The organism is Streptomyces sp. NPDC025833, from assembly GCF_055558055.1.
In genome coordinates this window covers 1-42,304 of the sequence record NZ_JBVHNF010000031.1, presented here as the reverse complement: position 1 = coordinate 42,304, position 42,304 = coordinate 1, and the positions used below count along the sequence as shown (strand labels likewise).

The 42,304-nt window shown below is 72.5% G+C and carries 21 protein-coding genes; 2 read left to right on the top strand and 19 right to left on the bottom strand.

The features are described 5' to 3' along the window. Positions 1 to 408: 408 nt before the first annotated feature. The 3 genes from ACZ4K2_RS35295 to ACZ4K2_RS35285 form a co-directional block, all read right to left on the bottom strand. Positions 409 to 594 (bottom strand): hypothetical protein, encoded by a 186-nt coding sequence (locus tag ACZ4K2_RS35295; RefSeq protein WP_467480389.1) that lies wholly within the window; start codon positions 592 to 594, stop codon positions 409 to 411. Positions 595 to 950: 356 nt separating this feature from the next. Beyond that, a complete protein-coding gene (locus tag ACZ4K2_RS35290) occupies positions 951 to 2,492 on the bottom strand; it encodes a type 1 periplasmic-binding domain-containing protein (protein ID WP_467480391.1) in 1,542 nt (513 codons plus the stop codon). Continuing rightward, positions 2,489 to 4,567, bottom strand: a complete 2,079-nt coding sequence (locus tag ACZ4K2_RS35285) for a hypothetical protein (RefSeq protein ID WP_467480393.1) — start codon at positions 4,565 to 4,567, stop codon at positions 2,489 to 2,491. The genes ACZ4K2_RS35290 and ACZ4K2_RS35285 overlap by 4 nt, the downstream gene beginning before the upstream one ends. 228 nt (positions 4,568 to 4,795) lie before the next feature. On the opposite strand from ACZ4K2_RS35285, the gene ACZ4K2_RS35280 reads away from it, so the two are divergent. Continuing rightward, positions 4,796 to 5,458 (top strand): lysophospholipid acyltransferase family protein, encoded by a 663-nt coding sequence (locus ACZ4K2_RS35280; RefSeq protein WP_467480395.1) that lies wholly within the window; start codon positions 4,796 to 4,798, stop codon positions 5,456 to 5,458. A 336-nt stretch (positions 5,459 to 5,794) separates the two neighbouring features. Here the strand turns inward: ACZ4K2_RS35280 and ACZ4K2_RS35275 are convergent, their stop codons facing one another. From ACZ4K2_RS35275 to ACZ4K2_RS35260, 4 genes are all read right to left on the bottom strand, one after another. After that, positions 5,795 to 7,075, bottom strand: a complete 1,281-nt coding sequence (locus ACZ4K2_RS35275; protein ID WP_467480397.1) for an MFS transporter — start codon at positions 7,073 to 7,075, stop codon at positions 5,795 to 5,797. 160 nt (positions 7,076 to 7,235) lie between these two features. Next, entirely contained in the window at positions 7,236 to 8,600 is a 1,365-nt protein-coding gene (locus ACZ4K2_RS35270) for a hypothetical protein (protein ID WP_467480398.1), read from the bottom strand. 214 nt (positions 8,601 to 8,814) lie between these two features. Continuing rightward, the gene (locus tag ACZ4K2_RS35265; protein ID WP_467480400.1) at positions 8,815 to 9,531 is read right to left on the bottom strand and encodes a hypothetical protein; all 717 of its coding nucleotides are present in this window, start codon (positions 9,529 to 9,531) and stop codon (positions 8,815 to 8,817) included. Between the two features lie 304 nt (positions 9,532 to 9,835). Beyond that, positions 9,836 to 10,165: a hypothetical protein gene (locus tag ACZ4K2_RS35260; RefSeq protein ID WP_467480402.1), complete on the bottom strand. Its 330-nt coding sequence runs from the start codon at positions 10,163 to 10,165 to the stop codon at positions 9,836 to 9,838. Between the two features lie 211 nt (positions 10,166 to 10,376). On the opposite strand from ACZ4K2_RS35260, the gene ACZ4K2_RS35255 reads away from it, so the two are divergent. Beyond that, a complete protein-coding gene (locus ACZ4K2_RS35255) occupies positions 10,377 to 11,369 on the top strand; it encodes an AraC-like ligand-binding domain-containing protein (RefSeq protein ID WP_467480404.1) in 993 nt (330 codons plus the stop codon). An 81-nt stretch (positions 11,370 to 11,450) separates the two neighbouring features. On the opposite strand, the gene ACZ4K2_RS35250 is transcribed toward ACZ4K2_RS35255, so the two are convergent. The 12 genes from ACZ4K2_RS35250 to ACZ4K2_RS35195 all read right to left on the bottom strand — a co-directional run bounded on the left by ACZ4K2_RS35250 (position 11,451) and on the right by ACZ4K2_RS35195 (position 41,902). Then, positions 11,451 to 15,275, bottom strand: a complete 3,825-nt coding sequence (locus tag ACZ4K2_RS35250) for an nSTAND1 domain-containing NTPase (protein WP_467480406.1) — start codon at positions 15,273 to 15,275, stop codon at positions 11,451 to 11,453. Continuing rightward, positions 15,272 to 15,691 carry a hypothetical protein gene (locus ACZ4K2_RS35245; RefSeq protein WP_467480408.1) on the bottom strand — a complete coding sequence of 140 codons (420 nt, stop codon included), beginning with the start codon at positions 15,689 to 15,691 and terminating at the stop codon, positions 15,272 to 15,274. Before ACZ4K2_RS35245 ends, ACZ4K2_RS35250 begins: the two co-directional genes overlap by 4 nt. Positions 15,692 to 15,957: 266 nt before the next feature. Next, entirely contained in the window at positions 15,958 to 19,890 is a 3,933-nt protein-coding gene (locus ACZ4K2_RS35240; protein ID WP_467480410.1) for a non-ribosomal peptide synthetase, read from the bottom strand. After that, positions 19,887 to 26,846 (bottom strand): amino acid adenylation domain-containing protein, encoded by a 6,960-nt coding sequence (locus tag ACZ4K2_RS35235; protein ID WP_467480413.1) that lies wholly within the window; start codon positions 26,844 to 26,846, stop codon positions 19,887 to 19,889. Before ACZ4K2_RS35235 ends, ACZ4K2_RS35240 begins: the two co-directional genes overlap by 4 nt. Continuing rightward, positions 26,843 to 30,349, bottom strand: coding sequence for a non-ribosomal peptide synthetase (locus ACZ4K2_RS35230; RefSeq protein ID WP_467480415.1), 3,507 nt, complete (start codon positions 30,347 to 30,349; stop codon positions 26,843 to 26,845). The genes ACZ4K2_RS35235 and ACZ4K2_RS35230 overlap by 4 nt, the downstream gene beginning before the upstream one ends. A gap of 51 nt (positions 30,350 to 30,400) precedes the next feature. Then, positions 30,401 to 30,682 carry an MbtH family protein gene (locus tag ACZ4K2_RS35225; RefSeq protein ID WP_467480417.1) on the bottom strand — a complete coding sequence of 94 codons (282 nt, stop codon included), beginning with the start codon at positions 30,680 to 30,682 and terminating at the stop codon, positions 30,401 to 30,403. Continuing rightward, positions 30,660 to 31,979 carry an MFS transporter gene (locus ACZ4K2_RS35220; RefSeq protein ID WP_467480419.1) on the bottom strand — a complete coding sequence of 440 codons (1,320 nt, stop codon included), beginning with the start codon at positions 31,977 to 31,979 and terminating at the stop codon, positions 30,660 to 30,662. The genes ACZ4K2_RS35225 and ACZ4K2_RS35220 overlap by 23 nt, the downstream gene beginning before the upstream one ends. Before the next feature lie 22 nt (positions 31,980 to 32,001). Further along, entirely contained in the window at positions 32,002 to 32,946 is a 945-nt protein-coding gene (locus ACZ4K2_RS35215) for a TauD/TfdA family dioxygenase (RefSeq protein ID WP_467480421.1), read from the bottom strand. Then, on the bottom strand, positions 32,943 to 34,901 hold the full coding sequence (locus ACZ4K2_RS35210) for a RiPP maturation radical SAM C-methyltransferase (protein ID WP_467480423.1): 1,959 nt from the start codon (positions 34,899 to 34,901) through the stop codon (positions 32,943 to 32,945). Before ACZ4K2_RS35210 ends, ACZ4K2_RS35215 begins: the two co-directional genes overlap by 4 nt. Positions 34,902 to 35,253: 352 nt before the next feature. Next, positions 35,254 to 36,417 (bottom strand): macrolide family glycosyltransferase, encoded by a 1,164-nt coding sequence (locus tag ACZ4K2_RS35205; RefSeq protein WP_467480425.1) that lies wholly within the window; start codon positions 36,415 to 36,417, stop codon positions 35,254 to 35,256. Continuing rightward, the gene (locus tag ACZ4K2_RS35200; RefSeq protein ID WP_467480428.1) at positions 36,417 to 38,669 is read right to left on the bottom strand and encodes a cytochrome P450; all 2,253 of its coding nucleotides are present in this window, start codon (positions 38,667 to 38,669) and stop codon (positions 36,417 to 36,419) included. The genes ACZ4K2_RS35205 and ACZ4K2_RS35200 overlap by 1 nt, the downstream gene beginning before the upstream one ends. Further along, positions 38,666 to 41,902 (bottom strand): type I polyketide synthase, encoded by a 3,237-nt coding sequence (locus tag ACZ4K2_RS35195; RefSeq protein ID WP_467480430.1) that lies wholly within the window; start codon positions 41,900 to 41,902, stop codon positions 38,666 to 38,668. Before ACZ4K2_RS35195 ends, ACZ4K2_RS35200 begins: the two co-directional genes overlap by 4 nt. Positions 41,903 to 42,304 lie beyond the last annotated feature (402 nt).

The following is a 42,304-nucleotide window of genomic DNA, read 5'->3' as shown; positions in this document are numbered from 1 at the left end:
GTCGCCGTCAACAAGGACGCCGAAGCCCCGATCTTCGAACTCGTCGACTACGGCGTCGTCGGCGACCTCTTCGACGTCGTCCCCCAGCTCACCGACGAGATCAAGAGCCGCACCGCACCCGCGCACTAGTACCCGTTCCGGCCCGGCTCGGGCATGATGCGGCCGCGACGCCCGCCGCACGAGGGCGCCCGCCAGTCGGGACAACCGCGGGCTGGACGTGACGATCCGCGCGTGCGGCAGCGCGGGCTGTTCGACGCGGTGCGGGGCGATCCGAAGCCGGGGGTCGAACAGCAGCCGGGCCGGCTCCCCGGCGGGCCACTGAGGGCCCCGAGGGGCGCCGGTTGGGTCGGCGCCCCTCGGTCGTTGCTGCGCGAGTGCCGGGACAGCGCCCGCGGTGCCGCCTCCTCGTCACTCCTCCCCGGAGCAGGTGCCCAGGACGGTCACCCAGATATTGCCGTCGCCGGTGCTGCCACTGGCCACCACCGTGGAGTAACAGCCGGGCGGCAGCTTGTAGTCCGCGTTCGCCCGGGCGCCGTCCAGCGAGCTGCCGACCCCGGTGGCGTAGACGTGGTAGGTGGACGAGTCCGCCCTCACCGCTGCCCGAGTGGGAGCTGCCCCGGCCGCCGACGCCGGGGTGGCCAGCGCCACCCCTCCTAACAGGGCCGCAGCGACCGCGGCGAGTGTGGCTGTCGCGAGCTTTCCGTTCACGGAGTCCTCCCGATCAATAACCCTGCGACGCACGGTAGTTACGCCGCATGCAGGAAATCTAAGGAGCGCCTTCACACACCGCAACAGAAGTTGCACCCTGCGCAACCGTCCGGAGTCGGGGTCGGCTCGGTGTGGGTGTCCTTGAGCATGCGGGCGGGGGTGCGGTGCTCGCGGTGCACCCGTCGGCCGGGCAGGTCGAGACCGTTCAGGCGGGGTCGAGCGGTCCCGGTGGTCTCTCCGCTTCACCCTCTGCGGGGGATGGAGCAGTTGACGTCCGGAGCCCGCTTCGCGGGCCAGGAGATGCGGTCGAAGACGGCCGTCTTCTTGCGTGGGTCGAGGTGGACGATGGGGACCGCCTTGTTGTGGGGGTTGCCGTGTTGGTCGAGGCAGATCCAGCCACTGGCACCCTCGACCCGTTTACTGCCGTGCATGCGCAGCCAACTGCCCGCGACTTCGACGAGGGTGGGCATATCGACTGTGCCCACGGTGGCACGACGGATGCCCTCCACCGCTGTGCTGACCGCGTCGTAGGTGATGATGATCCGGCCGTCGACGAGATCGGCCCGGGTGGCGCCGATCCGCGGGAGCATGCCGGTCAGTTCCTTGAGCGCGGTCTTGCTGCCTCCGGTCCTCTCGGTGCTCTTCTCGCCCCAGGCGTCGGGATGGGCCAGGGCGGCGTAGCGGAGGGTGATGCCCGCGCCCTTGGTGAGCGCGTCCCAGTGGTCGGCGAATTTCCTGTCGACCGTGAGTGTGGAGGCGTGGGACCCGGTGATGACGGTGTAGTGCTTGTCGCAGTTCCGCTCACCCAGTTCGACCAGGAACTGCCGCAGTTGCACCGGGCGGCCGGCGAAGTAGATGTTCTTCGCGGACGAGGTGCAGATGTCCGGGACCATCTGGTGGAACTGGTTGGCGAGGTTCCCCTCGTCGTTGAAGTCGGGCGGGGATTGGAACGTCTCCGGTTCGTTGGGCGCGTCCTTGGTGAGTTCCTCGAATCTCCTGCGCAGGCTCTCCAGATAGTTGTCGCCGTTTCGGCGGTCTTCGATCATCATCGTCTCGGCGGGTTTGACGCTCTTGCTGTAGGAGGCGAGGGCATCGGCCTGGGCGGCGTTGCCGGGGGCGACCCGGGCCAGGCCCGGGTACCGGTCCGGGTGCCCGGCGTCGTTCGCGATGTCGTCCGCCGTCATGGGCCCGGCGACCACCGGGATGCGCAGCTTCTGGGTCAGATGGCCGATGGCCGCCTTGGTCTGGGGGAGGCTGATGTTGATGCCGGCAACGGCCCGCAGGTTCTGCTTCTTGTCGGACGCGGCCTGTGCCAGTTGGTCGGCGACCACCGACCACTGCCTGTAGCCGCGGCCGGGGTTGGCGAGCAGGAGACGGATGGGCGGTTGCCTGCCGGTGCCGTGGTTGGCGCGGTACTGGGCCAGGTAGGCGCCTTCGACCTGCTCGGCGTACTCCTTCTGCTCGGCCGGGTTGTCGGAGACCATGGGCATCATCAACGCGATGGTGGCGGCTGCTGACTTCGTGTCCTTGGCCGCTTTTTCAGCCCGTTCGTTCTCTTTCTCGATGAGCTCACTGACCTTCGCCAGTGAGGGGTGGTAGACGTAGGCACCGTTCGTGACTCCCACGCACTCCTGCTGGGGGCCGTGCCTGGACACCCCGGGAGCGCAGGCCGGGTCGTCGGCGATCCAGGAGTGGTAGACGAAGTAGCCGCCGACCGCGGCGGCGGCGGCAGCGGCTATCACCAGCAGCGCCTGGTACAGGGGGCCGGCGGGCCAGAGCTTCATGTGCGGGCCTCTCCGTAGGTCGGCAGGTCGGGCGCCTGACGCCAGCGGTTCAGGAGCAGCGGCGGCCACTGCTCGTGCGCTTGGAAGAAGACCCGCTGGGCTGAGGGGGCGCTCCACTGGGCGAGCGTGAGCAGTTGCAGCCGGACACTGCTGATCTTTTCCGTGTCAGGTGGTGCGAGGGGGTGTGACTGTGCCCAGAGGTTGATCAGCAGGAGCCGCACGGCCCGGTGCACGGGGTCGTCGTCGGTCGTGCAGGCCGGGCAGGACGGGATGGCCGAGGCGGGTGGGACGGTCAGGTTCGCCGGCGGGTGCGGCGCCGCGCAGACCAGGTTGAGGGCCGCGAGCCAGGACGGGGCGTCCTGCTGGGTCAGGCGGCGGTGCATGGCCCGGACGACGGTTTCCGCGTCGCCTATCGCGAGCGAATGGTGCAGGTAGCGGATGTCCGGCAGCGCCGCCGTAGCGCCCTGGGCGTCCGACGCGTACAGGGAGCGCAGCAGGAGGTGGATGTTCCTCCACCGCTCCGCGCCCGGCGTCTCCTGGGTCCGTAGGCGCAGCTCGTGCAGGAGCAGGGTACGCAATGTGGGATCGCCGACGAACGGTCCGTCGACGTCCGGCCACGGACGGCGCCCCCAGCGGCCGTCCCTGATCTCGACCGAGGTCTCCTGCACGGGGACGCCCCCGGGATCGCCGGGCGGGTAATGGGCGCTGAGTTGATGCGCGGCCGTCTCGTCGAGAGCCGGGGCGTAGTGGACCAGGCGCGCTCTGGCGACCTCCGAGGGGATCAGGATCCGCAGTAGCCGTTCGAGCACGGGGACTTCCGGCTCGGCACCGTACGGCAGGTCGAGCAACGACCCGACATCGAGGGGCTCCCCGCGACGGATCTGCCCCCGGACGGCCTGCACCAGCATGTGGGCGATCCCGGCCCGTCCGGCGCTGAGCCGGTGGATCACCTGGGCCGTGCCGGGCTCCGGCCGGTCCGCGCCGAACATCTCCTTCACCTCGTCGAGGCTGAGCTGCGCCAGCGGCAGCCGCAGCACCCAGTCGGCCGGGGCGTCGGGCGGCTCCTCATTCCTCGCCCGGCCCGCCGCACTCCGCGTCGACGGGACGCTCTCCGGATCGGGGACGGCCGGCTCGGTGGTGAGGGAGGCGGCGACGACGCCCGGCCGGGTCCGAGGGGTCTCCTCGTGCCACACGCGGGCCAGTGTGCCCCAGACCTCCTCGCCCAGCGCCGTATGGACGTTGTCGAGCAGCAGCAGCGGCCGCGGCACTCGGTTCATCCTGCGCAGCAAGGTGTAGTGGTCGGCCATGTCCTCCAGGAAGGCGGCATACAGGTGTCGTTCCGCGAATCGCCGGTCGTCGCGATCGCCGCGGAAGCGCATGGCGAGTTCGGTGAGTTGGGCGTGTGCGTCGCCTTGCGAGCCCACCCGCCGCTCGGACCACCATTTCAGTCCGTCCTTGTTGGCGCGGGGTCCGAGCAGTTCGGTGGTGATGATCTCCGCGAGCGGCGGCACGAGTTCCCTCAGCCCGGGCCCCACGCCGGGCACGGCGCCCAGACCTTCCGTGACCTGGGTGATCCAGCCCGCTACCCGGTTCCTGCGCTCCTGGAGGTCCGGCTGGCTCTCTCGGAGCAGTCCCGCCAGCCGGCTCCGCGCCGCGGCCAGTTCGGCAGGCTGGACCGCCTGCCACGTGGTGACCGCCAGGAGCCCCTGGGTGAGCCGTGGAAAGGTCAGCTTCCCGCGGAACTCACGCGGCTGCTGGCTCAGCCTGTCCATCAGGTAGAACAGCAGATCCGTCGTACGCGATGCGTTGGCGGTGCCGTCATCGTCCGGAAGCGCCAGACCTGGCTGGCCGAAATCGTCCGCTTCGAGATCCGCGTAGGCATGCGGTATGCGCTGCGCGTAGCTCTCCGCGAGGCTCTGCAGCAGCGCGGTCTTGCCGGTGCGCCGCCCGCCGGTGCACTGGAGAAGCAGCGGGCTCCCGGCAGGAATGCCTGATCGGCTATGCCCCTCCGGCTTGAGCCCGACCAACTCGGGCACCAGTTCGTTGAGGACCGCCGAGCGTCCGTACAGTGTCACTGTGATCCCCCGTCGTCCGACTCAGTGACGCCCGTCAGGTTTGAAGGGGGTAAGTGTTGCACCTCGGAGTACCTGCGGAATGCTCTTCGGCGGATTTTCCGCAGCCTGACGGAATGCGATCGAGCCGATTACCGGCGGGCGGGGAAGATGAGTACGGCGACTCAGGCCGGACAGGCCTTTCGTCTCCGACGATGAAGGCCGAGATTGTCGAGACCTGGAGACCGCTTCGTGCTCAGCCGCATAGCCGACCTGCTGGTGCCCGCCTTCGGCCGCCTGTCGGTGACCACCGACCCCGGCGCCGAGCTGGCACCGGGCAGCATCATCGCCGCCAACCACACCTCCCTCGCCGATCCCGCCGTCGTCATCGCCGCCTTGCGCCGCCTGGGCGTCGAACCGGTCATCATGGCCACCGCCGGTCTGTGGCGCGTGCCCGTACTCGGCCGCTCGCTCACCCGCGAAGGGCACATCCCCGTGCACCGCGGCGACCGACGGGCCGCGGCCGCCCTCGACCTGGCCGCGCACGCCCTGGAGCAGGGCAGGTACCTGCTCATCTACGCGGAGGGCGGCCTGCCCCACCGCAAGGACGCCGCGGAAGCCGCGCCGGGCGGCTTCCGCACCGGTCTGGCCCGCATCGCCGAGCGCACCGGTGCCCCGGTCGTGCCTGTCGGCCAGGCCGGTGCCCGCCGCATCACCTCGGGCAGCGCGCTCAAGCAGATCGCGGGCCTCGCCACAGCGCCGCTGCGCCGCCCCGGGCTGCACGTGCATGTCGGCACCCCGATCGTTCTGACCGGCGACAGCACAGCGCGCACGGCACGGGCCCGCACCGCGGTGACCACGGCGTGGCGGACGGCGGCGGCGCACCTCGCCGAGCCCGCCGCCCGCACGGCATGACCCCGCCGCCGTGTCCTTCTGTCAACACCTCCGGCCAGGACGTCTCCACCGTCGAGCAACGGCCGTACCTGCACGTTCGCGCCCCTCCGCGGGAGAGGAGAACGGCAACGTGGAGGGTGGGGCGACCAGGGTGTCAGGGCGCCATCAGCGATATCCGGAACGGCTCGGCCTGCGGAGACGACCGCACGGTATCCGTCGGCGTTCTGCTCGTGCACGAGCCTGCCCGCCCGGCAGCGCCCACCCGGGCGGCAGTCCGGGCCGGGGCCCGTCGAGCGTCGACGCGATCGGCGGGGTCGGAACCACGACCCGGGTCTACGCGCCGGCCGGCAGAAGCCGCTACGCGGCTGGACCATCTGTGACCGGGGACGGAACAGCGTCAGTCGGGGGCGCCGGCACATCCCCGCTGGAGAGGCGTGCCCTTCGCCAGGGCAGGAGCACCGCGCTCGCCATGCACAGCAGGCCGGCAATGAACAGCGCGCCGCGCACCCCCGCTGCGGCGGCGATGAAACCACCGGCGGTCATGAAGGCGGCCTGGCACGTCTTCGAGCCGACGGACCAGGAGGTGCCGACGCGGGACATGAAGGCGTCCGGTGTGGCGGCCATGCGATACGTCGTGAACGACGGGTTGAAGACGCCGGCGGAGAAGAGCAGGCCGAAGTCGGCGGCCACGATGACGAACACGCCGAGGGCACCCGAGGGAGTCAGTGGCAACAGGATCGTCCAGAGTGTGCGTGCTACTCCGGACAGCAGCAGAACGCGACGCTCCCCGAAACGCCGGGTGAGCAGCGGAGTCAGGCGTGAGCCCAGTACGCCGCCCACACACGGCAGCCCCAGGGCGAGTCCGTACTGCCACGGCGCCAGGCCCAGATCATCCAACATGAGTACGGCCATCAGCGGTGAGGTCATCATGACCGACCCGCCGAAGAGCAAGGCGTTGAAGAACAGCGGCCGCAGTCCCGGGTGCCCGAGGAGGTACTGCCATCCGGCAGCGATGTCGCGGCCGACATGAGCGGTTGCGGCGCGTGCCGGTGGCGCGGGTTCAGGCCGCCGGATACGACGGATGCCCAGGGCCGATCCGAGGAAGGACACCGCGTTGACCATCACGGTGGCGGCCGCGCCCAGAGCCCCGATCAGGAGCCCGCCGACGGGCGGGCCGGCGCTGACGCTGATCCAGTTGGTCGTCTCGAACAGGCTGTTGGCACGGAGGCGTTGCTCGGGCGGCACCAGTACCTTCAGATGCGCCCCGCTCGCCGCGTCGAACGCGACGGACGCCGCCGTCTGGAGAACGCCGACGACACACAGCTGGGTGAAGGTGAGCCTGCCGACGGCCATGGCGAGTGGAATGCTCGCCAGCATCACACAGCGGGCCAGATCCGCGGTGATCATGACCGGCCGCTTGTACTGGTGCTCGATACGCACACCGAGCGGCAGAGCGATCACCGCACTGGCCACCGCGGACAACGCGGCGAGCACGGAGACCTGGAACGCGGAGCAATCCAGCACCAGGAGGGCGATCAGCGGCAACGCCCCCATGCCGACGGCACTGCCCACTGCGCTGACCGCGTAGGCGCCCCACAACCTCCGGAAGTCCTGTCCGAGCGTGCTCTGCCGTGCCAACCGAACCTCCCGAGGTGCGAAGGCGCTCAGCGTAGTGACTGCGACCGTCCCGGACCTGATGCGGCCCTACGACATGCAGGCCCGCGCGAGCGTCCGCGTCGACAAGCACGCCGGCCCGCAACGGCGGTCGACGCTGCCGTCAGTTTCAACCGCTACGGCATCAGCCGGAGTTGTAGCCCCACCGAGCCTGACCGTCCCTGCCCATGAAGCATTTCGCCGGCCGTCCGTCGCCGGTCGTCGCGGTGGCGCCGACGGGAGAGCAGTACTGTCCGAACTGGACACCGGCCCAGCCGCCGGTGCTGCCCGAACCGCCGGTGCTGCTGCCCGACCCGCCGGAGGAACCGCCGCTGCCGGAACCCGTGCGGCTGGACGAGCCCCCGCTGGTCCCGTCTCCCCCGCTGCCGCCGCCCGAGGTGCCGTAGGACGGCTGAGGACGCGGCTTGGGCTCAGGTTCGGGCTTGGGCTTGGGTTTCGGCGTCGGGCTCGGGCTGGGTTCGGTGCAGGAGACGCCGGGACCGATCAGCCACAGGTCGGGCCGCGTCATGGTCGAGACCTCGCTGCCCGGTTCCGGGCGCTGCCGGCACACCCGCCAGTCGGCCAGGTCCTGCGACCCGGCTTCGTCCAGGTGATCGCCGGTGTGCGCGTGGAAGGCGTCGACATGATCGAGCCCCAGGTCATCGAGGACGCGCGAGGCATCGTCGAACCGCTTACCGACCAGGCCGGGCATCAGGATCCGGCGGGAGTCGTGCAGCCATACCGGGCACACCTCCCCTTCCGGCACCGCGTAAAGCGTCAGCGTGATGAGGGACGGCCAGGACGGCACGTCGGCGGACGGGCTCTGGAAGCACACCCGCCAGCCCGGCGCGGTCGGCTTCACCGGCCGGCGGGCGGAGGAGGCGTCGGCGGTCGACACCTTCCGCCACCCGCCGAGGCGCGCCTTCGCCACCGCCGAGGTGAGGGACGTTCCGTTGAAGTCGGGCACCTCCACGGTGCGGTACGTCCGGTCCTGCGCCACGGCCTTCTCCCCGCCCGGGCCCGGATTCAGTCCGGCGAACGCGACCACGGCCGCGGCGGCGGCCACGGAGACGGGATGCCTGCGCACCCATGTGAACAGCCGCCTGCCGGGGCCGGGGCGCAACGACGAGTCGGTGGGCAGGAGCTGCCCGACCGTGCCGAGAAGCTCTCCCTTCGGGTCCAGTTTCGAGCCGTGCAGCTTGTGCGGCTTGCCGTCGACCAAGACGTCCACGGAGCCGAACACGCCGTACGCGCGGCGCAGGATCAGCAGGGGCGCGGGGACGCGAGCCGCCTTCGACGCCGGCAGGTTCCGGACGAGGATGAGGCCGCGGGTGGTGAGTGCGGCGTAGCCCCAGCCGTCGTGGTACAGGGCCCTGACCACCTCGCCGGACGCCAGCTCGTCGAGGAGCGCCTTCGCACAGTCGTCGGTAAGGGAGATGCTCTCGCCGGCGGCGGCCCTGGCGGTGCGGTGGTCGTTCTTCAGGAGGCGCTGCACGGCAGTTTCGGACATGCAGGGATCGTAGCGGCCGTTGATCCACTACCGAACACCAGTGCACGATCCGGTCTGGTTCCGCACTCACAGCCCGTCCCACCAGGTATTTCGCCGACGGTGGGAGTACCGTCCCCCAACGCTCACACTCCCCCCGCGTGCCACAGGGCAACTGTTTCCGGACAACGGATCGTCGGCGCCCAGGCGTTTTTCTGCCCTGCCGCGCTGGGGCGCACTAGAGACGGGGTGAGCCGAAGCGGATCCCGTAGCGGTCCTCCAGACGCTCGATGGCCGTGGGGAGTGTGCGGCGTAGGACGTTCACCTGCACCGCACGTCGCTCGATGAAGCTCTGGCGTCGCTGCGTGCGCATGCGTTCCCGGACATCCTCGACCGGGCGCATGCAGCGCGCGTACAAAGCGCCGAGGCGCCGGTCTTCCCGTTCGCGCGCCGTCGACCGCTCGTCACCGTCCAAGGCGTGCAGTCGCGAGTCCGTCAGGGAAAAGAACGCGTCCTCGTTCGTGACCTCCGTACCGTCGGCGCTCAGGCATCCGTTGGCCGCCCGGTACGCCCTGCGCACTTCGGGATCGCTGTCCAGTCGGGCGAGCGTCCGCCACCACTCGGCTCGCAGCGCCGCGAACCGTTGCCGGACCGAGTCCACGTCCCGGCGTACGGCCTGCGCGCACTGTGCGGACGAGCGCGTGTCCGCGGAGACACGCGGCCTGGGTCTCGTCCCCGGATCGGGAACCAGGGAGCTGGTGAAACCGTACTCCGCCACGTAGGCGAGGTCCGGTACGGAGAATCGGCGGACGAACATGGGCGGCGGCCCGTCGTCCCCCTCCCGGAAGCCTGGGGCGCACGAGCGGGATCCGGTGTACTGCGCCAGGTCCAGGAAACCGTCGAGTCCCTGCGTCTGTCGGGTCTCCGCCCCCGTGGCCGGAAACAGCATCGGCACGACATCGCCGGGTACGCCGTACTGGACGCCGACCGACCGTGGCGACTGCGGCGGTGACGGGGCTGACCGGTCGGTGCCGTCTGCTCGGGACGGACTGCAGGACACGGACACGATCGCCAGGACGCCGGACAGGGTGACCAACGCCGAGCACCTCAGTGCCCGGGAGGTACCGCGTTGGGCAGACACGCAAAGCCTCCTGTACGGATGCGGTGATGCGAGGGACGAACGGTCGAGGGCGGACTGCGCGGACGGACGCGCCGGGCGCCCCGGATCCCCTCGGGCCAGGGCGGCCGGCGCGTGCGGCTCAGTGGGCCACGGTCACGCTGTCCCCACCGTCGATCTCGCTGCCGACACCCATCGGTGTGCCGTCCGCGACGTCGGACAGCAGAACGATCCAGGGGCTGTGGCTGCCGTCGTCCGCCCAGACGTACCCACGGCCGCCGCCCTTCCAGCCACTCGACGTCTTGTAGAAGCCCCGGTAGCTGTCCCCAATGGTGGACGTCGAGTCGTTCGAGTACGTCAGGTTCAGGTCACTGCAACTGCTGGACGACGACTTGTTCACCGTCGTGCCGACCTTCTGGTAGCCGGTCGTCAGCGACTTGGTGCTGCAGGTCGTCGGCCCGCGGGGAAGCACGCCCCGCACACCCGCGTAGGGCGGCGGGCCATGTCCGGATGGTTGCCGCTCCACCTGCCTCGGCGCATCGGCAGGACGCGTACAGTCCTTGGCTTCCGGCGCACAACACGCTCACCGAGGTTCCCCAGATCGACCAATTGTCGACTCTTGGCGTGCTCGACTGCTCACTACGGTGCTGCGGACGCTTCTACCCAAGGCGTGTCTAGGGGGAATGGTGATGCTCACCGTTTTCGACACCTCCGACATACCGGCGGAGGACCGCACAGCGGCATGGTGGGAGATCACGTCATCGGCATTGGTGTCGACTCAGATCAGTTTCACCAGCCGTTCCCATCCGCAGGAGATCAACGCGAGCATCCTGAGCCTGCCGCTCGGCAGCGCCGCGCTGTCCGCGCTGCACTACAGCCCGCTCTCCTCCCGTCGTAACGCTCACATGATCCGCCAGTCAGACCCCGAGCTCTACCAGTTGGCCGTCATCAAGACCGGTCGACAGGGGATCGACCACGTGGGCCACCGGACTCTGCTGAAGCCAGGGCACATGGTCCTCTACGACAGCTCTCGGCCCTTCGACGCGTGGGCCGGCCCCGACGGCGGTTCCTCGCGGTCCTTGGTGCTGCAGTTTCCCAAGCGGCTCCTGCCTCTCGCGAGCGACCGCGTCGACCAGTTGCTGGGCAGGCCGTTGACGGCGCGCAGCGGCGTGGGGCGCGTGCTCGCCGGTTTCCTCGACGGCCTGGCCGACGAGCGCCGCACGATGCCACCCTCCGCCCTCGCTCACCTGGGCGACATCGCCATCGACCTGACGGCCACCGCTCTGACCCACTGTCTGGGTGACGCACCTTCTCTCACGCCCGAATCGCGGGTGCAGCAGCTCTTTGTGCGCATCAGCGCCTACCTCGACCAGAACCTGCACACGAGTCTCAGCCCGGAGGGCGTCGCGGCAGTACACGGGATCTCGTTGCGCTATCTTCAGCGGATCTTCCAGGAGCACGGGGTCACCGTGACCGACGCCGTTCGTCAGCGCCGCATCAGCCGCTGCTGTCGCGACCTCGCCGATCCGGCGCTGAGCCATCTGCCCGCACACGTCATCGGGGCGCGCTGGAAACTCGGGCCCCCTTCGCAGTTCAGCCGGGCTTTCACCAAGGCGACCGGCCTTTCGCCGGCCCGTTACCGCATGAGAGCCGCTCACCACCCGTCATGGAGGTGACAGCTGGTACGTCGCGGTGGGTCGGCTTTGATGCCGGCTCCGGCCGGCCGACCGGGTGTCTGGAAGCGGCACCCACCAGGATTACGGGCAAGGCGGGGCGTAGGAGAGCTGGGGGATGTACTTGTGCCACTGCCGGGGTGTGAGGACGTTCCGGGTGGTGGAGCAGATCCACTGGGCGGCGTGCTCGGCGTTCAGGTCCCACAGTCTGATCACACCGTCGTTCCCGGCGCTGGCCAGACGGCCGTCACGGTTGAACGCCACTGAGTCGACGGTGCCGTAGGCCCCGGTCAGGGGCTGGCCCAGAGCCTGCGCACCGGTGGGGTCGGCGACGTCCCACAGTCGGACCGTGCTGTCGCTGCTGCCGCTGGCCAACCGGCGGCCGTCGGGGCTGAACGCGACTGAGACGACGGAGCTGGTGTGACCGGTCAGGGGTTGACCCATGCGGTCCGCGTGGGCCGGATCGGTCACCTTCCAAAGTCGGACCGTGCTGTCGTAGCCGGCGCTGGCCAGCGTACGGCCATCGGGGCTGAACGCCACCGACAGGACGACGCCGGTGTGGCCGGTCAGGGGACGGCCGAGGGGCTCGGCGCGGGCCGGATCGGTCACGTCCCACAAGCGGATGGTCCTGTCCGCGCTGCCGCTGGCGAGGGTGTGCCCGTCCGGGCTGAACCGCACCGAGGCCACGGCACCGGTGTGACCGGTCAGGGGACGGCCGAGCAGCACCGGGCGTGCCGGGTCGGTCAGGTTCCACAGCTGGATCCGTCCGTCCCAGCCGGCGACGGCCAGGGTACGGCCGTCCGGGGTGAACACCAGGGACGTCACCCGGACCATGCCCGTGGCCAGTTGGCGGCCCAGGAGGCTGGGGCGGGCCGGGTCCGTCGTGTCCCAGAGCTTCACTGTGCCGTCGTCGAACCTGCCGCCGGCGAGGAGGTGCCCGTCGGAGCTGAGCGCCAGCGACGATATCAACGCCGGGGCGTCGACGGTCAGCGGTCGGCCGAGTGTGGTGGGGCGGGCCGGGTCGGTGACGTTCCACAGCCTGAGTGTCCGATCGGTTCCGGCGCTGACCAGCGTGTGGCCGTCCGAGCTGAACGTGACGGCGTTGAGGGAGCGGCTGTAGGAGGTGATCAGCCGGTACGGGAAGGACCACACGCGCACCGTGTTGTCGGCGCTGCCGCTGACCAGGGTGCCGGTTCTGCCGCTGAAGCCCAGCGCGAGAACCGCTCCCGTGTGGCCGACCAGATTCGCGCCGCGCACTACGGGGCTGCCCGGGTAGGCCACATTCCACAGCTTGATCGAGCCGTCGTAGCTGCCGCTGGCCAGTGTCTGGCCGCTCCGACTGAACGCCACCGAAGTGACGGTTCCGGTGTGTCCGAGGAGTTGGCCCAGCATGTCGGTGTGCGCGGGATCGGTCACATCCCACAGCCGGACCCGGCTGTCGGCGCCGCCGCTGGCCAGGGTGTCCCCGTCGGGGCTGAACGCCACCGCCGCCACCATGCTGTCGCCGTGGCCGTATCCAGGCCTGCCCAGGGGCGCCGCGCGCGCCGGGTCGGCCACGTTCCAGAGCCGGACCGAGTGATCGAAGCTGCCACTGGCCAGAACCCGCCCGTCGGAACGGAAGGCCACCGACGCGACCGCGTCGGCGTGGCCGGTGAGAGGGTGGCCCATGAGGACCGGGCGGGCGGGGTCGGCCACGTTCCACAGTCTGATCGTCTTGTCGGCGCCGCCGCTGGCCAGGGTGTGTCCGTCAGGGCTGAACGCCACGGACCCGACAGTGTTCGTGTGTCCGCTCAGGGGCTGCCCCAGGGCGACCGGCCGGGTGGGGTCGGTGACGTCCCACAGCCGGATCGTCGCGTCGTTGCCGCCCGCCGCCAAGGTGTGGCCGTCGGGGCTGAACGCCACGGATTCGGTGATGTCGGCGTGCACGGGCAGTGGTTGCCCCAGTGCCACCGGGTGGGTCGGGTCGGTGACGTTCCAGAGCCTGACCGCATTGCTGTTGCCGCCGGTGGCCATGGTGCGCCCGTCGGGCGTGACAGCCACCGAGACGACGACGCCGATGCCCGAGGACACGGGCGTGGACAGCGGGGTGACGGCGCTGGTGACGAGATGGGTGTACAGGTCCGGCGTGGGGTGCATCCGGTAGGCGACCAGGTCGAGTTGCGCCGCGAGCGAGGAGTCGGTGCTCCGCAGCCGGTCCGCCTCCGCGGTGATCTGGCTGAAGATCGCGGTGTCCCGTTCGTCCAGCGCCTTGCCTCGCTGCTGGAAGGCGAGCACGGCGGCCCCGGAAGCCAGGAGAACGAGGGTGACCAGGACGGCGGTGATCGCGCGGCGGACCCGTACGGCGCGCTTGGCACGGCCGGTCGACGCGGCGAGGAACGCCCGCGTCACCTGGTCCACGTCCCCCGCGTCCGTGGCACTGTCCGCCGCCGACTGCAACCGGCTTCCCCGGTACAGGAGGTCGTTGTCGCGTCCGGCCCGGTCCCAGGAGAAGGCGGCGTCGCGCAACTCCTGACGTACCACGTTGCCGATCCGGTCGTCGTTGATCCATGCCTTGAGCCGCGGCCACGCGCGCAGCAGCACCTCGTGCGTGATGGCGACGGTGTCCCGGTCCTGCGTCAGCAGCCGGGCCCCGGTGAACGCGTCGAGGACCGTCCGCGCGGCCGCGGGATCGGCCTGCGAACGCAGCAGGTCCGCCCGCGGGACCCGTCGTCTGGAGTGCTCGGAGCCCTCCGTGACGGTCACCAGACGCAGGAAGACGCTCTTCGCGGCCTCCTCGGCCGGCCCCAGCTGTGCGAAGGCCCGCTCGGCGGTGTCCGCCACCGCGTGTTCGATCCCCCGGGTCGCCTGGTACCCGCGGACGGTCAGGTGACCGCCGTCGCGCTGCATCCATGTGGCGCGCAGCGCGTGGGCCAGCAGCGGCAGCCGGCCGGCCTCGTAGTCCTCGGGGTTCTCGGCGGTCCCGTCCCTGCCACCGGGCTCGCCGCCGGCGGCGCCGAGGTCCCGCAACAGCACCTCGACCAGGCCCGGTTCGACCTCGAGACCGACCCTGTGCGCGGGGAGCACGATCGCGTCCCGCAGCTCGGACGGTGACATCGGCCCCAGGAAGACCTGGTTGCGCTGCACGGCGCTCCGCAGCCACGGATAGCCGGCACAGGGCGCATAGAAGTCGGCCCGCAGACCCAGGACGATGAGGCCTACAGGGTCGTGCCCGTCCTCCGGATCCGCCAGCCATGCCAGCTCCTCGACGAAAGCCCGCCGTTCCTCCTCGTCCTCACACTGCGTGAAGATCTCCTCGAGTTGGTCCACGATCACGACGACCCGGGAGTCGGTGCCGGCCGCGTTCCCGCGCAGGGTCCGGCGGAGCGTCGACCGGCGGACCTCACGGTCCACCGAACGCCAGTCCGGGGGCTCGGCGGCGCCTTGGCGGGGGTCGGTCAGCAGGTCGAGGTGCGCGGTCAGGGCCCTCATCGGGCTGTGGGCGGGGGTGAACACCACACGCCGCCAGCGCCGCGAACCCGCTGCGGGCAGATCGCCGCGCTCGATCGCGGGCAGCAGACCGGCCCGCAGGAGTGAGGACTTGCCCGCGCCCGAGGGCGCGACGACCACCAGCGGGGCGCGGTCGGCGACGCTGCCGTCCAGCCGTATGGTCAGGTCGGTGATCAGCCTTTCCCTGCCGAAGAACCAGTCGGCCTGGTCGAGGCCGAACGGGCCCAGGCCCGGATAAGGGCAGTCTTCGTCCGCCGCGGGCCTGCCGACCCGGTGGACGCGGCCCTGATCCATGACGAAGGTGGCACGAAGGTCGCGGACTTCGACGATGTACTGGTCTCCGGCGGCCTGGAAGACACGGGCCTCGTCCGACGCCTCGGCATGCAGGAAGGCCGGTTCCCGGGGCCCGTCCTCGGTGCTCAACGCTCGTTGATGTGCTGGTCGCGGCCGGCTTGGTAGACGCGGCTGCTGTCCGACGCGTGGGCTTCGAGACGGACGTTCTCCCGCACGGTCCCGGCGCCGGACGCCGCCTCCCAGTCGGCCAGGACCACCCGGAGCGCCGGTTCGGCGTCCCGGTGCGACGCCAGCAACTCGCCGATCCGCCGCCCCCATTCCGTGCCCAGCGCCTCTTCGTCGACCGGAGTCCCGGACTCCCTGGCGGCCACGACGGCGACGCGCGCCGCGTCGAGCTCGTCCGCCACGGCGACGGCGCTCTCGGGGCGGAATCGCCGCCACAGCCGGACGGCTTTGTCCCGGGCCTGCTGCCAGCCGTCCGTGACCATGAGCGTCACCAGGGTGCTTCCGGCGGTACTCGACAGAGCGACGAGCTGCGGATCCATGTCTGCCCCCTCCGGTCCTTCGTGGAGCGCAGTCCTGTCCAGGTAGCGGAAACGCAGCATGTCAGGACCTGCCGACTGTGGCCAAGCGTCCCACGGCGGGGCGTGGTCGACGCCCAGGAGCACCACATCTCCTTCTTGTGAAGCGGCGGAGCCGCCGGCCCGCCCCGGTCGCCGCGTGAGGTACAGACCGAGCCGGTCTCCTGCGGCGGACGCGCCGCGCCGGAGGGCGGGGTTTCCGGCGGCTGCGGCGACCTGCGTCCCGTGCACTACCGCACCGTCCGGTGGATCAGGCGGGCGAGTTCGGTGACGTACGGTGGCTCGAACAGGGTCAGGTGGTCTCCTTCCAGGACGTGGTGGGTCAGCCCGGCAGGGGCGCAGACGCCGGCCCAGGAGCCGATCGCGGCGCGCCGGAGGTCCGCGTCCTGTTCGCCGGCCTGGACGAGCGTGACCGGGCCGGTGTACCGCGACGGGCGGTAGGCGCGGGCGGCCCGCAGATGAGCGCGGTTGGTACGGCGTCGAAGGTCCAGCCGGAGCAGCTCGGCGGCGCTCATGTCCTCCTCCGCCGCTACCGGACCGGGCTTCTCCCGGTCGTCGGCCTCGTCGGACTCCGGGAGCTGTGCGGAGAGGTAGCTCTCGACGAGGAAGACCATCTCCGCGCGTTCGCCCCGCAGTTCGAGCAGCCGGGCCATTTCGAAGGCCACCAGCCCGCCCATGGACCAGCCCAGCAGCAGGTACGGGCCGGTCGGCGCCACCGCGCGTACGGCCGCCAGATAGCGGGCGGCCAGCTCCTCGACGCTCCGGTCCCCGTGATCGGCACCGTCCGCCGACGTCTGGAGGGCGTACAGCGGGCCGCGCAGCTCCGGGCAGGCGGCGAGATGACGGAAGCCGGTGGCCTCGCCGCCCGCCGGGTGGACGCAGAACAGCGGGGTCCCCTCGGCCCGGGGCCGCAGGGCCGCGATGTCGTCCGGAAGGGCGTGCGGAACGGCGTCGCGCGCCCTGAGCAACCGGGCCAGGTGTTTCGGAGTGGCCGCCCTTTCCGGCGGTCCGGCCCCGTGGTCCGGCCCCTCCGCCGCTTCCGGTTGTGAGAAGAGCACATGGACCGGGAGCTCGGCGTGGAACTCCCCGTTGAGCCGTGCGATCAGCCGTACGGCCAGCAGGGAGTGGCCGCCGAGCGTGAAGAAGTCGTCGTCCGCGCCGACGGGGGCGACGCCGAGCAACTCCTCGAAGATGCGGGCCACGGCGGCCTCCACCGGGTCGGCCGGCGGCGTACCGGCCCCGCCCGCCGACGAGCCCGGGGACCCGGTGGCACCGGCCCGGACGAGGTCTCGCACCGCGGCCTGGTCCACCTTGCCGTTCGGGGTGAGGGGTATCGCCCCGGTCCTGGCATACGCGGTCGGCACCAGCTGGTCCGGCAGCCGCTCGGCCAGGTGGGCGCGCAGGACCCCCGTCGTCGTGGTGTGGACGTCGTCGGTGACGACACAGGCGGCCAGGTGGTCACCGCTTTCCTCGTCCGCGACCAGGACGACGGCGGCGTCCCGCACACCGGGGTGCCGCAGCAGCGCGGCCCGGATCTCCTCGGGCTCGGCCCGTACCCCGTTGACCTTGATCTGGTCGTCCACTCGCCCCAGGTACCGGATCAGTCCGTCCGGGCCGACGCAGGCGAGGTCGCCCGAACGGTAGAGACGGCGGCCGGGTTCCGGTGAGAAGGGGTGCGGTACGAACCGTTCGGCGGTGGCGGCCGGGGCGCCCAGATATCCGCGGGCGAGGCTCGTGCCGCCGATGTAGATCTCACCCGGTACGCCCACGGGCACGGGGGTGAGGTCCTCGTCCAGGACGAGGACCTCGGCGTGGTCCATGGGCCGGCCGATGGGAACGGGGCCGGGGCCGTCGTGGGCGCCCACCTCGTGCACGCACACGCCGACGGTCGTCTCGGTCGGCCCGTACTCGTTGAAGATCCTCGTGCCCGGGGCGTGTGCCGTCCAGACGTCGACCGCGCTCCTGTCGAGGGCCTCACCGCCGAGGACGAGGGAGCCGGTGGTTCCGGTGAGGTCGCGTGGTTCCAGGGACCGGTTGATCACCTCGAGGTGCGACGGGGTCAGCTTGAGCAGGTCCAGGCCGGTTCGGCCGGCCAGGTCCGCGGAGAGGGCGAGGACGTCCCGCCAGGCGGGGTCCAGGAGGACGGGGCGACCGGTGACCAACGGCAGGAACAGACTCGTCACGGTGAGGTCGAAACCGATCGAGGAGTGCGCCATCGCTCCGCCCGCGGCGGAGCGGCCTTCCGCGCCGGCGCCCTGGTCGCCGACGTCGTGGGGGGCGCCTGAAGTGAGGTACGTTCGAGCGCTCCACAGCAGGTAGTCGCAGACGGCCCGGTGGGGCAGCATCACCCCCTTCGGTGTCCCGGAGGAGCCGGAGGTGAACATGATGTACGCGAGGTGGTCCGGGCCTGCCCCGCACGACGGTCCGGGTTCGGCTTGCGCGTCCGTACCGGCGGGCTTCAGGTCACGCAGGTCGAGGCACGCGACCCCCTCGGCCGCCACCGCCTCGTCCGGACGGTCGGTGAGCAGCGTGCGGCATCCGGACCGCTCCAGCAGTTCCCGGATCCGCAGGGGCGGCAGGAGCGGATCGAGCGGCACATAGGTCCCTCCGGCCTTGAGCACGGCCAGCAGGGCCACGACCAGCGCGGCGGACGGGGCCGCCCGCACCGCCACCGGGGTTTCGACGCGGACGCCCCGGGCGCGCAGCACCCCGCTCCACCGGTCGGCCCGCGCGTCGAGTTCCCGGAAGGTCAGCCGGTCGGTTCCGGCCACGACGGCGAGGGCGTCCGGGGACCGTCGGGCCTGCTCCTCGACGAGGCTGTGCAGGCATCGGCCGTCCGTCGGCTCCGGGAGGCGGGCCCGTGGCCGGGCGGCGCCGGCCGCGGGAGGCAGGCCGGCCTCGCGCACGGGGGTGGCGGGCGCGGCCAGCAGCCCGGCGAGCAGTACGGCGTACTGATCGGCGAGCACCCGGATGTAGCCGTCCTCGAACTGGAGGCCGTCGTAGTGCCAGGTCGTGCGGCCTTCCGTCGCGCCCAGGGCGCAGGTCAACCGCAGGGCGTGGGACTCGGTCTCGACGTCGTCCCAGGCCACGGTGAAGGTGACGCCGCCGGTGCGCCGCGGTGCCGGGATGTCCACGCAGACGAAGCCGATGTCGCCTACCGCCTGCTCCACGCCACCGCGGGACGGGGCGTCCGGCTGGGCCTCCTCGGCGTCGGACAGGGCGCGTTCGGCACGGGCGGCGAGGGCGTCGAGGACCAGACCGGGGTCGATCCGCGCGGTGATCCGCGCCCACTCGGCGAAGTGGCCGAGGGCGGTGGCCGTCTCCTCGAACTCCCGGCCGCCGAGCAGCACGTCGACGGTGAGGTCGCGCTGTCCGCCGATCCTGGCCAGCAGCGTCTGCCAGCAGGCGAGCAGCACGCTCCCCGGCCGCACGCGCCGCCGCCGCGCGTAGTCGTGGACGGCCGTCGTGACGGCCTCCGGCAGGGGCGCGGTGACGGTACGGCGCTCCGGACGGCCGGGGCCGGGAGGCCGGCGCAGCGGCAGGGACAGCCGTGGGGCGGGGCCGCCCGACGATGCCGGGTGCGGTGGTGCCTCGCCGAACTCCTGGTACTGCCACTCGGTGAACTGGCCGTACTGCAGGACCTCGTCGGTGGGCGGTGTGCCCGCGTACCGCTCGGCCAGCTCGTCGACGAGCAGCCGCAGCGCGTGGCCGTCCGCGGCCAGGACGGTGGTGGTGAGCAGCAGCGCGTGCCGCCGTGGGCCGAGGGCGAAGAGGGTGGCCCGCAGCACGGGGTCGTCCGGCCCGCCGTGCGGCTGCTTCCGTCGGGCGCGGACCTCGGCGTCGATCCTGCGGCGGCGCGCCGTCCCGTCCAGGTGGCCCAGCTCCTCATGGGTCCAGCGGGGGCCCGGATGGTCCGCGGCGTGGACGACGAGGAGGGCGGTGCGGGCGCCCGGCACCTGCTGGTAGGCCGAGCGGAGGATCTCGTGCCGGGCGACCGTTTCGTGCAGGGCGACCGTGAGCCGGTCCGTGTCCAGCTCACCGTCGACGGTGACGAGGACCTGTGCCCAGGACGGGCCGCGTGCGGCGAGTGCCCAGAGCCGTCGCTGCCGGAACGACAGCCGGAACCCTTCCACCCTGCGCGTCCGCTCCGCCTCCGCCGTCATCGGTACCTGACCATGTCGCCCATGGCGACGAGCAGTTCGCGCTCGCCGCGGAAGGGGTTGCGGGCATGGGCGGTGAGGATGTTGTCCAGCAGCATCACGTCACCGCGCTCCCAGGGGAAGGAGACCTCCAGCTCCTGGTAGACCCGCAGGATCTCGTGCATCGCCTCGTCGGGTATCTCGGTGCCGTCACCGAACCGGCAGCTGCGCGGAAGTTCCTCCGGAGCCATGGTGGACAGCAGCGACTCCCGTACCTCGGCGGAGAGGCAGGCGGTGTGCCAGTGCTGTGCCTGGTTGAACCAGGACCACTCGCCGGTGCGCGGATGGCGCAGCACGGCGGGCCGTACGGCGGTGGTGCGCAGCCGGTCGTCGTGCCACTCGTGGCGCAGTCCCTGCCGGGCGCAGCGGGCCTCGGCCTCGGCCCGGTCGCGGGTCCGGAAGACGTCCCGCCAGTCGAGGCCGAGTCCGGTGCCGTAGTTGCGGACGTACATGACCCCCTTGGCGGTGAACTCCTCGCGGATCGCCGGGTCCAGCCTCCGGTGGACGGCGCGGCTGTCGACCAGGGGGGTCTCGCCGCCGGAGTCGGCGGCGCGGGCGCAGCAGAACCAGATGCGGGCCGGGCCCTGGTCGTTGAAGGAGTTCTCGTTGTGCCAGAGCAGCTTCTCCTCGGGCGGGAAGAACACCGGCGTGTAGACGTTGCCGCCGAGTGCGGCACGCGGGTGCTCGCCGTTCTCGCCGAAGAGGTCGTCGACGAAGACGGAGGCGAAGCGTTCCAGGGCGGCCGGGTCGGTGACGGCGAAGCCCCGGAACAGCAGGGCGCCGTGCCGTTCCAGCTCGGTGTCGAGCCGGGTCCGGTGCGAGCGGGCCCAGGCCACCAGGTCGACGTCGGGGCGGGCCGGGCGCAGCACGAGCGGCAGGTCGGCTCCGTCCCCCAGCGGCCCCCGTACGATCACCTCGTCCGGGGCCACGGTGACCTTGGTGGGCTTGATCCCGCGCAGGGCGCCGGGGCCGCGCCGCCCGGCCCGGCCCGGCGCGGAACGGGCCGTGGGCGCGGTCCTGGGCAGGGGTGCTCCGGCGATCGAGGCGTCCGGCCGGACGGCCATGTCCGCGGCCAGCGCGACGTACTGCTCGCGCAGTTCCTCCATGGTCGACGCGTCGAAGAGGTCGGGGTCGTAGTTGAGGTACCCGGCGATCCCGTCGTCGTCCTCCTCCAGGACGAGGGTGACGTCGAAGCGGCTGGTGTCGACGAGGTCCACCGGGAACGGGCTCAGCCGCAGGCCGGCCATGGCGTCGGCGGCCCGCCGGTTGCTGTTGAGCACCAGCTTGATCTGGAACAGCGGGCTCTGGTTACGGGTGCGGGGCGGGCTGAGGGCCTTGACGATCTCCTCGAACGGCAGGTCCTGGTGCGCGTAGGCGTCCAGTGCCACGTCCTTGGCGCGTCGCAGCAGCTCGCGCCAGGTCGGGGCGCCGGTGAGGTCGGCGCGCAGCACGATCTGGTTGACGAAGAAGCCGATCAGTGGTTCGGTCCCGAGGTCGGAGCGGCCGGCGACGTCCGAGCCCACGACGAGATCGGTTTCCCCGGTCCGCCGGTTCACCACCGCGTACAGGGCGGCGAGCAGCGCCATGAACAGGGTGCTGTCCTCCGCCCGGCACAGTGCGCGCATCCCGTCCGTGGTCGGGGCCGGGATCCGGAAGCGCAGGCTCTCGCCCCGGTTCTCGGGGTGCGCCGGGCGCGGCCGGTCCAGGGGCAGCCCCGGCAGATCGAGGATGCCCCGCAGGCGCGCCGTCCAGTGGTCCACCAGGCGGTCGAAGTGGCCGGCCTCGGCGAGCCGGCGCTGCCAGAGCGCGTAGTCCGCGTACTGCACGGGCAGTTCGGGCAGGCGGGGCGCTCGGTGCTCGCGGCCCGCCGTGTACAGCTCGGCCAGTTCGTCCATCAGGACGGCGGCCGACCAGCCGTCCACCGTCACGTGATGGGCCGTCAGCAGCAGGACGTGGTCCGCCGCGTCCAGCCGGAGCAGGCCGGTCCGCAGTACCGGCCCGGTGGCCAGGTCGAAGGGCTCGGCGTAGTGTTCCCCGGCCAGCCGTCGCGCCTCCGGTTCCCGTCTCTCCGGCGGGTGGCCGCTCAGGTCGGTGAGCGGGAGCGCGGGCGGCTCGGCGGGCAGTACGGTCTGGAACGGCTGTCCGTCGCGGGCGGTGATCACCGTCCGCAGCACCTCGTGTCGCCGTACGATCTCCGCCAGCGCCCGGCGCAGCAGGCCGACGTCGAGTTCGCCCGTCAGCCGGACGAGGACCGGGAAGTTGTACTGGGCGGTGTCCGGGTTCATCTGGTGGAGGAACCACAGGCGTTCCTGCGCGAAGGAGGCCGGTACGGTCGCGTCCCGTTCGGCGGGGGCCAGTGCGGGCAGCACGGGCCGGTTCTTCTCGACGACCAGGTCGTCGACGAGGGCGGCCAGTGCGCCGAGTGTCGAGGCGTCGAAGGGCCCGCGGATCGGCACCTCCACCTCGAACTCCTCCCGCAGCCGGAAAACGAGCCGGAAGGTGAGCAGGGAGTGCCCGCCGAGGTCGAAGAAGTCGTCCTCGGCGCGGATGCCGTCGCGGCCGAGCAGTTCGCTCCAGATGCCGGCCATCCGCCGCTGTGTGGGCGTGAGTTCGGTCTCCGGCCGTACTCCGTGGTCCCCGGTGCCGTCCTCGTCCCCGGTCATCGGCAGCAGGTCCGTGAGCGCGGCGCGGTCGACCTTGCCGTTGGCGTTGAGCGGGATGCGGCGCAGCACGACGTAGCGGGCGGGGAGGAGGGGGCCGGGCAGGCGTTCCGCGAGCCGGGACTCGATCCCCGGCAGTGCGGCGAGAGCCGCGGGGCGCCACAGCGGTGCGGTGGCGAGCCGGTGCGGCTCCGCGGCGGGGACGACCGGCGGCGGCACCGCCGGCGGTGTTCCCCGGCGGTGCAGCAGCAGGTCGTAGGAGCCGTCGGGTCGTCCCTCGGCCCAGCTCGGTTCGGCTTCGTACCCGTGGCGCCCGGCCAGGCGGCACAGCTCCTCCGGGTCGGCGCCCGGCCGTACGGTGTCCGGCGCCGCGCCGGAGAGCCGGGCCAGCAGCCGCAGGTCCCCCGTCAGCCGGGCGTTGGGGATGCCGCGCAGTACGAGCCGGTCGGGGCGTTCGGTGCCGAGCAGCGCGTCCAGGGCGTCGGCGTCCAGGTCCTCCGTCCGCCAGTCCCGCTCCAGGGGCGCCCCGGCCGGCCCGGCGCCTGGGCCGTCGTCCGGCGTGTGTCCGCCTGCGACGGTGATGACGACGTCGTAGCGGTACCGGGTCAGTTCGTTGTCGGCCGTTCCCCGCTTCGGCAGGACCCTCACCGGGCCGACCCGCGGCCACCGTGCGGTCAGTCCGGCGAAGAACCGGGGGTCGAGGCAGAGTTCGTTCTCGGTCTCCGTTCGCCAGGCGGTCTCGGCGCGCAGGACGGCGTCGGGTGTGCCCGGCTTCGCCCGGTGGGCGGCGACGGAGGCGTGGAAGGCGTCCAGGAGTGTGAGGTTGCGCAGGTCGCCGAGGAAGATCCGGCCGCCGGCGGGCAGCGCGTCGATCGCCCGCTCCAGGACTGCCGACAGGTAGTCCACGGACGGGAAGTACTGGACGACGGAGTTGAGGATCACGGTGTCGTACGTCTCGCCCGGGCGGATCGCGAGATGGGCGGGGTCGGCCCGCAGCCCGATCCGTTCGGGGGCGACGGAGGTGCCGATCGCGGCCCGCAGCCGTTCGACGACCTGCTCGGACAGGTCGACGCCCTGGTAGAAGTCGCAGTCGGGGGCGATGCGGGAGAGGATCAGGCCGGTGCCGCAGCCGATCTCCAGGGCCCGGCTCGGCCGCAGCGCGCGGATGCGGTCGACGGTGGCGTCGAGCCACTCGCGCATCGCGTCGGCCCCGATCGGGTCGCCGGTGTAGCTGCTGTTCCAGCCGGCCAGGTCGAACGACGGGTCGGCGGGGCGCTCCGCGCGGCCGTAGACGTCCTCGTACATCGTCTGCCGGCGGCGCACCCAGTCCGCCTCGGCCGCCGCGTCCAGCGGTGCGCCGGGATCGGTGTCGGGACTCACGAAGGCCACCAGCCGCCGGGACCCGGGGGTGGGGCCGTGCGCGATCACGGCGGCCTCGCGAACGGCCGGGTCCCGGGCCAGCGCGGCGGCGACCTCCTGCGGCTCGACCCGGTGACCGCGTATCTTCACCTGGTCGTCGAGGCGGCCCAGGTACTCCAGGTCTCCGCCGGCCGTCCGGCGCACCCGGTCACCGGTCCGGTACAGACGCCCGCCCGGCTCGCCGCCGAAGGGGTCGGGGACGAAGCGCTCCGCCGTCAGGCCGGGGCGGTTCCAGTAGCCGTGGCAGACGCCCGCCCCGCCGACGTAGAGCTCTCCGGGCGCACCTGGTGGCACCGGGGTCATCGCCTCGTCGAGCACGTACAGCCGCACGTGGTGCACGGGCCTGCCGATCGGCACCCGGCCGAAGCCGCCGGCCGGGTGCGCGCTGTCGTACGCGGCGCAGGCCACGGCGGTCTCCGTGGGGCCGTACTCGTTGACGATCCGGGGCGCTCCGGCACCCGTGCGCCAGGCGGCGAGCTGCTCCTCGTGCAGTTCCTCGCCGCCGACGACCAGGGTGCGGGTCCACTGCGCGGCACGCGCGGGGGCCGTGGAGCTTTCGAGCAACCTCAGGTGCGAGGGGGTGAGCTTGACGAAGGCGAGGCCGGTGTCCGTCTCGGCCGAGGCGCGCAGGGCCTCGCCGGGTGTGCCGGAGTCGTCGGCGAGCAGCAGGCGCCGGCCGGCCAGCAGCGGGGCGAAGAGGCTCGTCACGGTCAGGTCGAAGGAGAGCGAGGAGTGCACGGGGACGGCGCCGTCCGCCCCGGGCGGCAGGTACGTCTCCATCGCCCACAGCAGGTAGTTGGCGACCTGCCGGTGGGAGAGCATGGCGCCCTTGGGCCCGCCGGTCGAGCCGGAGGTGTACATCAGGTACATCAGGTCGTCGGGCCCGCCGTCGCCCTCCGGCGGAGTCCCGGTCGCCTCCCCGGCCACCCGGTCCGGGTCCACCACGACGGTCGGGATGCCCGGGGTGTCCGGGTCCGCCGGTCGTGTGTCGGTGACGAGCAGCGCGGCCCCGCTGTCGTGCAGCATGTGAGCGCGCCGGGCCTGCGGATAGGCCGGGTCGAGGGCCACGTACGCGGCGCCGCTCTTCAGCACGGCGAGCAGCGCGACCACCGCCTCGGGTGTGCGGGGCAGCAGCACCGCGACCACGCGGCCCGGACCGGCGCCGAGACCGCGCAGCCGGTGGGCGAGGCCGTTGGCGCGGCGGTCGAGGTCCCGGAAGGTCAGGTCGGCGCGGCCCGGCGCCGACACGGCCACCGCGTCCGGGACGGTGCGCGCCCGTTCGGCGAAGAGCCTCTCCACGCGCGCGTCCTCGGGGCGGCCGGCGGATGCGCCGTGGCCCTCGCGCAGGAACCGCTCGCTCTCCGCGGCGGTCAGCAGCGGCAGTTCACCGATCCGCGTGTCCGGAGCGGCGGCGACGGCGGCGAGCAGGACACCCAGCGACCGGGTGAGACGCTCACCGGTCGCCGTGTCGAACAGGTCCGTGGCGTGGATGAGCCGGCCCTCCAGCCCGGCGTCGGTCTCCCGGACGTTCAGGTCGAGGTCGAAGCGGGCGGCGTCGTGGTCCAGGTGGTCCAGCGGAAGGAGACCGATCCCGCCCGGCAGGGTGCGCACCGGACGCGACGGTGTGTTGTGCAGGGTGAAGTTGACCTGGTAGATGGGGTTCCGGCCGGGGCCGCGCTCCGGGTGCAGTCGCCGCGCGACCAGGTCGAGGGGCACGTCCTGGTTCTCGTACGCTTCCAGGCACGTCGTGCGGACCTCGGCGAGGATGTCCTCGAAGGACGCCTGCGGTGCGACCCGCGTGCGCAGCGGGACCGAGTTGGCGAAGAAGCCCACCAGGTCGTGGAAGCCGCGGTAGCGCCGGTTGGCGAGCGGGGTGCCGACCACCACGTCGTCGTGGCCGCCGTACCGGGCGAGGACGATCTGGAACGCCGCGAGCAGCACCATGAACAGGGTGCTGCCGGTGCGCGCGGAGATCTCCCGCAACTCGTCGGTCACGGGTGCGGGAACGGTGAACACCGTTGACCCGGCACGTCCCCGGGGGTGCTCGGGCCGGGGGCGGTCGGCGGGCAGTGGCATCGGGTCCGGGGCGCCGGCCAGCCGGCGTTCCCAGTAGTCCAACTGGGCGGCGGCCTCGGCTCCTTCGGCCCACTCGTGCTGCCAGCGGGCGTACTCGGCGTACTGCACCGTGTGGGCGGGCGGTTCGGGCGTCCGCCCGTCCAGGCGCGCCCCGTACGCGGTGCCCAGGTCGCGCAGGAGGATGTCCAGGGACCAGCCGTCGACGACCGCGTGGTGGAAGGTGAGCACCAGGACCGCGTCGTCGGCGGCGAGGCGGAGCAGCCGGAACCGCAGCAGCGGTCCCTCGGCCAGGTCGAACCGTTTCCCGGCGTCCGCCCGCGCGAGGCGCTCGGCCTCCGCCTGCCGGTCGTGCCGGGGCAGCGCGGACAGGTCGACGACGGGCAGCGCGCGATGCCGGTGCGGCAGGACCCGCTGCACGGTACGGCCGTCCCGGACCGGGAGGACGGTGCGCAGGACGGCGTGGTGGCGCAGCAGGTCGTTGAGGGCCGCTTCGAGGGCGGTGTCGTCCAGCGGTCCGGTGAGGCGGTGCACGACGGGGCTGTGGTAGGCCGGGCTGTCCGGATCCAGCCCGGCCAGGAACGCCATCCTGCGCTGGGTGAAGGACGCGGGGGCCTCCCCGTCGTCGTCCAGGGCGGGCAGTCCGGTCGGGGCGCCCTTCTCCCACAGGCGCTGCCGCAGCAGGGCCCGCTGCCCGGCGGGGAGGCGTTCGATCCTGTCCCGCAGGTCCGCGTCCATCCCGTCGTCCGTCGTCGTGGTGCGTTTCATGTGGCTTCCCCCGCTCGTCCCTCGGCGCGCCGGGACTCGGCGAGCCGCTCCAGTTCGGCCACCAGGCCGTCGAGTCGTTCCGAGTCGTCGTCCGCTCGCCCGTGCTCCGGTACGACCGCCGCCTCGCCGGCGGCCCGCTCGACCTCGGCGGCGAGACCGGCCAGGGTCGGCACGTCGAACAGGGTGCGCAACGGCAGCGCCACCCCGAGTCGTTCGCGGACCGCGGTGCGCACCACCGAGGCCAGCAGTGAGTGACCGCCGATGAGGAAGAAGCTGTCGTGCACCCCGAAGGACCGCACGTGCAGGGCATCCGCCCAGATCTCCCACAGGACGCGCTCCGTGGCCGTCCTCGGCGGCACGGTGACGGCGTCCGGCGGGCCGGCCGCGCCCTCGGCGATGCCGGGCAGCGCCCGTGCGTCGATCTTCCCGCTGGGCGTCGTGGGCAGCTCGTCGAGGAGGACGACATGGCCGGGCACCATGTGCGACGGCAGCCGGTCCCGCAGCCCGCCCAGCAGCTCCGGTGGGGACGGCCGGCGCCCCGGCCCGGGGACGACGTAGGCGACGAGCCGCCGGTCCCCGGCGACGTCGACCGCCCGCACGGTGCATTCGCGCACGCCGTCGTCCGCCAGCAGCGCTGCCTCGACCTCCCCCGGCTCGATGCGGTAGCCCCGGATCTTCACCTGCTGGTCGGCCCGGCCGAGGAAGTCCAGCGCCCCGTCCGGGAGCCTTCGCACCAGGTCGCCGGTGCGGTACATCAGCGCCCCCGGCCCGGAGGCGAACGGATCCGGCAGGAAGCGCTCCGCGGTGTGGGCCGGGCGGCCCAGATAGCCGCGGGCGACCCCCAGCCCGCCGACGTACAACTCGCCGGTCACCCCGATCGGCACCGGGTTCAGCTCCTGGTCCAGCACGTGCAGCGTGGTGTTGGTGAGGGCGGAGCCGATGGGCACGCTCGGGGTGTCCTCGTCCGGCCGGTCCACCAGGTGGGTCGTGGAGAACGTCGCGTTCTCGCTCGGGCCGTACCCGTTGTGGAGGTGCTCGGGCGGCGCGCCGCCGCGCAGCACCGCGCGCGTGCGGCGGGGGTCCATCACCTCTCCGACGACGAAGAGGTGGCGCAGTCCGCCGAAGGCCCTCGGATCGATGTCGGCCACCCGGTTGAAGAGGGTGCCGGTGAGGGCGACGATCGTCGGCCGCAGCTCACGCAGCGCGGTCAGCACCTCGTCGGGTCCGAGGGGTTCGTCGCCGGGCAGCACTTTCACCCGGGCGCCGTTGCACAGCGCTCCCCACACCTCGAAGGCGGTGATGTCGAAGGCCGGGTCGCCGAGGTGCAGCAGGACGTCGCCCGGGCCGATGGACACGTAGTCGGTCGCGGTGATCAGCCGTACGACGGCCCGGTGGGGTATCCCGACGGCCTTGGGCCGCCCGGTCGACCCGGAGGTGTGCACCACGGCGGCCAGCCCGACGGGGTGGGAGCGGAACCGCGGGAGCGGGCCGACGCGGCGGCGTCCGACGTGCTCCGGGCCGTCTGCCGCGGGCATGTCGGGCGCCGGGCCGGCGGCCGGGGGCTCCCCCCGCCCCGGGCCGGTGGCGGCGGCCGGGGCGGGTGCGGGCCCGGGTGCGGCAGGCGTGCCGGGTTCCCGGTCGGCCGGTGCCGGCCCCTGTCCCCGCCGAGCGGTCGGATCGGCGCCGTCGTGCTCCGCGTCGGCGAGTCGCAGTACGGGTACGCCCAGGCCGTACAGCCAGGCGGGGGGTTCGGCGCGGCTGAGGACGGCCGAGATCGCGGCGTCGCCGGCCATGGACCGCAGTCGTTCCCCGGGCTGGCCGGGGTCGAGGACGAGGGGGGCGCCGCCTGCCAGGAGCACCCCCAGCATGCCCGTGACCAGGTCGGCGGAGCGCCGCATGTGCAAGGCGACGGCGGAGTCCGGGGTGACGCCGGCCGCGATCAGGGTCCGTCCGACGCGGTCGGCCCGTTCCAGCAGCCGGGCGTACGTCCAGGTGCCCGTGCGGTCGGTGAGGGCGACGGCTCGCGGGGTGCGTTCCGCCCACCCGAGGAACAGGCCGTCCACGGTGGCCGGTTCGGGCAGGGGACGGTCGGTGGCGTTCCAGGCGTCGATCCGGGCCCGCTCCTCGGGCGACAGCAGCGGGATCTCCCCGATCCGGCGGTCGGGGGTCTCGGCGAGGGCGGTGAGCAGGCCGCGGAAGGCGGTCGCCATGCGGTCGGCCGATTCCGGCAGCCACAGGTCGGACGCGAGGCGCAACTCGGCCTCGAAGCCGCCCCGCCCGTCGTCGTCATCGGTCACCGTGCACCGCAGGTCGTAGGGGATGGTCGCGTCGTCCAGGGTGAGTGGGGCCGTGGTGAGCCCCGCCGCGGTGAAGCCCGTACGCCGCTCCCCCGTCACGGCGAAGACCGCCTGGCAGAGCGGGTGGCGGCTCAGGTTCCGCTCGTGATCGAAGAGTTGGACGAGCCGTCCGAAGGGGACGTCGGCGTGCCGCGCCGCCTCGTCCCGGGCGCGTGCGACGCGACGCACCGCTTCCCGCAAGGAGGGACGGCCGGACAGATCGATGCGCAACAGGAGCAGATCCTCGTAGGGCCCGAACGCCGTCCTCGCGGACTCCGGCGGACGACGGTCCACGGGGGTCCCGAACACCACGTCGTGCCGGCTCGTCCAGCGTGCCAGCAGCACGGCGAAGGCGACCGCCGGCACCGTCGACGCCGGTACGCCTTCCTCGCGGGCGAGCCGCCGCAGGGCCTTGGTGCGCCGGGCGTCGAGGAGCAGCCGTCGGCCCGTCGCCCGGTGGGTCGGCGTCCTCGGCCGGGTCCGGTCGAGCGGCAGGTCGAGCGGCGGGCGATCCGCCAGCCGCCGCTCCCAGTACGCCAGTCCCTCGCCCCGGGTGTCCGGGTCCGGGGCCGGCCGGTGCGGGGGCGGGAGCGGGAGCCGCGCCGGGTCCGCGCCCGATGCCGTGTAACGGTCGGCGAGTTCGTGCTCCAGCACCGTGAGCGAGGCCCGGTCGGCGACGATGCGGTGCGCGGTGAGCAGCAGCACGTGCCGCTCCTCGCCGGTTCGCACCAGGGTGGCGCGCAGGCCTGGCCCGCGGTCGAGGGCGAAGGGCCGGGCGCTCTCCTCGGCGAGCACACTCCGCAGCCGCGCCTCCGGCTCGGATGCGCCCCGGAGGTCCGTCCCCGTCGAGCCTCCCCCGGGTCCTTCGAGGTCCAGCCGCCGCAGCGGCACCTCGGCCGTCGCACGGACGGTACGGCGCGGTCCGTCCCCGTGATCGTCGAAGGTGCTGCGGAGCAGCTCGTGGCGGGAGGCGCAGTCCCGCAGGGCGGACGCCAGCCGGACGGCGTCGAGCGGGCCCTCGACGAGGGTGGCGGCGGACACGTGGTGGACCGGCGCGGCGAAGGCGATCCGCTCCAGGTACCAGAGCCTTTCCTGGCCGTGGGAGAGCGGCAGCCGGGGCGTCCCCGCCGAGCGGGCCGTCGGTCGTGTTTCCAGGTCGTCGTGCACGATGGCCTCCCCTGGTTCGCGGTACGGCGGGCGCGGGTGGCGGGCCGGGAGTCAGCCCGCCCGGTCGGCACCCTCCGCCACCGGCCCGTCCTGTCCGCTCCGCCCGTCCTGGGCGTCCTGTTCGCCCGCCTTCATACGACGGCGCAGGCTCAGCGGGCGCATGTCGGTCCACACGTGCTCGATGTGAGCGAGGCAGTCGGGCTTCGGGCCGGTCCTGCCCGCGTCCGACCACCCTGGCGGGTTCTCCCGGTCGGCGGGCCAGATGGAGTACTGCTCCTCGTGGTTGACCACGACCTTGTACAGCCGGTCGTCATCGTCGGGCTTCGGCGTCATCCCCGTGACTCTCCTCTCGTGGTGGCTGCGTATCGGCGGGTCCCGTCCGCGGGAGCCGTACGGCGGTCCGCTCCGGGTGGCGCTGCCGAATGGGAGTGAAGGCGGCGGCCACGACCACGATCAGGAAGACGGCGGCCACCGCGGTCAGTGGCCCGCGTGTCCCCAGCCGGCCGACCAGGGCGGTGAGCAGGGCCGCGCCGAGGGGCGCGAGGCTGCCGTGGATCGTCCAGAACGCGGAGGTGACCCGGCCGAGCAGATGGTCGGGCGTGACCTGTTGGCGCAGGGACATCGAGCAGACGCCCGCCAGCGCCATGCCGAAGGAGTACAGACAGATCGTCACGGCCGCCACCGACACGTACCCGGTGTCGCCCAGCACCAGCACCGACACCGCGCACAGACTCATCGCGCCGAGCCAGCAGGGGCCGAAACCCCAGGTGCGGCGCAGCCTGGCGGTCGCGGCGGCGGCCACGCAGGTGCCGAGCCCGGCCAGCGCGAGCACGTAGCCCACCGTGCGCTCGTCCTGCCCGAGGCCGTGCCGCAGGTGGTAGATGAACACGTCGGTCATGCCCAGGCTGAGGAAGGTGGTGACGGTCAGCAGCACGGTGAGGGCCCGCAGCACCGGGGTGCGCCACAGGAACGCCGCGCCGACCCGGAAGCCGGAGCGCAGGTCACGGGCCCGGGCCGCCTTGCTCTCGGTGTCGTGGGCCGGCGGCCGCGCGACGGGCCTGAACCTGATGAACACCAGGCCCACCAGGGAGATGCCGAAGCTGCCCGCGTTGATGGCGACGGCGGCCGTCGGCCCGAAGAACCCGGCCACCACACCGGCCAGGGCGGGGCCGGCGATGTACGCGATCGCGTTCGTCGCCTCCAGCCGGCCGTTCGCCGCGACGATCTGCTCCTTGTCGACGAGGTTCGCGACGGCGGTGACGTATGTGATCTTGAACAGCATCTCGAAGACCGAGGCGAGCGCCATGACCACGTACAGCAGCCAGATCTGGGGGCTCAGGGCCCAGCAGACCGGGATCGCGCCGTACAGCACCAGCCTGGCGGCATCGCACAGCATCAGCAGGCGCCGCCGGTCGAAGCGGTCGGCCCAGGCCCCGCCGACCAGACCGACGAGCAGCGAGGTGGCACCGGCGACGCCCGTGAGCAACCCCATCTGCGCCGCCGACCCGGTGGTGTGCAGCACCAGCAGCGGAAGCGCCACCAGGGAGAACGCGTTGCCGACCTCGGACAGCGCCTGGACCGCCCAGAAGACGGAGAAGTCCCGGTTGGACCAGAGCGAACGTGCGAACATGCGAGGGTCTTCCGTCCTGGGGCTAACGGTCGGGGGTGTACGGCTCCGCCATGGCGACCGCGATCCGGCGGGGTCCCGTGAACGGCTCCCGGCCGTGCGAGACCAGCATGTTGTCGATCACCAGGACGTCGTCCGCACGGTAGTCGAAGCGGGTCGCCGCGGCTCGGTAACAGGCCCGGAGATGGTCCATGACGGTGTCCGGGATCGGTCCGCCGTCGCCGTAGCGGGTCTGGCTGGGGAGGTTCTCCTCTCCCAGCATCTCCAGCAGCCCGAGCCGGACCGGCTCCGGCAGCGTGGTGACGTGGAAGACGGTCGCGTGGTTGAACCACACCGGCTCGCCTGTCACCGGATGCCGGTGCACGGCCTCCCGTACCGCCCGGGTGCGCAGCCCGCCGCCGGAGAGCCACTGCGCCTCGATGCCCCGCTCCCGGCAGTACCGCTCGACCTCCGCGCGGTCCTCGGTGGCGAACGCCTCCTGCCACGGCAGGCCGACCAGGTCGCCGTAGTTGCGTACGACCATCCAGCCTCGCCGGTCGAACTCCCGGCGCACCTCGTCGTCGACGGCGGCCAGTACCCGCCTGGTGTCGGCCAGCGGGGTGGCGCCCAGGGTCGACGGCGGGCGCACACAGTGGAAGTACAGGGTCAGCGGCCAACTCGACTGGTACGAGTTCTCGTTGTGCAGGAAGATCGGCTCACCGGGCGGGTAGTCGGTGGACGTGTAGACGTTCCCCTTGATCACGCTCCGGGGGGAGGAACGCTCGGTGTACGGCAGCGGCTCGCCGGAGAGCGTGCGGACGATGTCCGTGAAGCCGTCGGCGCCCCCGATGTCGAAGCCGCGCAGCAGCAGCGCACCCCGTGCACGCAACACGGCCCGGAGCTCCTCCCGCCTAGCACGCAGCGGTTCGACGGCAGACTCGCCGTGCCCCTCCACGACCAGCGGGAGCACCGGGGTGGTCTCGACCGTCATCGAGGTGCCTCCGACAACAGCGGCAGCAGCCGCCGGGCGCCCACCGTGGCGGACTCCTCCCGGGCGGGTTCCTCGATCTCGCCGTCCGCTCCGGTCAGCACCAGGCTCATCACCCGGCCGTTCTCCGCGAAGAGGAACCGCTGTCCGGTGAGCGTGTCCAGGCGCCACCGCAGGTCGTCCGGACCCTCCGGCCAGTCCCGGGCCAGTTGTTCGGGCTTGGCCGGCGAGGACAGCCGACGCAGCAGCCGGCCGGTCACCGCGTCGACCGGGTGCGACCGGAGAGTCCCGGAACGGGAGTCACGGACCGTGAGCCGGCCGTCGTCGTCGGCGACCAGCCGCAGTTCGCGACGGGCCGCTCCGTCCTCCCCGGACCAGGCCGCACGCCACTGGGTGACCAGCCCGCTCAACTCGTCGTGCCACTCGACCGCGTCGAGCATGTACGGCGCCAGGTTCTGGTCGGCGAAGAAGTACGCGAGATCGGTCAGCGCCGACTCGTCGAAGGGATACGTGAGGGAGTAGTAGTCCACCGGCTTGAGGGCTAGCCCGTACTCGTCGCTCCGCTTGAAGTAGGGGCTGAAGCGGTCGAAGCGCACCATGTACACGCCGTGCGGCGGCACCAGGTGGACGAAGTCGCGCAGTTCCTCCGCGTACTTGCGGTAGACCGCCGGGTCCTCCCCGGGGAAGCCGATCAGCAGGTTCCACTCGGGCTTGATCCCGAACTCCTCGCAGTTCTTGAGGAACTGCAGGTTCTGGAACGCGGTCGTGCCCTTGCCCATCAGTGTGAGGGTGGAGGAGGCCAGCGCCTCGATGCCGGGCTGGACGACGGTGACGCCCGCGTCCGTCATGGCACGCAGGTCCTGACGGCTCAGCGGGAGCTTGACCTCGTAGAAGATCTCCGTCCCCGGCGGCGGATCGAGCCGGGGGAAGACCTCGCGGGAGTAATTGCGGGGCATGACATTGTCCGTACAGAAGAACAAGGCGTAGGTGGGCGCGAAGCCGAACAGCCACTCGAACTGCCGGACGGCAAGGTCCGGAGCCATGGCCCGAAAAGCCATGCTTTCGCCGTTCAGCCCGCAGAACGTGCAGTGCGAACGCTGTCCCCACCAGCAGCCGCGGGACGTCTCGAAGAACAGCATGGGTTTACTGGTCCCCGTGCGGCGCAGTTCCGGATGACCCTCCAGCGCCTCGAAGAAACTGCCGTAGTCGGGAAGGAAGAAGTCGTCGATATCGCGTTCCGCGCCGATGGCCCTGCGGAAGCGCGGGTCTCGGCAGTTCCGCTCGGAAAGGATTCCCGGAACGGCATCGGCGCGCTCCGGGTCACCGTCGAGGACACACCGCAGGAATTCACCGAAGGTGTTCAGCGCGGGCCCGGAGAAGACGAAGTCGACGGCCGGCACGTGCTCGGCGACCACCGATCCCATCGGCGCCTCGCAGTTCGCCCCGCCCAGCACGACGAGCGTCCGCGGGCTGCGCTCCTTGATCAGCCGCGCCAGGGCGATGCTCGGCACATGCTGGGCGAACATCGAGCTGAACCCCACGATGTCGGCCTCGTCGAGCCGGTAGCGGTCGATCAGTTCCGCACAGAATTCCCGCAGGCCGTCCCGCGCCGACAGGATCTGCTCGCGGAAGTCGGCCCATCGGGCACCCCGGTAGTAGCGCTGGAAGTACTCGGTGGCGGTGTCGGACTCGTCCGGAAAGGCGATGTGCCGGAACAGCCAGTCCCCGATCCCCGTGTCCACATGATCGTGACTCACGGAGAGTGCCTCGTACAGACGTGTCCCGAAGAACTCGGCCATGTCCTGGTTGAGATAGCACACGCGCGCTCGCGCCCGGTCGTCGAAATCCCGGCGCACGAGAGTCGACAACTGCCCCAGGGCGAATGACGGACGATTCCAGTCGGCAAATGGCATGTTCACCAAAGCGACATGCAGCAACTGCGGCCTCCCCGTGATCATTCGTTGGGAGTCTAGTGCAGCATGGCTTGAATCGGCAGGGCTGTTCAGGCCAACGGAATTTCCCACGGACACCGGCTGAGGCGCGGATGGACCCGGGATCTTTTCCCGCTGCCGCACGGGTGCGTTCGCCGTGGTCCAACGGGTGTTCGCCGAAGACTCCGCGGGTTCGGCGGCCGCTCCTCACGCGGGACCACATGGTCGGGGCCGGGGGATGATCCGGCCAAGCGCGACGAACACGTGCGCCGGCGGCCGGGAGGTCCGACCGCCGGACAGCACGCCGTACGGGACCGCGCGCGGGAACGGGCTCCACCGGCCGGGGCGCGGGGGGGGACTGCCCGGTGGAGCCCGGCCGCTACCGCGTCAGCAGCTTCTCCAGGACGTCCGCCCCCTTTGCCGCGCCGCCCGCCCCGCGCACGATCCGGCTCAGGGCCGCCGCCCGGGGACGGCAGGACCGGACCTCGCGGACGGCGTCGCGCAGGCCCCGCACGGTCGGCTCGGCGAGCGTCCTGCCGACCCGCAGCTCCTCCGCCCGCCGGGCGACCGCCCGCTGTTCCGGGATCTGCGGCACCGCCACGAAGGGCACCCCGTGGTAGAGGGACTCCATCGCCGAGTTCATCCCGGCGTGGCTCAGGAACACCTCGGTGTGCCGCAGCACCGCCACCTGCGGCACGTGCGCGTGCACCTCGACGTTCGCCGGGATCGGGCCCAGCGACTCCCGGTCCAGGCCGCCCACCGCCATGACGACCTGCCAGTCGCTGTCCCCGAACGCCTCGACGCAGGTCCGGTAGAACTCGGGCCGGTCGTTGAAGACGGTTCCCAGCGATATCAGCAGCACCGGGGCCCGCGACCGGGGGCTCCACTCCTCGGCGGTCTGCCGGCCGCTCAGCGACGGGCCGACGAAGTGGAAGCGCTCGTCGAAGGTCTCCCCCGCCATCTGGAACTCGCGGGGGACGAACACCAGGTTCGTCGGGGCCACGTGGCCGAACATCAGGTTCGGGTTCTCGAGGAAGGTGTGGCCCTGCGCGAACTTCCCCATCTCCTGGACCGCGGCCACCAGCCGGGGGTCGGTGTGGTCGAAGTCGGCCGGCAGGTACACCTGCGCCGCCGAGAAGGACTCGTTCTCCGCGAAGGTCGGCACCAGGGAGACCTCCCGCACGGCGAGCAGGTTCGCCAGCATCCTCCCGGTGAAGGTCACCGAGTCGTAGCACACCGCGTCCGGCGGGTCGGCCGTGAAGTGCTCGGCCAGGACGGGGAAGGAGGCACGCGCGTCGTCGAGGTAGTACTCCATCGTCACGGCGAGCTGTTCCGCCGTGAACTCGCCCCGCGCCGCCATGCCGGGCGGCAGTTGCGAGGGCAGGGTCACCGGCGACGCCCCGGCGGCGACGGGGCCGTCCATGGTGGCCGGTCCCGTGGCGTAGCTGACCCGGTGACCGCGCCGGACCAGCTCCTCGACCAGCGGCAGGGTCGGGTTCACGTGCCCGGACGCCGGCGCGCTCACGAAGGCGAGATGGGCCATCAGCTCTCCTCCAGGATGACCGGCAGGGTCTTGTGTCCGTTGGTGAAGAAGGAACCCAGCGGCTCCAGTTCGGACGACGGGACGGCCAGCCGCAGCCGGGGGAACCGGGTGAACAGCGCGGACAGCGCGGTCGTCGCCTCCAGCTTCGCCAGGGGGCTGCCGAGGCAGAAGTGCACGCCGTGCCCGAAGGTGAGGTGGTCGGCCCGCGACGGCCGGGTGACGTCGAAGCCGTCCGCGTCGGCCCCGTGCTGAGCCGGGTCGCGGCCGGCCGCGCCGTAGGACAGCAGGATCGCCTCGCCCTTGCGGATCCGCACGCCGTCCACGGAGATGTCCTCCACGGCGTACCGCAGCGGCAGGTTCGGGACCGGCGCCTGCCAGCGCAGGGTCTCGTCCACCACGTCCTCCCACGTGCTGGTCCCGGACCGGACCAGGGCGAGCTGAGACGGGTGCGTGGCCAGCGCGTGGACGGCGTGGTCGAGCAGGTTGACCGTCGTCTCGAAGCCGGCGGAGATGGTCAGCAGCAGGGTGTCCAGCAGTTCCCGCTCGGACAGTCGTGTGCCGTCCGCCTCCTGCGCGGCGATCAGGTCGCTGGTCATGTCGTCGCCGGGGTCGCGCCGTTTGGCGGCCGCGAGGTCCTTGAGCAGCATGTACAGCTCGCCGGAGGCGGCCTGCACGCCCGCCGGGTCCGCGTCGAGGCTGAACACCGCGTCCACCAGCCGCCGCAGGTCCGCGCCCGTCCGCGCGGTCACCCCGAACAGTCCGGTGATGACCTGGATCGGCAGCGGGAACGCGAACCGTGCCCGCAGGTCGACCGCCTGCCCCGGCGGCACCGCGGCCAGGTCGGCGATCAGACCGGCCGTGATCTCCTCGACGCGCGGCCGCATCGCCTCGATGCGGCGCGGGGTGAACGCCTTGGCCACCAGGCTGCGCAGTCTGGTGTGGTCGGCCCCGTAGGCGGTGAACATGTTCTGCATCGCGACCCACATGATCAGCGGCCAGTCCGGCGGGATGTCGCCGTCGCGCCACATGGGCCAGTGCTTGTTCGCGTCCTTGGAGACCTTCGGGTCGAGCAGCAGCTTCTTCGCCAGGTCGTGGTCGGTGACGGCCCAGGCCGACACGCCACCGGGCAGTTCGACGGGCGTGGCCGGGCCCCGCTCGCGCAGGGCAGCGGCCTCGCCGAAGATGTCGCCGCCCGAGGGGTCGATGACATACGCGTCGGCGGGCGGGGCCTGCGCGCGCACCGGCTCGGTGAAGACGGTGGCCGTACGGGGCTTGGGCTGCTCGGTGACCTCCAGCAGGGACGCGGTGAACCGCGAGCCCATGCCGAGGCCGATCGACATGATGGTGTCGCCGGGCTTGAGGGTCTCGTCGTGCAGCAGGTGGTCCATGCCGAGCAGTTGGTCGCACGGCCCGACGTGGCCGAGTTCGCGCAGCATCGGCCAGGTGGTGCGGCCCAGGTCGATGCCGAGCGGCTCCAGCACGACGACCTCCAGTTGGGCCAGGCCCAGACCGGTGACGACGAACCTGGTGATGTCGGCGAGGCTGACGCCGGCCTCCTTGGCGGCCTGCTCGACCGCGGTGACCAGCGCCCCGCTCATCAGCGTCAGATACGGGGCCAGGCCGGTGACCTCGATCGGCGTACGGTTGCGGTGGCCCTCGGGGTCCGGGATCGTCGGGGTGGCGAGGACCTCCATCTGGGTCGCGGAGCTGTTGGCGGTCGCGACCAGCCGCGCCCGGCCGCCCTCGCGGTTGAGCACGGCCGCGACCGCGCCGTCGGCCAGGAAGATGCCGATGGTGGGCTGCCAGCGTTCCCAGCGCGGCGGCAGGAACCGGGCGGTGGCCGTGACCAGGGTCGCGGTCGCGGCCGGGTCGGCCACCAGGTGCGCGGCGGCGGACTGCAGCGCGGCCGAGCCGCCGTTGCTGGTCGCCTCGACCTCGTAGACGAGGGCGTGGCCGAGGCCGAGGACGCGCTGCAGGTGGCAGGAGGACGCCATGTGGTCCTGGTGGTCCATCTGGGCGTAGGCGGCCATGGAGATGTCGGCGCCGCTGAGGCCGGACTCGCGCAGGGCTCCGATCGCCGCGTGCACGGCCATCGCGTGCTCGGTGACGTCGTCGGAGCGGGTGAACGACACGAAGTCCGACAGCGCGAGCAGCCGCCGCATGGTCTCGGTGTCCGGCACGGCCTGCGTCGCGGGCGTGCGGGGCGGCAGGTACCGCCCCGTTCCGCCGATGTAGACGTTGTCCCAGATCATGCATCGTCCTTTCCCCTGAGTGCGGACAACCCGGCCCCGTATCCGCTGAAGTCGAGGAGCCACGTGCTGATGGCCAGCGCCGTGGCCGCGGAGTGCTCCTCCAGTACGGTGAAGTGGTCGCCCGAGACGGTGAGCACCTCCTGGGCGGTGGTGGACAGCCGGGGATACGAGCGCTTCCCCGTGCCCACCAGCAGCACCGGCGCGGTGACGGGCTCCGGGGCGCCGGCCAGATCGAGGTAGCGGCCCATGGCCACCAGCCGGTCGTCGTCGACCGGCTGGACCTGGTGGCCGGCGTCGAGCATGCCGGTGAGCACACCCGGCAGGTCCTCGGGGTAGCCGTCGATCAGCACCACGGCGCTGGGCCGGGCTCCCCGCCGCTCCAGTTCTCCGGCGGTCGCCAGCGCCAGCCACGCGCCCACCGAACGGCCGACCAGCACCGGCGCGGCGACGGCCGACGCGGCCTCGGCGAGTGCCTGGACCAGGACGTCGGCGTCCGCGGGCAGCGGGTCGCCGGCGAAGCCCGGCAGGGTGACCGCCGTGACGTCGCGGGCGGCCTCCAGCGCCGCGGCGAAGCGCCCGTACTCCTCGATGCCGCCGGACGCCAGCGCGGACGGCAGGCAGACCAGCGACGGCTGGAGGAAGCCGGTCGCGAGTGCGGCCACCTCGGCCTTCGGCGCGTCGGTGGCCGGGCTCAGCCGGGACGCCGTGGCCAGCAGGTCGAGGCCGTCCTGCGCGCGGCCGACGTCGACGGCCTTGCGCAGCAGGCGCTCCATCGGCCCGGCGACCCGGTTCTCCGGCGAGCACAGCTGCCCGTAGAGGTGGTTGACGAGCTGCTCGGGCGTCGGGAAGTCGAAGACGAGGGTCGCCGGGAGCTGGAGCCCGGTGGCCGCGTTGAGCCGGTTGCGCAGCTCGATGGCGGTCAGCGAGTCGACGCCGTGGTCGCGGAACAGCCGGCGCGGGTCGTCGATCCCACCGGGGGCCATCCCGAGGATGCTGGCGCTGTGCGTGACGACCAGGTCGAGCAGCAGGGCGCGCTGCTCGGGCTCGGGCAGGGCTTCGAGCCTGGCCCGCAGGTCGCCGGGGCCGGCCGCCGGGGCCGGCGCGCGCCGCGGCCGGGCGAGTCCGCGCAGCAGCGCGGGCGGAGTGTCGATCGCCGCGAGGTCGAGGCGGACCGGCACCAGTGCCGGGCGTTCGCCGGCCAGGGCGGTGTCCAACAGGTCGAGGGCGTGCTCGGTGGCCAGCGGCAGCATCCCGGTCCGCGCCAGCCGGCGGCGGTCGGCCTCGGTCAGGTTCCCGGTGATGCCGCTGGACTCGGCCCACTGGCCCCAGGCCAGGGAGGTGGCCGGCAGACCGCGCGCGTGCCGGTGCTCGGCGAGCGCGTCGAGGAACGCGTTCGCGGCGGCGTAGTTGGCCTGCCCGGGGGCGCCGAACACCCCGGACGCCGAGGAGAACAGCACGAACGCCCGCAGGTCCAGGTGCTCGGTGGCCTCGTGCAGGTGCCACGCGGCATCGGCCTTCGCGCGCAGCACCGTGTCGACCTGCTCCGGTGTCATCGATCCCACCACGGCGTCGTCGACGACCCCGGCGGCGTGCACGACGACCCGCAGGTCGGGGACCGAGGCGACGAGGTCCCTCAGTGCCCCGCGGTCACCGGCGTCGCAGGCGACCACGGTGAGGGCGGCGCCCAGTTCCTGCCGGAGTACGGGCGGCTCGACGCCGCGGCGGCCGGCGAGCACCACGTGCGGGGCGCCGTGCCGCGCGACCAGGTGCCGGGCGACCAGGGCGCCGAGGGTGCCGGTGCCGCCGGTGATCAGCACGGTGCCGTCCAGGGGCACGCCGTCCAGGGACCCGGTCGGGGCGGGCGGCCCGGTCGGGGCGGCCGGGGCGGCCGGGGCGGCTCTCACCAGCCTCGGCACGAGGGCGGCTCCGTCGCGCAACCGGATCTCGGGCTCGCCGTCGCGCACGGCGGCGCGCACCGCGGCCGGGACGGCCCGCCGTGAGGCGGCCGTGCCGTCGTGCCGGACGGTCAGGATCCGCCCGGGGTTCTCGCTGTGCGCGCTGCGCAGGAAGCCGCGGGCGGCGGCCGAGGCCAGGTCGTCGCCGGTGAGGACCACGAGCCGGGCCGGCGTGTCGGTGGCCAGGAACTCCCGGACCCTGCCGAGCAGTTCCCGGGTCACCGCGTGGACGGCCGCGACCGGTTCGCCCTCGCCGGCGACCTCGTGGAGGACCGTCTCGGTGTCCGGGCCGTCCGGTGCCGCCAGCGGGGTCCAGTCAACGGCGAACAGCGTGTTCGGCAGGCGCCCGGCCCCGGGACCCGCCGCTTCGACGGGCCGCAGGACGATCTCGTCGATGCTCACGACCGGCGTCCCGGCGGTGTCGGTGATCCGCACCGCGCAGGTGTCCGGCCCGGTCGGGTGCAGCACCACACGGACCGTCGCCGCCGAACCGGTGACCGACACACCGGAGAACGAGAAGGGCAGCCGCGCCGGGCTGCCGCCGGCGCCGCCGTCCTCGCCCGCGAGGCCGGCGAGCAGGGTGAGCGGCTGTATGGCGGCGTCCAGGAGCGCGGGGTGGACGCGGTAACCGGTGAGCTGTGCGGGGTCCGCCGGGAAGCTCACCTCGGCGTGCAGGTCCTCGCCGTGCCGCCGGATGCCGGTGAGCCCCTGGAAGGTCGGCCCGTAGTCGTAGCCGGCTTCGGCGAGCCGGTCGTAGAGCGAGCCGATGTCGATGGGCACGGTCTCGCTGTCGTCCGCCCCGGGCACGGCCGCCCGGTCGGCCCGTGTCGCCCGGTCCGTAGCCGGACCGAGCACGCCGGTCGCGTGGCGGGTCCACTCGTCGGGCTCGGCGGAGGTGCGGGAGTGGACGGTGACGGGCCGGCGTCCGGTGTCGTCGGGCGCGCCGACGGTGACCTGCACGTGCACACCGTCGTGCTCGGACAGCACGAGCGGCGCCTCCAGGACCAGCTCGGACAGTACGGGGCTGGCCGTGTGCTCGCCGGCGTGGACGGCCATGTCCACGAACGCCATCGCGGGCAGCAGCGTGGAACCGAGCACGGTGTGCTCGGCCAGCCACGGGTGGACGGACGCGGAGAGCTTCCCGGTCAGCACCACGCCCTGTCCGACGGGGAGCCTCACCAGGGAGCGCAGCAGCGGATGGTCGGGCGTGTCGAGGCCCTCCGCCGGGGTGGTGGGCTGGAGCCAGTAGTGCTGGTGCTGGAAGGGATACGAAGGCACCCCCGCGCCCGCCCCGGTCTCCGCGATAGTCGGTGGTGTCCAACGCGCGGCGCCGTCCGCCCACAACCGGCCCAATCCCGCGAACAACCGCTCCGGGGAATCAGCACCACGCCGCATCAACCCGTTGCCCACCAGCAGCGGATGCGGACCCACCTCCACCAACCCCGTGACACCCCGGCCCGCCAGCCACTCCAACGCGTCCGCGAACCGCACCGGCTCCCGCGCCTGCCGCACCCAATACGCAGGCTCCCCCATGTCCACCGGACGACCACACACCGTGGACACCACCGGAATCACCGGCTCACCGAACGACAAACCCGCCGCCACCCCACCCAGCTCCTCCAGCACCGGATCCATCCGCGCCGAATGAAACGCACGACCGACCTCCAACCGCCGCACCCG

What these genes read in the sequence shown, in the direction of transcription:
- ACZ4K2_RS35290 (WP_467480391.1), bottom strand. Translation starts at nt 2,492, where the DNA reads ATGAAGCTCTGGCCCGCCGGCCCCCTGTACCAGGCGCTGCTGGTGATA.
- ACZ4K2_RS35270 (WP_467480398.1), bottom strand. Translation starts at nt 8,600, where the DNA reads ATGTCCGAAACTGCCGTGCAGCGCCTCCTGAAGAACGACCACCGCACC.
- ACZ4K2_RS35255 (WP_467480404.1), top strand. Translation starts at nt 10,377, where the DNA reads ATGGTGATGCTCACCGTTTTCGACACCTCCGACATACCGGCGGAGGAC.
- ACZ4K2_RS35245 (WP_467480408.1), bottom strand. Translation starts at nt 15,691, where the DNA reads ATGGATCCGCAGCTCGTCGCTCTGTCGAGTACCGCCGGAAGCACCCTG.
- ACZ4K2_RS35240 (WP_467480410.1), bottom strand. Translation starts at nt 19,890, where the DNA reads ATGACGGCGGAGGCGGAGCGGACGCGCAGGGTGGAAGGGTTCCGGCTG.
- ACZ4K2_RS35235 (WP_467480413.1), bottom strand. Translation starts at nt 26,846, where the DNA reads ATGAAACGCACCACGACGACGGACGACGGGATGGACGCGGACCTGCGG.
- ACZ4K2_RS35225 (WP_467480417.1), bottom strand. Translation starts at nt 30,682, where the DNA reads ATGACGCCGAAGCCCGACGATGACGACCGGCTGTACAAGGTCGTGGTC.
- ACZ4K2_RS35220 (WP_467480419.1), bottom strand. Translation starts at nt 31,979, where the DNA reads ATGTTCGCACGTTCGCTCTGGTCCAACCGGGACTTCTCCGTCTTCTGG.
- ACZ4K2_RS35215 (WP_467480421.1), bottom strand. Translation starts at nt 32,946, where the DNA reads ATGACGGTCGAGACCACCCCGGTGCTCCCGCTGGTCGTGGAGGGGCAC.
- ACZ4K2_RS35210 (WP_467480423.1), bottom strand. Translation starts at nt 34,901, where the DNA reads ATGATCACGGGGAGGCCGCAGTTGCTGCATGTCGCTTTGGTGAACATG.
- ACZ4K2_RS35205 (WP_467480425.1), bottom strand. Translation starts at nt 36,417, where the DNA reads ATGGCCCATCTCGCCTTCGTGAGCGCGCCGGCGTCCGGGCACGTGAAC.
- ACZ4K2_RS35200 (WP_467480428.1), bottom strand. Translation starts at nt 38,669, where the DNA reads ATGATCTGGGACAACGTCTACATCGGCGGAACGGGGCGGTACCTGCCG.